The sequence below is a fragment of the Candidatus Paceibacterota bacterium genome (genome assembly GCA_016782605.1).
Lineage (GTDB): Bacteria > Patescibacteriota > Minisyncoccia > Minisyncoccales > RBG-13-42-11 > BS750m-G71.
Map to the genome: position 1 here is coordinate 1 of JADHYE010000004.1, position 48971 is coordinate 48971.

A 48971-nucleotide genomic window follows, 5' to 3' on the forward strand; every position below is an offset into this window, starting at 1 on the left:
ATCAAAAACAAAAGAAAAAACCAAAAAAAACGATTGCGATAAATCGGTTTTTTCCTCTTGTATCTGTGCGATTTCCTGTAATGCTTCATCTAAAGGCTTCTTTTAATTTTCCTCAATTTCTCAAAAGCGAAAGTCAGCCAGTATTTCCAAGATAAAGGAAAATCCTGCGTCTTTAAGTACTGATAAAGTTCTCCGGAAAAGCCCATTTTAAAAAGGGTCGGGCCTGCCCAAGGATGATTGGGATTTTCTTTGGGATCAACAAACCCCCAGAAATCATATGTCTTACATCCCCTTTCTTTTGCTTCTTTTATCGCCTCCCACTGCAAAAGATAGGCAACAGGTATTTTATGATATTTCGGAGATAAAGCTGCCTGATGGTAAAAAGCAATGCCAGACCAAAAAACAACCAAAGCTGAAGCAACAATCTCGCCTTTGTACTTGCCGAAAAATAATAAAGTTTGATTATCCTTTGATAAAACATCAAACTCATTCTTAACAAAATCAAGGGAAAAAGGAACAAACTTTTGATGCCTGGCAACCTCTTTATTAAGCTTGTCAAAAAGCGCCACGTCTTTCATCTCATTGCTTTTTGAAATTTCAATTTCAGGATTCTTTTGAGCCTGGCGGATAAGGTAGCGGGTGGTTTTGCGCATATCAGACAAAAGCTCTTGCTCTGGCAAACTAATATCAAGCTTCAAGGTAGCTTCATAAGCATTGGCATGCATTTGGGCTGTTTTAAAACCAAGCTTTGTAAAAATGTCTTTGTCCCCCCACAAAGGATTCATTCTTATAAAACAAGCTCCCTCTTTTTCACCGAGCTTTTTCAATTCTTCCAAAAGCGCATTTAAAACTTCCAGCTTTTTACTTTCTGTTTTTACATTTGGACCATGCTGAATCAATAAAAAAGTTCCTCTTCTGGCAGAAACCTTTGAAACCAAAGCTGTTCCAACTAATTCATTCCAATCATAAATACCAAGTCTCCAAATCTTATTCCCCATAGCCTTATTGAAATCTCCCCAGTTCCAGGATTGTAAAAAGGTTTTATCAGTAAACGACAAAAGAAAATCTTCCCAAATCTTTTTATCCTGTATTTCCTTAATCTCCATAAGATTTAATGAAATCTGAAACTATTTTCGCTTCTTTCTCAGATATATTGATATGAGTCGGCAGATTTAAAACGACTTTAGCCAATTTTTCAGCTTGAGGACAAGAACCCAATATATATCCTACCTTTTCCAATCTGGTATCATAAGGAGCAATAGGAGTCGTATACCAATCCCCTATTAAAATATTTTTCTGCCAGGCTGATTTAATAATCTCGTGCGCTTTTAAGTGTTTTATCGTAAACCTTAAAAAAGTTTGCTTTGAATCAACTGAATCCAAGGGTAATTCAAAGCCAGTATTCTTTAATTCATTATAGTAAAAATCAGCAATTTCCCGACGATGATTATTAAACTTCTCTAACTTTTTAAACTGATTTAAAGCAAGCATAGCCAAGGCATTGGGCATTCTTTTGGGAAAATGGCAGGGCCTTTTGCCCCTTTTTTCCTTCCAGTGGACAGCTTTTGATAAAACCCGAAGCCACTGAAACAAAACAAGTAAATATTTGCCGAATATCTTATAAGTCGGTAGAATCAGCCAGTTCATCAACACAGGATGCAATAATTGCTGGAAAGTCCAACAGCGAGAAGGATATCCGACTTGCTTTTGGAACTGCCTCAGTCTTCTAGCCAGTTCATCATCATCAGTCACAGCCATTCCGCCGTAAACAGAAGAGATAATCTTATCTCGAGAAAAACTGAAAAAAGCAGCTTTGCCAAAAGTACCCACCTTCTTTCTTTTATAGTTTGCTCCCAAAGCATGAGCGCAATCTTCAATCAGAATTAAATTGTTTTTTTGGCAAACCTCCAAAACTTCCTCCATAGCTGCTGGTAAACCGAAAGTATGCTGAACCATTACTGCCCTGCTTTGAGAACCAATCTTTTTCTGCAAATCAGCTGTATCAATATTAAAAGGTTTCTCGTCGCAATCCACGTAAATAGGCCTTAATCCCGACCAGATTATAGGATTAGAAGCTGCATTGCAGGTAAAAGCCTGAAGCAAGACTTCATCATTTTTCTTCAATCCTAAAGATTCAAGAATAGCCATTAAAGCTGACCTTCCGCTATTAAAAGAAACAACATGTTTCACCCCAAGATATTTTTTAAACTCATCTTCCAGTTCTTTGATTGCTGGACCATCTCGCCAGGGCTGCCAGCCCAAGGCGGGTCCGCCTATGGCGGAAAAAAGCAACTTAAAAGCTAATCGGACATCGTCTTTTTCGACGTTTGGCGATAAAGATATTGAAATTGGTTTTATCAAATTCATAATAAACTCTTAATTAATTGTTTTGGCACCCTGCTTTCCAAAAGCACCACGTCTCCTTCTTTGCAAAAACTTTCAATCTTTTTAAAAATATCTTTGGCATCTGGAATAAACACGGCCTTATCCCCTGCTCCTTCTTTAATTTCTTTAAGTCTATCTTTAGTTGTAATTATAGCTAAATCACAAACCTCGCCAATCTTCCGACCAATCCTCAAATGCACTTCTTTCGAAGCACGACCCAATTCAATCAAACAAGGCATAACGATTACTTTTTTCACCGAGCGATAGCGAAGGTCAAAAAGAGATTCATCTCTTTGAGCGAAAAAACTCTTCAAATATTCCAGATTCGCCATAACCCCATCAGGATTAGCAGAATACGTGGAATCAATAACAGTCAAACCGTTAATTCCCTTTTTAATTTGGACGCCTGGAACTTTATCAACTTTTTCAACAAACCTGGAAATTTCATCTTCCGGTACTCCCAATTCACGGGCCACAGCCACAGCTCCCAGAATATTCTCCTCTCCAGCAAACCTGGCTTCCTGGCCGTATAAGAATTTCTTAATGCTAGTTTTATCACAAAGCCCCAAACAATATTTGTTCTTTGCGTTAAAAAAAGCTACACCGTCTTCTGGCAAACTTTCAATCAGCTCGTATTTTCCTTTAACAATGTTTTCCTGGGAACCGAAGGTAGCCATATGCTGCTCGTTGATTCCGGTCAAAATACCTATTTTCGGCAAAGCGATATCGCACAATAACTTTATCCCTCCCCTGTTATAAGCTCCCATTTCACAGACAAAAACCTCGTGTTCGTCTTTCAAATCATTTAAAATACATTGGGAAATGCCCACCTCTGAGTTTTGATGCTCTTTTGTTTTCAAAACTTTGTATTTAAAAGATAAAATATCAGCTAACAACTCCTTGGTCGAAGTTTTACCGTAGCTGCCGGTAATGCCGATAACCAACAGATTCCCAAACCTTTTTCTTTTTTCTTTCGCTTTCTGAATAATCCGGTTTCTCAGCAAAACAGCAAATGGTTGGAAAAGAAGAACGATCAAAGAAGCAATAACCGGAAGAAAAACATCAAAAACTAAAAGCCAGAAAGCGAACAAGCGAATGTTATTAATATTTGAAAAAACAAAGAAAACAATCAATCCCTCAGTAAGCAATCCCATTAATATTAAAAAGGCGGTCTTTTTAGTCAGAACCGGCCTCCTCAATCTTCTCTTCAAGATATCCAAGGTAACTTTAAAAGATTCAAAGATATATAAAAAAAGAATCAAAAAGAAAACTAAAACAGGATAAAAAGGAAAAAGAATCAATAAGAATATTTTAAAAACATTCAATTTGCTGAAAAGCAGATTCTTGCCTTTTTCAGTGCGGAAATGATCCAGAAACCTGCCAATATGATATTCTTTCAGTTGCCAAAGGTAAAACCAGAACAAAACCGCTTTTGTCGTCCTAACCAGCCAAAGAGAGCTTAAAAGATAAAACATAATTTATTTATTCAAAAACTTTAAAATAGTTTCGGATAATTGTTCCGGCGCTTTTAAATGAGGACTGTGACCGACACCGGGGATTATCGCCAATTCCGAATCAGCGATTTTCTCCTTCAATAAATGGGCAATACTTTGCGGCGTCAGATTGTCTTTTTCGCCCCAAACTACCAATGTTTTATTCTTTATCTGAGGCAAGCAATCAAACAAATCCTCCTCGATAACCTTTTTAAAAGTTTCCTTCATTACCGGGCTTTTTATCGCATAATAGTCCCCGGTTCCAGAAAAAATATATATTGCCCGACGCAAGGAATTATGGAAAATGTTCAAAATCGGCAATTTAGCTAAGAAATGGAAAAACTTTAATCCTTTGATTACAACTCTTTGTCTTAAACTCCAGCTTTTACTCCGCTGCAGCCCGGCTGAACCAACAAGAATAAGGCTTTTCAATTTATTGGGATGCAAAGCGGAAAATTTAATGGCTATCCTTCCTCCGAAAGAATGCCCCAAAAGGAAGAATTTATCAAGTTCCAGCTTCTCAGCGAACCGCAAAACAAAATCAGCGTATTCTTCCACGCCCCAGGCTACAGGCGGATTGGCCGTAGCACCGAATCCCGGAAAATCAGGAGTAATAACCTGATATCCTTTCTCGCTTAAAATCTCCTGGATTTTTACCCAGGAATCAGACGAACCTCCCCAACCGTGCAAAACCAAAATCGCAGGGCCTGAACCTGCAATTTTGTAGTTTGTCTCAAGACCGTTGATTAAAATTCTTACTTCTTTCACCCCGTTAGAAGTCTGTCTTTATATAGTTTGGAACTAATTTCAGACAGATATTTATTTTTGGTAATACCCCGTTATTGCAGAGCAGAAAAAATTAATCTAATTTTTTCTGCCCAAGACTTCTAACGGGGTTCATTTAATTTTATTTAAGATAGTTGAATGAAATTTCCCCGGTTTATAAGCTTTCAATTTATAAAGCTTTATTTTAGAATTTATCTTTTTTAACTCTGCAGATAAATTTCTGATAAATGTTTTTTGGTCGTAACCTAAACAAATTACATCGGGATTTATTTCTTTAATGATTCGATACGGGTTATTCCTGTAGCCTAATACTGCTTTATTAACTAACTTACAAACACTAACATCTCTTAATCTTTCTTTTTCACTCTTAAAAGGCGAGCGTTTTTTTATTTTTTTAACTGTATTATCCCTAGCAACCACTGCTATTAAATAATCGCCATACTTTTTTGTTTGCCTAAAAAAGCTTAAATGTCCTTTATGAAGATTGTCAAAAGTTCCAAAAACCAAAATCTTTCTCATAAGTAGTTAATTTTCCTTTCTAATCATTTTTAACCCTTTTAGATAATGTTGAAGAGCTTCCGGTATCTGAACACTTCCGTCTTTTTGCTGATAATTTTCAATTATAGCGATAATAATTCTTCCTATGGCAAAAGCGGTGCCATTTAAAGCATGAGCAAATTCTAACTTTTTTGTCTTTGAATCTCGATAACGGATATTCAAACGCCTTGTTTGGAAGTCTGTATCATTAAAAGTGCTGTGTGTTTCACGATAGCGATTTTCTTTTGGCAGCCATGCTTCAATGTCGTAACAAGCAGCTGCTGGAAAACCAAGATCTCCAGTACAAATATTAATAACCCTATAAGGAATTTTTAAAGCATTCATTAATTTTTCCTGGCAAGATAACAAGAATTCATGTTCTTCTCTCGTTTTTTCCGGATGACAAATACTAAACATTTCTATTTTATCAAACTGATGAACCCTTAAAATTCCCCTTGTATCTTTACCATAAGCGCCAGCTTCCCGTCTAAAGCAAGTAGAAAAACCAAGGTATCTGCGAGGTAAATCTTTTTCCTCAAAAACCTCATCTGCATGCATGCCGGCAATCGGCTGCTCAGCGGTTCCTGCCAGATATACATTGTCTTTTTCAATAAAATACCTCTCTGGCTTATCTCTTTCTGAAAGATGACCAGATTTCTCCAACATTTCAGGCCTCAACATAACCGGTGGGATAACTGGAATAAATCCTTCTTTAACTAAAGTATCAAAAGCTAAGTTTATCAAAGCAAACTCAAGCAAAGCTGCCTCGTTCTTTAAATAACCAAAACGAGTTCCTGAAACTTTAGCTGCTCTTTTAACATCAATTAAATCTAATGATTCGGCAACTTCTAAATAATCTTTTGGATTAAAATTAAATCTGGTTTTTTCACCAACCTCTTTTACAACAACATTATCATTCTCATCCTTGCCACTAGGAACTTCATTAAAAGGAATATTTGGAAGTTCATACATCAGCTTATGGAACTTCTTTTCCAGATCTTTCAAGTTTTTATCCAACCTGTCGCTATTTCTGTCTAATTCCTTCATCTCCAGAATAATCTTGTTCTTTTCCCTTGAGCTGGCAGTTTTCTGGATTTCCTTGTTGGCTTTATTCTTTTTGGCTCTCATATCTTCTATACCCTGCAAAGCTTCCCGCCTCCTCCTATCAATATCCAAAAGCTCGTCAATGTCAACTTTGACATTCTTTTCCTGGCAAGCTCGTTCCACTTTCTTTGAATTATCACGAATGAATTTAATATCTAACATAAAAAATCAAGAGTGGTTAAGGCATAAATTTTTGTTACATCAATCATGCTTTTTAGTTCCACGTATTCATTTCTATCGTGTGCTCCTTTACCATCGCAACCGAAATTCACAGCCGGAATCCCTTTCTCGATAAACATCCACATATCGCTCCAAGGACCAGAACCTTCAGTTAAAGGTTCTTTTTTTAGCATCTGTTTACTATTTTTTTTAAGAATTTGAATAAATAATTCTGATGGTTTTACAAAAACTGCTGGCACATAGACGATTGGCGTTAACTTATAGTTCACCCCTAACTTATCTAAACTTTTTCTAATTTCTTTTTCCATGAACTCTTTGGTAATCCCGGGTAGAATTCTTGCGTCACCAAAAGCCAAACAAGAATCTGGAACCATATTTATTGCTTTTCCACCTTTAATTAATACTGGAAAGGTTAATACATTTTTTCTTTTAGGAAAAACCGGATGTTCTTTTGTCGGAAAGCTAAAATCTTGTAAAGCATAAATTACTTTCGCCATTTCCAATATAGCATTTAATCCTTGATTCTTCTGCTCCCATTCTCTTGAACCGGTATGGACCGCGTCCCCAAATACTTCTATTTTGAATCTATAACCACCCCTATTTCCAATGGTGATTTTTTTTGCTCCTGGTTCTCCAACTATTGCCGCATCGCCAGTATAACCCTTTTCTAAAAGATACCTTGTGCCGAAATGTGAAGCGGCCATTGGTTCTTCATCAATAACGAATTGCAAACAAATTTTTCCTTTTAATTCTTTCTCAAATTTCGAAAGAGCTTTTGCCATAAAAATATAACAGCAAAGGCTAGCTTTCATATCCAAGGCACCGGCGCCATAAAGTTTCCCATTCTTTATAAAACCCAGAAATGGATTAAAGTCATATCCCTGGGCCGGCGGAACAGTATCCATGTGACCATTAAAAATTAAAGTTTTCTTTCCTTTGCCAAACTGACAAACCACATTGGGTCTAGAAGGAGAAACGCTTTCAAATTTTGGCTCTAAGCCCAACTCTTTCAATTTTTTAAAAATCAATTCTGCCAATTCTAATTCAATGGGATCATAGGGGCTAGACTTTGTCGGGTCATCCATATGAGGATTTACCGAATGAGTTTGGACTAATCTCTGCAAAAATTCAATCTGCTGTTTTTTTGATTTTTCTATTTCTTCAATAACTTTTAATTTAATTTTTTCCATAATGAGCTTTTTATCTTTTTGGACGCATTGTTGGAAATAATATAACTTCTCTTAAAGAATGGGAATCAGTTAATAAAGCGACTAATCTATCAATCCCCATGCCGAATCCGGCAGCCGGCGGCATACCGTATTCCAAAGCCTCAATGAAATCCTCATCCATTCTCTGAGCCTCTTGTAATCCTTCCTTAAAGAACTTTTCCTGCTCTTTAAAGCGCTTTCGCTGTTCTGAAGGATCATTCAACTCAGAATACGCATTAACCAGTTCCCAGCCGGCAACAATCAAATGGAAATTGGCTGATCTTTTCAAATTATCTTCCAAGGTTTTGGCCAAAGGCTTCAAAGACGAAGGATAGTGAATTATGAAAGTGGGGTTCCAGATTTTCGGCTGGCAGTATTTCTTGAAAATTTTGTCTGCCATTTCCGGCTTGCCCTCCCCTTTTTCAACTTTAATTTCCAGCTTCTTTGCTTTTTCTTTCAGCGCTTTTTCGTTTATCTCTTCCAGATCAATCTTTGTATATTTTTTAAACAAGCTGTTGAATTCCATTCTCGGCCAGGGAGTTTTAAAATCAATCTTTTTCCCTTCGTATTCAACCTGCAGCTTACCGAATATGTTCTTGACAACGATTTCAATCATTTCTTCTGTTAATTTCATTGCCATTTTGTAATCGGCATAAGCCCAGTAGAACTCAAAAATAGTATAGTCGGGATTATGAAACCTGTCCATGCCTTCATTTCTAAAAACCCTGCCTATTTCGTAAACTTTTTCAAATCCGCCGACCAAAAGCCTCTTTAAATAAAGTTCTGGCGCAATGCGCAAAAATAAAGGTAAGTCTAAAGCATTTAAATGTGTTTTAAAAGGTTTGGCAGCCGCTCCTCCGTAAATCGTCTGCAAAATAGGCGTTTCCACTGCCAAGAATCCTTGTTTTTCCATAAACTGCCTGATTTCCTGAATGATTTTTGAACGAATCTCGAATTTCTTCCTTACTTCAGTATTAAAAAGCAAATCCAAGTATCTTTTCCTGAATCTTTCTTCAACGTCCTGCAACCCGTGCCATTTTTCCGGCAAAGGCAGCAATGATTTAGCCAACATCTTAAAATCGCTTATCTCTATTGTCCTCTCCCCCTTTTTTGTCTTAAACAAAATCCCTCTCAATTCAATGAAATCGCCGATATCAAAACCATCCGAAAAAAACTTGTATCTTTTCTCGCCTACTCCATCTTTCTTCAAAAAAGCCTGAATCTTTCCTGTTCCGTCTTCAATATCCAAAAATACAGAACCGCCGTGTCCCCTCAGAGATTTAATACGACCAACCAAAACAATCTCTTTCTGGGAACGGGAAAGAACATTAAAATCAGCCAAAGCCTGTAAAACACTATGGGTTCTTTTGCTCTTTTCAGGATACGGATTCAAAAGCGATTTTTTAATCGCCTCTAACTTCTTCAACCGAATTTTCCTTAATTCTTCAATCGTCGCCATATTTTAATCTTAGTTTATTTTTTCATTAAGGTCAAAATCTAATTCGAGATGGCTTCGGTATCCTGTTTTATCTCTTGGCTAAATATTTTTAGAATTTTTCGTTTGGTCGTTCGCAAAGGATTAAAAATCGCATTGATTAACTTCGGAGCATATCTAAAGCTGAAAATTTTGTCAACCAAGAAAACCAAAGGATGAGAAAAGGGCAACTTAAAGAGGAAACTGTAGATTCTTTTTAAGAAATAGAAATAATGGAATAAAAAGTCAATCTGCTCTTTTTTGATAGTAGGCAAGGATAAAATAGAGTAAGAATAATAATTTTGGGGAATTTTTTCTTTTTCTTCTTTAAGAAAGCCTTTTTGAAGGCAAAAATCATAAAGATGAGTTCCTTTATATGGATAAAAAATAGAAACAACCGATATATCCGGTTTAATTTGGGCGTTTAATTTAATCGTATCTAAAATTTCTTTTACTCCCTCACAAGGCACTCCTATCATATTATAGGCTTGAGCTTTAATCCCTTTCTTTCTAGATAACTTAAAAGCTTTTTTAATTTGGGCAGTTGTTATGCCTTTATTCAAAACTTCTTTTAAAATATAATCATTGCCCGATTCCACTCCGAATCGAAAAAGATGAGCTCCGGCTTCTTTTAGGGTATTAAAAAGTTCCTCATCAGCTAAATCCGCCCTCATATCAGCCGAAAAAGGAAGTCCTACCTCCTTCTGATAAAATTTTGTAAATTCTTTAACCCATCCCCTATCAACAAAAAGTAAATCGTCATCAAAACGGACGAATTTAATAAAGGGGTATTTTTTAATTGTTTCTTTTATTTCTGCTATGGCCAATTGGGGAGACCGAAAACGAATATAATTTTGAGGGTTGGGATAAAGTTTTCTTAAAGCGAACTCGCAGCAAAAGGCGCATTGATAAGGACACCCTCGAGAAAACATAAAAGTGCCCACACCTTTTTTTTCTAAATTAAGATGGGGGTAGTCAAAAATCTCCCGATCAGGAAAAGGCAACTGATTAAGATCTGGGATGCATGGTCTAATTTTATTTTTGAATACTTTTCCATCTTTTTTAATCCAGATACTCTCAATATTTTCAGTAGGTTCTTTCTTCTCAATTTTTTGGCAAAGCTCCGAAAAAGCCATCTCCCCCTCCCCACGACAAATCATATCAATGTTTTCGTCGCTCAAAACTTCTTCCGGACAAATTGTTGGATGAACTCCGCCACAAATAATAGGAACTTTAGTGATTTCTTTAGCTACGGCAGCATATTGCCGAACCAAATGAAACATATGAGAAGTAGAAGAAAAACTAATCAAATCTGGTTTTAAGACTTTTATTCTCTTTTGAAATTCAGCGAAAGAAATCTGTTTAGTAAGTTGAATAAGATTGGTTTGATGGCCATCCTTCTTTAAAACTGCCGAAAGATAAGCAATACCATGATAAAAATAACCGCTATAGGTCGGGTCGTCGGTGGCTAAATCAAGATAAACAAAAGTAATGCGCATAGAGAATGTAAATTAAATTTGAGTTTAATTATTATTTATTAAAATACCACTCTAAAACCGCTCTGGCCACTGGCAAGGCAGCAGCTTGAACTCCAATTATATCTTCAATCATCACTGTCAAAACAATTTCAGGATTATCGTAAGGAGCAAAAACCGTAACCCAGTTATTATAGTGGTCTCTTCCCAGTTCAGCAGTTCCAGTTTTAGCTGCGGAAGAAACGGGCAAAGTATTTAAAAAAACAGAAGAAGCTTGAGGACTGTTTTCTCCTGTCACTGCCTGCCTCATTCCCTCTCTGACAATTTGAAGATACTCAGAATCAATGAAATTCTGGCGGATAACTTTTGAAGAAAACTGCTCTACCAGTTGGCCTGAACCGTCAATTATTTCTTTGACAACTTGAGGCTGGTACATTATGCCTCCATTAGCAATTGCTCCAAAAGCAGTAACCACTTCCAAAGGCGTAATCTGAATATAGCCCTGGCCGATAGCTAAGTTGTAAGTGTCCCCGTCCCACCATGCTTCTCCAATTTTTTCCTTTTTCCAGGCTTGATCAGGAATGAATCCGGCAATTTCCCCGGGCACGTCAATTCCTGTTTTTTCGTCCCAGCCGAACAATTCAAGATACTCTTTGATCTTAGTCGGGCCCAATCCGTCCTGCTTTTCATATCCTCCGCCGACCGTATAGAAATAGACATTGCACGATTCGGCAATCGCTTTTCTCATGTCAGTCCAGCTGTGAATGGCATTGTCTTTTTTAATTGTCGGATTGCCAGGATCCCAGGGATTGGGAATCTCAATCTGTCCGTGGCAGCTTATCTCTTTGTCAGGATCAATTATTCCTTCTTTCAAAACAGCGGAAGCAATCAAGGGTTTGATCGTGGACCCTGTCAGATATCTCCCGGAAATGGCCCGGTTAAAAAGAGGATTAAGCTTCTGAGAATCGTTTAAAAGAAACTGCAAGGCTTTTTCGTCAGCCCCTTTCTGGAATAGATTACTGTCAAAGCTAGGCAAAGAAACCAAAGACAGCACTCCCCCGTTTCTCGGATCCAAAGCAATGGCCACTGCTTTCTTGGTGCCTGTATTCTGTAAAATTGCTTTTAACTCAGTGGTAATTTTCCTTTGAAGTTCAGCGTTCAGCCACAAAACCAAGCTGTTCCCGGATTCAGGCAAAGAAACTGTTTCTTCTGAAATGGCATTGCCCAAAGCGTCCCTTTTAATCCTCAACTCCCCGGGATTCTTCCTTAAAGCGCTTTCATAGAAGCTTTCCACGCCGGTTCTGCCGACATAGTCATTAACCAAATAAAAATCTGGATCTCCTTCAAGCTCCTTGCTTTGTATCCTGCCGGTATAGCCTAAAAGATGGGCAAAAACTTCGCTGTCTTTGTACTCTCTGACAACGTTGCTGCCTATCTCAAAGCCGATCAAAGCGCCAATCTTTGTTTCAAATAGAATTAATTCCTCATGAGAAAGATTTGCAGCCACTAAAACTTGGTCTGATTCAGATTCTTCAATCTCTTTTTCAAGCTCTCCTACATTTTTCTTTAAAATCCCGGCAACCTCCCGAAAAACCTTCTTTTTTTCAGCTTCAAGCTCGGAAAGCTCAGCTTTCTGGCAAACTAAATTAAATGTTGATTTATTAAAAACCAGCTGTTCAAAATTCCGATCGTAAATCACTCCCCTTTCTGCCCGAATTTGATGGATAATGAATTTATTCTTATTGGCCAACTGCATAAAATCTTTTCCTTCTATTACTTGGAGCTGGAACGTCTTGCAGAAAAGAATCAAAAGGATAAAAAAACAAAAAAGATAAAACCCCTTGATGATTTTCTGCATAAGGGGAACCTCGAGCTTCCTGCCGGAAAAGCCGAATTCTTTCTCCTGTTTTTCAGCCAGAGAATCCAGGATAATTTCATGCGGCTCAATATCCTGTTTGGAAGCCAGCTGGATCCTCCTGTTACCGAGTTTCCATTTATGGAAGCGAGGTGAAAGAAGAGGACGAAGTCCTCTTTGCCCTTTAAAACTTTTTAATGATTGGAATCCGAACATATTGTTTCAAAACTATTTTCAAAAATAAGGAAAATAATATCAAAATGAGAGTGTAAGAGCCGAAAAATCCTAAAAAACCGCTCAAAGAGAAAATATCCAGATAAAGGCCGCCGACAACAGAAGAAATTATGGCCGATTCCCGGCCGGGACCAAAAACATTGATAAGAATTACCGCAAGCAAAACAAGATTGGGCATAATGCCCCATATATTAAAATGAACCAAAAAGCTGGTCTGAATCAAAATCAAAAGATAGAAAAAGAAAATAAAAAAAAGAATTCTTTTAATCATCAATTAAAAATTAGTAATAACGAACAGATAATCCAGATTTCCAATATCAAAGCCAGGATCTATTACTGCTGTCTGGAATTGCTCGACATCCGACTTTCTCACTTCTTTGATTTTTCCAACCAAAAAACCCTGAGGGAAAACGCCTCCCAAGGCAGAAGTAACAATCAAGTCGCCATTAGAAATTTCTTTGTCTTTTGGCACCAAATCAAAGGAAAGCTCAAAGCTTCCTTTTCCTTTTACTATTCCGTAAATTTCCTTTTCTCTGATTTCCGCGTCAAAAGAACTTTTTTTGTTTGAAATCAAAATCACTTCTGAAAAATTCCGGTAAACCTTGCCGACTCTCCCCAAAAGCAGTTTCTGGCTGGTAACCACCGGAAATCCTTCTGAAATTCCGTCTCCTGTTCCCTTATTGATTAAAATTGAATCTGCAGAAACGTCTTTGCTAATTATCTGAACCAACTCTAATTGGAATTCTTTTTCCAAGCCGACATCCAAAGCCTTCCTTAAAAATTCATTCTCTTTTTTAAATTCTTGCGAAGCAACCACTTCACTCAAAAGCTCCTGATTTTTTAAATTAAGATCCGCCAATTCTTTCTCCAAGCTTTCTGTTTTTGCCATTCTGCTAAAAAACCCGGAAACATTATCCCCTAATCTCCAAAAGGCTTTTTGAGAAGGGGCTGATACGGAATAAAAAAAATCTTTAATGTTTTTTGAAAAACCACTCAAGTTCAAAACAACGAAAATAGCCGCCGCTAAAATCAACAATATGATAATTTTCATACTTTGACGCCTCTTCATTGAACTAATTTTACCCCGTTAGAAATTTTATAGCAATAATTAACAAAAAACGCAGTTAACACTCAAAAAACAAATTTTTTCAGAAGACAAGGTATTAAAAATTTCTAACGGGGTTTATCATAAATCAAAAGTATTTTCCAAATTTAAAGACCTGTTAATTAACCGGTATTGACAAGGATTCTTGCATCAATATACTAATCTTAGCAATTAAAAACCAAGCTTCCGAAGGAGGTCAAAGAGGTAAACCTCTTCTTCCGTTTCAGTTAAAACTTCGGTAAGCGAAGGTGGAAAAGAGCGCGAAGCGCTCTTTGACAAGGTCGGTCTAATATTACAAAAAGTTTTAACTATTTTTTAAAATTCTCATGATGAAAGACGAACTTTTCGTCTCCCCGGTTTGCCTGGAGGACGAGGAAAATGAGGAAGAATCATCGGACTCAGAAAAAGATTCCGAAGAAGATGATTCCGAAGAAGATCCAGAACTAGAAAATGAATACTGAGATTAGGACGGAGACAGCGAATAAAGACAAATCAAAAAATCACCCAAAAACAGGTGATTTTTTGGTTCTAAACCAGGTAGTAGAAATTTGCCTTTTTTTAAAAACTATCGCGAAGCGAGGCAAATTTTCACTACCTGGCAAAAGGCGTTGGGAACGAAGCGGAAAGCCGTAACCATCCGCATATTCGCCTACTACCATTATTATTGTATCACAAAATTATAAATCCCCCAAAAAACTTTTGGAGGATTTGCGAACGAAAACGAAGTTTTCAAAATATTAGATACTTGCGAGAACCGCCGAGGGACTGCTGACGTCCCAGTCGTCCTCAAGCCAGTGGTAGCCCCAGTTCCACTGACCATCAGCCCAGCACAGAAAGAGAACGCAGCGACGACCACTCGAGTCCCGAAGAATGGTATCAAAGAAAATAAAGGTCGGGTTGCCATTCGTCTTCTCTTTCCAGGATTCCGGAATCAACACCTGGTTTTCCCAAAGCGTCTGGAAGACCTGGACATCCAGACGGATATGACCCGCCTTCTTCAAGCGCTTCAACTTCTCTTCGCCACCGATGTGACTCTCGCCAGACTCGAGCATGTGCTTAAGTTGAACCCTGGCGAGATCCACCTGAGCAAAAGCGAGCGAACGCTCGTCCTGCTCATCAATAGCCCAACCTTGACCCAGTAACTTTACCGAGTCAAATGGTTGGGTGCGGTCAATGGTAATGATGCGCGATTCACCAATAGGGTACGAACCGTTGCAGAACTGATCTCGCTCCTGCATGGTCAATTTGTTAAACCACCCCAAGTGGTCCAAACTAACCTGTCCGTCGCTAATTTTCTGCAACAGATCAATTTGCAGACCAGCCAGTTTGGCCGTATCTGCGCCGATGATAGTATTCATCGTTTTCCTCCCTCTGCTAGCGGGCTACTTCTGTAGTCATAGCCAGCAAACACCGAAAAAATCAGTGCCTTTTGGCTATGACTACAAACTCGCAAATAAACGATAAAAAGAACTATTTATTATTTTCAATAATAACACATTGTTTAATTTTTGTCAATCAAACAAAAAATCACCCAAAAACAGGTGATTTTTTGGTTCCAAACCAGGTAGTAGAAATTTGCCTTTTTTTAAAAACTATCGTGAAGCGAGGCAAATTTTCACTACCTGGCAAAAGGCGTTGGGGTGGCGGCTACCTACTTTCGCGAGAAAACTCACTATCATCGGCCTTGAAGAATTTCACTTCCGTGTTCGAAATGGGAACGGGTGGGACATCTCCAGTATTACCGCCACCTCAACGCCTTTTGCTTTTGCGAAAGGCGAAGAAAACAAAGTTTTCTTCTTCACCTTCGCCCCGCTATCGCGGGGCTTGGTCATTAATTACTAGCCCAACTTTTAAGGGCGAACAAAAAACAATGATTTATTAGTACTGCTCGGCTGAATGCATTGCTACACTTACACCTGCAGCCTATCAACCCCGTGTTCTTCGGGGAATCTGGAAGTCCTGATCTTGGAGCCTGCTTCGCGCTTAGATGCTTTCAGCGCTTATCAGTTCCCGACTTAGCTACCCAGCGATGCTCCTGGCGGAACAACTGGTACACCAGAGGTCAGTTCACTCCGGTCCTCTCGTACTAAGAGCAACCCTCCTCAAGACTTGACGCCTACGGTAGATAGGGACCAACCTGTCTCACGCATATTTCTCACTTATTACTAAATGTATGGACTATACCATTACCCAAAATAAATTGGGCAATCGACGTTTTAGCCGCTCTTTTGCGACTCTAACCATTTAAGGTTAAGTCTCTACGGGGTCAGTATACGAACTTTTCGTTTCTTAGAATAATTTAATTCGCGAAAAGTATCAATTAATTTCGCAAGTTCATTAAAATTTTTCTGATTTTTAATTCTGCTCTTCAACACAATGATTTTCTCTAGAAGATTTAGTTGAGCTTTTTTCATTACTGAATATGGCTTAACCAGTTCAATAAATTTCTTTATTCCCTCTTGTGTTCCAACAATATATTCTAAAATTCCATCATTTCTAACCCTTAAGTGCCCTAGATTAATTAATGCACAAATTTTAGCAAAATTATTTTGTTCTTTTTGTGACTGAAATAGCACAATATAATACACAACTTGAAAACCATATTTGTATGTTTTGTTTGGTTTTAGTTGTGCATAAACACTGCCATCTCCATCAAGAAATCCTGCTAAATATGATCTTTGTGTTTGCGAAATTATTTTTTTCATACACGACTTCCCTCGGTATTATCCTAACATACGACAGATTGTAATGCAAGGAATTTACCGATATGAGTCGATTTATTCACTGTGATATTACTATCACAGGCCGCCTAGCTTGTTAACAGTAACAAGCTCTAGTCGACGGTTTGAACCCAGCTCACGTACCTCTTTAATTGGCGAACAGCCAAACCCTTGGGACCTACTCCAGCCCCAGGATGAGATGAGCCGACATCGAGGTGCCGAACAGAGCCGTTGATGTGGACTCGCGGGCTCTACCAGCCTGTTATCCCCGGGGTAGCTTTTGGTTGATGATCTTCCGCGGTTCTACTAACCACGGTCGGTTCACTAAGTTCGAGTTTCCTCTCTGCTCAAGTTATCCCTCTCGCAGTCAAGCCGGCTTATGCCTTTACACGACGAGCACGATTTCCATCCGTGCCTAGCCGACCTTAATAAACGCCTCCGTTACCTTTTAGGAGGCAAGCGCCCCACTTAAACTGCCCATTAAACACTGTTTCCAGCTAAAAGCGAGATTAGGATAAAGACCTTGAAAGATGGGTGTTTCATTGGCGTCCTCTCCGAAGAGAGAACTCCCCACTACGCTACACAATCAAAACCAAAATCCAATGTCTAACTACAGTAAAGCTCCCGGGGTCTTTCCGTCTAGCCGTAGGTAACCGGCATCTTCACCGGTATTGCGTTTTCACCGGGCGCCTCGTTGAGACAGTCCCCAAGTCGTGAAGCCTTTCGTGCGGGCCAGAACTTACCTGGCAAGGGATTACGCTACTTTAACACGGTTCATTTCGTTATCACCCTTTCGGGCTCCTCTATGTCGCCATAGAGATCGGACTATATCATATCCTGATTTGTTTCAGGATTTCGGCGTATAGTCTCTGGGGATTTTCTTTGAGCAAAATTAACATCTTTTAAATTATATTTGCGTTTTCTTCCTCTCCCTTCATTAAGTATTTCTCTAAGATCAAGAATTTTCTTAAATCCTTCCGGATTCAAGTGTTCTTTTTTATCTATTAAGAATACTATTTTTCTGAAGATTGAGAAATTCGTCTTTGTTCTAGAAGAAAGAAAATTAAATCGTTCGAAGAAAGGAGTTACTCTCTCTTTTAACGAAGTGAAATTTTCGACAACAAAAGAATGTAATCCATCTTTTCTTGTTTTTATTCTTCCGCATCCTAAATATCTCTTTAAGAGATATAGATTTGTTTTGTCTCTCTGGGAAACATTGAAGCTTAATCCCAATTGCCATCCATATCTATATCCTTCGCCTTTTCGAACAGAGAGATTAAAACTTCCTTCTCCATCTACGAAGCCGGCTAAATAATAGCCGATTCTAAATGGAATTATTTTTAGCCAATGTTCCATAAGCCTTAAGACACTCAAAGAAACTTTCCTGCGGATAATCTGCACTAGTGTCTTTTTACTGGCTTTCGACGTTGAAAAAGCTTAGTAACACTAGATACTTTTAAATGACGTATACTATACGCCAACCAGACTTCCCCGCATATAGCCGAATTTTCTAACTACAATCCGTGATTTTATAGTTACCGCGGACGTTCACTGGCGCTTCACCCAATGAGCATTCACCTTGCGGCAAACACCCTCGGGATTAACGTTCCAGCACTGGTCAGGCCTCAGCCCCTATACATCCTCTTACGAGTTTAGCAGGGACCTGTGTTTTTGGTAAACAGCCGCCAGGGGTACTTTCGCTGCGACCGCCCATAGGGCGGTAGATCTTATTGCGAACTTACGATCACTTTTTTGCCTAGTTCCTTAACGAGGTTTCACCCGTTCACCTTGGCGCGTTTACGCCAACCCACCTGTGTTGGTTTTGCGGTACGGACCAAACGCACTTAACCCTACGAGTTTTTCTAGGCAGTCTGCTCTCCGAGACGGTCAGAACGAATCCTGACCTGGAAATCCAATAATCTTCCCGGAAACTTCAACTGCGTCACTCTTCAGAAATGCGCTTGGGGGCCGGAATATTAACCGGCTGTCCATCATCCTAACCTTTCGGTCACGGACTAAGGACCGCCTAACCCTTGGATGATTTTCATTGCCAAGGAAACCTTGGGTTTTCGGTGTGCCGCTATCTCAGCGGCATTGCGGTTACTCATGCCAACATTCTCTCTTCTCCATCCTCCACCAAACCTTACAGTTCAGCTTCGCTGGATGAAGAATGCTCCCCTACCCCCTGCACTTTTCGAAAAAAATGCAGAGCCTTATCTTCGGTACTAAGCTTAGTCCCGATAAATCTTTGGTGCAAAACTCCTTAGTTAGTAAGCTATTACGCACTTTTTAAAGGGTAGCTGCTTCTAAGCTAACCTCCTAACTATCATAGGCGCTTCACTTCCTTAAGTACACTTAGCTTAGTTTAGGGACCTTAGATGAAGATCTGGGCTGTTTCCCTTTTGATCATGGAGCTTAGACCCCACAGTCTTACTGGTACTATTTTTTTCCAGCATTCGGAGTTTGGTAGGAAAATCTAGGCAAAGCCCACGAAATTCCTTCCAGTGCTCTACCTCTGGAAAAATTGAGGTACCGCTAGCCCTAAAGCTATTTCGGGGAGAACCAGCTATTACCAAGCTCGTTTAGCTTTTCACTTCTTACCACAGCTCATCCCAGAGTGTTGAACGGCTCACGGGTTCGGGCCTCCTCCCGGATTTCTCCGGAATTCACCCTGGCCATGGCAAGCTCGCTTGGCTTCGGGTCTTGAACATACAACGAAAACGCGCTATTAACGCTTGCTTTCACTGAGTCTCCGCCCCAGAAGGGCTTAGACAAGCTGTATGGTCAAACTCGTTGGCTCGTTCTGCAAAAAGCACGCCGTCATCCGCCTCAGCGGCGGACTCCGACTCTTTGTAAGCATGATGGTTTCAGGTTCTATTTCACCGGGATCACCTCCCTACTTTTCACCTTTCCCTCACGGTACTGGTTCACTATCGGTGAGATTGAGTATTTAGCCTTAGCCGGTTAGTCCGGCTTGTTTCTCCCAAGGATATCGTTTCTCGGGATACTCAAGATAAATAACAAGGAGCGTAAAGGAGTTTTCGAATACAGGGCTATTACCTTCTTTGGCTTCTCTTTCCAGAGAGATTCTTCTAACCAACCTCCACCAAAATGTTCTCCCTCGGGTACTAAGCACATAAAAAATTATGTGCTCGGCTCCCGACGCTATTTTCTTACAACCCCCATTTTCTCTTGCGAAAAAATAGGTTTGGGCTGTTTCCCTTTTCGCTCGCCGCTACTAAGAGAATTAACTTCGTTTTCTTTTCCTCTGGGTACTGAGATGTTTCACTTCCCCAGGTTTGCTCGCATTGCAAAACAATGCGTTGCACTGTTTATCGCAGTGCAGGGTTATCCCATTCGGAAATCCCCGGATCAAAGGTTGCTAGCCACCTCCCCGAGGCTTATCGCAGACACGCCACGTCCTTCGTCGCCTCAATCTCCCAAGGCATCCACCATCTGCTTGTAAAATTTTTGTTCGCCCAGTTAGTTAGAAATAAATCCAACTAAGCTGAGCTAGCAATTAATAACCACAAAATGAGTATATATTTTTTTTGACGGTTTAAGACGTATTCAGTTTTCAACGAACTTTCCAAACAATCTTTCAATTAAAAATCGCCCCGTTGGAAGCAGGACGATTTCTGAGACATAAAAAAACTCAGAAATTTTTAACTGCTTCCTTTGTTTAAGAATTGTCTTGTGTTTCTCATACCTAAAATCAATTTTAGCAAAATATGAATCTCTGTCAAGGGGCTGGAAAACGCCAGCCCCAAGAGAGAAGTAATATCGAATTTATTCCTTTAATTTCCTTCTCAAATCCTGCAGCAATTCCGCTGCCACGTCCTTTCCGCCCAAGCCAAAAGCAATTACAAAAACAGCTACCACTCCATAAACCAAAGCGCCAAACAAAGTGTCAACCATTTCCGGGACAATAAGCAGCTGTCTGAGAATGGCTAAAATAGCAAAAAGCCAGATAGCCCATTTAACAATCGCTCCAGCAGCACGGGTGTAGTTAAACCTGGCGCTTTCAGCTGCGGCCACCACCACTTTCTGAACAATGTCAGCGACAATGGCTGCCACCACAAAAATCAAAGCAGCGACAACAACATTGGGTAAGTAACCAATCACTTTTCCCAAAAGAACGGCAAAGTCCGACCATCCCAAAATACCGACTGAGATTTGCAGGAAAACGATAATCAAAATCCATTTGACAATCGCTCCGACAAAACTTGAAGGATCGACTTTGATTTCCGCTTTTTCCAAAGCGTTTTTCCAGTCTCCCCTGTCAAAAATCTTGTTGAATTTCAGTTTCTTTAATACTTCCGCTATTAATTTACCCAGGAAGACTGAAATAAACCAGCCGATGACAAATAATATGATTGCTCCAAGTAAAACAGGAATGAATTGTAAAAAATTCTGCCAAAGAGCTTGAAACGCCTGAATAGTTGCTGAATACCAATCTAAAACCATGGTTTTAATTCTTAAATTAATTTTATTCGACCTTTACCGAAGACATAATTTAAATAGGCTCAGATTTGCGAATATTAAGGTATTATAGCATTGCAAGAGAAACAAAAAAGCTTCCCTGTGGAAAACTTTTATGAGCTCGCGTATATCAGTTGAAACCAGATTATAAAGTTTCTCTATTTAATCAACGACAAATCCCCATTGATAACAATCGGCCTTACTGCCTCAATCTCGGTTTTGTAATAAGGAATTTCCGGAACGGGATTAAGCAAAAAGATTTTCTGATTCAATACGTGGGCAAAGCCGATCTCCATTAAGCCATTGCCGCCGATATAATTCTTAATACCGTTTTTATCGTAATTCAAAACAAGAATAGCATCGGCCCCCTGCATCTTTTTCCAAAATTCCCGTATCGCATCCATATTATATTTTTGATGCAGTTTAATTTTTTCTTTTTCTTCATCGGTTTTGCCAACCAACGCTTTATAAAGATCTGTTACAAAAGCATCATGTCCAAACTTAATAAGCTCGTCACGAGCCTCAAGCATTTTTTCCGTAAATTGCATACTGCCGATAATTCCTATTCTCATAGATATAAATAAATTAAAGTGGACCCGAGCGGACTCGAACCGCTGACCTCCTCATTGCAAATGAGGCGTTCTAGCCAACTGAACTACGGGCCCAAAACTGGTGGGCGGCGAAGGAATCGAACCTTCGACCTCTGCTTTATCAGAGCAGCGTTCTAACCACTGAACTAGCCGCCCAATATATTCCCAGTATATCAAAAAAAAGTTAAAAAACAAGCTTCCATTTATGGAAGCGAAGTTGAAGAGAAGATGAAAACTTCGTTTTCATCGCCTCGCCAAACAAATTAAAAAATACGCTTCCGCGTATTAATTAATTCAGTCACTTGAAGCTGTCCCGAAAGCCAACCTTTAAGGTACGCTGGCCAGCACCTCAGAGTCAAAGAGAGAATTCTTCCCCTTCAACTCCAGCCGACACTTTGTTCTAATCAAAAAAATTAGAAATGTAGTGATCCACCGACAGGTTCCCCTACCGGTGCCTTGTTACGACTTCATCTTTATTACTGATCTTACCTTAGGCCCCGCAAAATGCAGGGATTTCGGGCACTACCAGCTCTCCTGATGTGACGGGCGGATTTCGATAGTTTGGATTACTTCGAGTTCCCACGTAGCGAGCGGGTTTCCCGCACTACGCGAGTCCTGCTTAAATTATTTATAAAATTTTAGCAGGTTTTGTCCTTCCTAAACATATATTTTTATATTTAGTACTATGACGCAGCTGACTTCTTGTGAACTTCATTACCCATCTTGTCACAAGATCTCCTCGGGTCACATAAATACCTCTTCCATGCATCCCTTCGAGGTTTTTACAGTGTTTTCCCCACGACTCACCGCTACCTGCGTGGGTCAACACACCTCATAAATTGAAGGGCTACATTTTGCTCCTCGGTCCTTCAGACTATTCCTCACGGATCTAGTCCTACCGATTGACTACGCTCTAATTGAATCTGAAATTAGAGGAAAGGATTTTAACCTTTTAGGTATATATGCTGCCGAGCGCCTTTAGAATTGAGTACAAGATTCAGGAACGTATTCATCGCGCCGTGGCTGATGCGCGATTACTAGCGATTCCGGCTTCATGAGATCGAGTTGCAGATCTCAATCCGTACTGGGAGACCGTTTGGTGGGATTAGCTCCGGCTTGCGCCTTTGCAACCCATTGTCGGCCCCATTGTACCACGTGTGCAGCCCAGGGCATCGAAGGGCCACGCTGATCTGGCGTCATCCCCACCTTCCTCCTGGTTATCCCAGGCAGTTTTCTGCGACACTTGTAACGCAGAATAAGGGTTGCGCTCGTTGTTGCACTTAAGCATACGCTTCAGAGTACGAGCTGACGACGACCGTGCAGCACCTGAACTAATGTCCTTGTGGGTAGTTCCTAGTTTCTTAGGAGTTTCATTAGTCTGTCAAACCCTGGTAAGGTTCCTCGCTTGTTGTCGAATTGAGCCACATGGTCCACCGCTTGTGTGAATCCCCGTCTATTCCTTTGAGTTTTAGCGTTGCCGCCGTACTTCCCAGGCGGGACACTTAACGCGTTTGCTTCGCCACCTGAAGGGTCGACACTTCAGATAGCCAGTGTCCATCGTTTACAGCGTAGACTACAAGGGTATCTAATCCTTTTTGCTACCTACGCTTTCGTCTCTCAGCGTCAGGGTCGCCCCAGCTGGATGCCTTCGCTTTTAGTATTCCGGTCGATATCAACGGATTTCACCCCTACACCGACCGTTCCACCAGCCCCTAGCGCCCTCAATTCCGCCAGTTTTTTCTGCATTTCTAAAGTTAAGCTCTAGACATTTAACAGAAAACTTAACGGAACGCCTACAGACTCTTTACGCCCAATAAATCCGGATAACGCTTGAGGTACTCGTATTACCGCTACTGCTGGCACGAGTTTAGTCACCTCTTATTCATCCGCTACCTTCATCCCGACGAATCGGGATTATTCACGGATAAAAGCTCTTTACATTCCGAAGAACTTCTTCGAGCACGCGGCGTCGCTGGTTCAGGGTTTCCCCCATTGACCAATATTCTCGACTGCTGCCTCCCGTAGGAGTATGGGCCATATTTCAGTCCCATTGTTGGCGATCATGCTCTCACACCGCCTATCCGTCATAGCCTTGGTAAGCCATTACCTTACCAACCAGCTGATAGAGCGCAGGTCAATCCCGGAACGGATTGCTCCTTTATTCCGCACGAAGCGGAAACCATTGGGCATTAGTTCCGATTTCTCGGAATTATTCCCATTTCCGGGGTTTGTACCTACGTGTTACTAACCCGTCTGCCGCTATCCAGAATCTTTCTTGCGAAAAATTCAGGACCGCACGACTTGCATGCCTTATCCACGCCGCCAGCGTTCATCCTGAGCCAGGATCAAACTCTCAAAAAAAAATAAATTCGGGACAACTTCAAATAACTGATACTTCGACAGGCTCAGTATTAGTCCTGAGTTTGCCGAAGGACTGACTCTTTTAACTGACTTGTTTCGTTATTAAATTTTCAAGGTTCTTCCCTCCGGCATTCAGGGTATAAAAAAACAGGAAGAGATTCCTGATTCCAACGAATTCTCTTTGTCTGCAGCTTTCCTTAGCAGCAGCAGCAACATTCTGATTTTTTCTTCTTTTTCTTTTTAGCCATATGTTTGTCTTTCTTTCTGTTTCTAATTCTACTTTTTTAAAACTTCTTGTCAAGCCTTTCAAAGCCGGCAGCAGGATTTGAACCCGCGACCCACAGTTTACAAAACTGTTGCTCTACCACTGAGCTATGCCGGCACAAAAAACACTATTTCCTGGTGTGGTTCTTTATCTCTCGCCAATAGTTATCGTCTTCGTCAAATTTCTTTTTCTGTCCCCTTTCCCTCAGTTTCTGCAGCCAGTTTGAAGTTTTGTTGTCCGTTTTTAAAGTCAAAACCCTTACCCTGGAAAGTATTTTCTGCAGAAAGATTTCAAAAGAGAAGTTGCCAGTAGGAAATAAATCCTTAACCCCTGTCAACCATTCTTTCCAATTGAAAGGCGCGGTTTCCGGCAACTGTAAAAGCAGGGGTATTTTCTTCAGTATGATCACCGCCAAAACGATTAAACTCAAAAGAAAAACGATGAAAACGATTATTGACATCATAATTTTTAAATTTCGTACCTGGTAAAGTTTTTGACAACGATGTTTTCGCCTGTTCTTGCGATGTAATCGTCAATCAAATCCTTTAATATCTTTGCCTGGTCTTTTACCCAGGGCTGCTCCAGTAAAGGGAGCTCCTCCCTGATAGCAGCGATCTGCAAGCATAATTCGTGGGCCAGATTCTGGAAATCCTGGCCTTTGGCGACAAAATCCGTTTCGCAGTTCAGTTCCAATAAAACTCCTATCTTTTTGTTAGGGTGGATGTAGCTGGCGATAATTCCCTGTTCTGCTCCCCTGCCTGCTTTTTTGCCCGCAAAATCTTTCCCCCATTTTTTCAAAATATCCTTTGCTTTGGCCAAATTTCCCTTTGCTTCCTCAAGCGCTTTTTTGCAGTCGGAAACAGCAGCAGCCGTCTCTTCCCTTAATTGTTTTACCTGGTCGATTGAAACCATGTTATTTCTTGGGTTTGGCTTTTGATTTTTTGTCCAGTATCGCCTTTTTCACTTTTTCCAAAATATACTTTATTGAGCTGACGGCATCGTCATTAGCCGGTATGGGATAATCAGCCAAAGTCGGATCGCAATTAGTATCAACTACGGCAATAACAGTCACGCCTTTTCTTTTTGACTCTTTTATGGCTAAAGTGTCTTTCTGCATGTCCAGCACAAAAACAGCGTCGGGAATTCTGGTTAATTCCTTTATTCCTCCCACTTTCGCTTCAAGGGTTCTCAGCTCCTTGTCTATCATCGATTTTTCTTTCTTGGTGTATTTTTCCAACTCCCCTGAAGATTTTTTCTCTTCCAAATCCTTAAAGTAATCAATTCGTTTTTTAATCGTTTCAAAGTTAGTGAAGGTGCCACCCAGCCATCTTTCAGAAACAAAAGACAAACCGCACTCTTTGGCAACAGACTTTACCATCTCTTTCATCTGGATTTTCGTGCCGACAAGCAGCAATATCTTCTCTTCTGAAATCAGCTGCTGGATGAAATTCAAAGCTTCTTTCAATTTTTCAGCTGTTTTTTCCAAATCAAAAACATGAACGGCGTTCCTGGCGCCGAATAAATACGGCTTTATCTTCGGATGGACGCTCGAAGCTTTATGCCCGAAATGAACTCCTGCCTGAGTCATTTCCTCAACGTCTATGCCGAAGGTCGAAGAGGACTTCGCACTCTTCTTCACCTCCGCTTCCCTTGGAAGTTCGGTATCATATTGTTTTGTTTTCTTTTTTGTTTCTGTCATGAAAAATATTCGCTTTTGAATATAGCACGGATAAAAATTAATATCAAGCTAAAGGGTTGATTTTTTTTCCAGCCTTGCTAAGATATTAAAGGACAATTAAAATATTATCACATATACCCTGTAATACAACATCCAGAATACTTCGTATTAAAATATCAAACAAAGTTATTATGTTAAATATATTATTAAATAAAAACAGCCTTCAGAGTGTTTTCGCATTGAAAATGCCTGGATGTTGATATACAGGGTATGAAAAAAGATATCCATCCCAAATACCACGAGAACGCCCAAGTCCGCTGCGCCTGCGGAAACGTTTTTACCGTTGGTTCGACAAAAGAAGTGATTGAAGTGGAGGTCTGCTCTTCCTGCCATCCCTTTTACACCGGCAAGGAAAAGAGCATGGACGCAGTGGGACAGGTTCAGAAATTCAGGAAAAGACTGGCCAGAAAAGAAGAACTGAAAGGAAAAAAGAAAAAGTGAAATGTTGAACCTTGAAAAGGTGAAAACAGAATACCAAGAACTCTTAGAGCAGCTCAGCGATCCTGAGCTAATTTCAAATTGGGATAAATTCGAAGAGCTGAATAAAAGAAAAATCTTTCTTGAAAAAATCATTGAAAAGGAAAAAGAAATTGAAGACTTAAATAACAAAATCGAGGAAAACAAAGCAATCCTGAATTCCCAGGAAGACAGAGAGCTTTTCTCTCTGGCGGAAACGGAAATAGGGCAGCTAAATGAAAAATTAAAGAATGTTGAACAGGAAATCCAAAAACTATCAACAGAAGAAACAAAATCTTCAAAAAACGCTGACTTGGCAAAAGCAGCCATTATTGAAATAAGGGCTGGCACCGGAGGCGAAGAAGCAGCTCTTTTTGCCGCAGATCTATTCAGAATGTATTCAAGATACGCTCAATTAAAAGGATGGAAACAAAAAGTCCTGGATTCAAGGCCGAGCGAAATAGGCGGCTTCAAAGAAATAGTTTTTGAAATCAAAGACGGTGAAATATGGCCTGCCATGAAAAACGAGGCAGGCGTTCACCGGGTACAAAGAATTCCAACCACCGAAAAATCAGGCAGAGTCCACACTTCAACAGCTTCAGTAGCTGTTCTGGCCAAACCGAAAAAAGGAAAATTGATCATCAACCCCAAAGATCTGAAACTCGATACATATAAAGCGTCAGGTCCCGGAGGCCAATACGTCAATAAAAGAGAAACAGCTGTCAGAATCACCCACTTGCCGACAAACACCGTTGTCACTTCGCAAACAGAAAGAAACCTGCAGCAGAACAAGGAAAACGCATTGGCCATTCTGGAAGCGAGGATACTGGAAAAAACAGTCAAAGAAGAAGAAAAGAAATTGAAAGACGCAAGGAAAACGCAAATAGGCAAAGCGGAAAGATCAGAAAAGATAAGGACCTACAATTTTCCCCAAAACAGGGTGACCGACCACAGAATAAAAAAAAGCTTCCATAATATTGAAAAAATCATGGAAGGAAACTTGGACCCGCTAATCGATTCTCTCAAGGAAAACCTCTAATTATTTGCTTGCTTCAAGTATCTTAATGTCGTCTGCAAAACCGTCAGCTATCTTTAACACGCTGTTAGCGTAAAAAGAGTATTTAGAATTGAGCGAACCTGCAAAATAGTACATGGCTGCTGCCCATTCAGCATCCCTGGTTTGTTTTGCCGCTCCGTATCTTGCAAGATAAAGTCCGGAAGCCAGGAAAGCGTCCTGGATATTCCAGGGATTGGCAGGTCTGCCGAGAATCTTTGCCAAATCGCTCTTGTAAATCATCCAGGTTGTCGGAATGAACTGGGCAGGCCCCATTGCTCCTCCATACCCAAAGCTCATCGGGCAGGAAACCGGAGTTTTGTAAGGATCCATTCCCAGCTCTCTGGTTATTGTCAGGAAGGCTTCAACATCTCCTTTTCTGCCGGAAAGCCCCATCGGCTTCATAACGTTTTTTATTGAAGCGCCGGTATTGATGTTTATTCCGGCTGCTGTCGCAGCATTGGACAAATAGCATTGCCCAACATTCTTGCCGATGGCTGATTCCTGCTGCAAAACTGCCAGTAAAAATGCCGGCCTGACGCCTGTCAAACCTTCAACCCATTTGGCGATTGAATAGGCTTCTCCGAAAGTGGGAGCTTTAGTTATACCGACCACATCAAAAATCCTGGCTCTGATTTCAGCTGCTTTTGCCTCTGTTGCCTGCTTTTCTTTCAGATACTGCTGGTATTGGGTTTCTGTCAGCTGCAAGAAATATTCCTGCTGTTTTTGCACGTTCTGACTTTCCTGTTTTTGCAGAGTCTGCATTTTAAGGGCGCTCTCCAAATCGCCTTTTTCAGTGTCCAAAGACTGTTTCTGACCTTCCAAAGAAGTTTTCAAACCTTTGATCTCCTGCAGAAAGTCGTGGCTTTTTTCATCCAAAGTTTCCAGGGCCATCAGATTTTCGAAAAACTCTGATATGTCAACGCCTGAAAGCAAAATCTCAACAAGCGAGGTCTGGTCTTCCTCATAAATGATTTGCAGAATAGCTGCCAGCTGATTCCTCATGTTCCCGATTTGCGAAAACGTCTGATCTATCGAGCCCTCGGTATCTTTTATCTGATAGCTGATGTCTTTTATCATGACGCTGCTTTGCTGTATCTGCAAATCTATTTTCTTAACTTTTGATTTTAAGGTGCTGATCTGATTCTGGAGATTTTTTTTCTCCTGTTCTGTTTTTCCGATAACCTGTTCCAATTTTGCAATCTCGTCCTCGTACTGCTGCAGCAAAGCCTCGCACTCTTCCTTGGTTTTACAGTCTTCCTGGGCAAGAATATATAAATTAGGCAATATTAAACCAAAGACCAAACAAATCAGCAGAATTGGTTTTAACAGTTTGGAGATCTTCATTTTTCCTTGGGTTCTTCCTCTTTTTTTTCTTCTTTTTCTTGAGATTCTTCTTCAGCAGCTTCTGGTTCTTTTTCGCCCTCAACCGGCACTTCTTCTGCTGCTTTTTCTTCTTCTAGAGACTTGGCTAATTCTTCTTCCACTTTTTCTGGTTCAGCAACAAAAATAACTGTTTCTTCCGGATCCTTGAGAATCTTCACCTCTTTTGGCACAAGCAAATCCTTAACCAGAATATTGTCTTCAAACGTTTTCAGCATGCCGATATCAACCTTAATTTCATGGGGAAGATTCTGAGGCAGAGCTTTCACTTCCAACTCATGGATATTTTTGACCAGAGTGCCTCCAAGATTCTTTATCGCTTCCGATTCCCCTTCAAAAACCAAAGGAATGTGGGCTGTAATTTCCTCGTCTAATCTTGGCTGGTAAAAATCAACATGAAGCGGCTTTTGGGAAAGGCAATCAATTTCAACAGCATTAATCAGAACCAAAAACTTTTCCTGGCCGACAAAAAGCTGCAGCAAAGAGCTTTCGCCAGCTGCCTTGTAAGCTTTTTCAAATTCCTTCAAATCAACCTCTAATGAGGCGTTCTTTATTTTGGGGCCGTATAAAACCGCGGGAATAATCCCCTTTTGCCTTATCTTTTTTACTTTTTTGCCAAAATCTTTCCTGACTTTGGCCGAAAGATTAATCATGTATCGAAATAAATTGAAAATTTATGAGATGTGAAATGAATCAACGGATTCATTGAACTTTGTTTACTGAGGCGAGAAGATGAAAACCAAGTTTTCATCTTCTCTTCCCCCTCAACTGCGGTTTCGGGAACCGAATAAATTAATTTTCTTCTCAACTACCCGCTGAACAGCTTCCAGGCCTTTCTCCTTATAAGCTATTTTCAGTTCGGTGCTGATATTGATTTTAACAATGCCTGATTTGACAGCGGCTTTAATATCCTTTTCCGCTGTGCCTGAACCGCCGTGCAGGACTAAAAACGTTCTGCCTGTTTTCTTTTTTATCTCTTTTAATCTCTTTAAAGATATTGGCGGATTCTTCTTCCCTAATTTCACTATGCCGTGAATAGTGCCGACGCTGACTGCCAAAGTGTCTACGCCAGTTTCTTTGATAAATCTTTTAGCGTCTTTGGGTTCAGTTAACTCTCCGCCGATTACCCCAACCTCCCCTTCAACCAAAACATTCTTTTTCCTGGCGTATCTGACAACCTGCCTGGCAATACTGATATTTTTTAAAAGAGGTAAATCAGAACCGTCAAAATGCACTGCGTCATATCCTGCATCTATCGCCTTTTTAATATATATGAAAGATTTGCCGTGGTCAAGATTTAAAAAAACAGGAAAGCTGCTTTCTTCTCTTAGCTTTCTGACCAAGGCAACTGCCTTTTTTAATCCCAGGCGCTTACTCCTGTTCTCAGATATGCCGATAATCACCGGGCTTTTCAGCTTTTTCGCCGCCTGGAAAATCGGCTTTAAGGTCTTAAAATCAGAAACGTTGAAGTGGCCAATCGCCCATTTCCCTTTCTGAGCTTTATTAAAAAGTTTTTTCAATTGGTTTACAGGCATTTTCCTTTTTGTACTTTCACCTTTTCAAACTTTTGATTGGCGGCTAACAAACCTTTTTTCGCTCCCAGTTCTTTCAAACAAGCAGATGAATTAGCAACCCCCAATTGAATTGCCTGGACAATATCCCCTTTTCTCTTGATTAAACCTGAAATAAACCCTGAAGCAAAAGCATCGCCTGCTCCGGTTCGGTCGATTGTTTTAATCTTCAAAGAACTTGCTTTATAAAGACATTTTCCGTCAGAAACCAATACTCCCAAAGGCCCTTTGGTCATTACAGCGATTCCCGGGCAAATATCATCAATCTTCCTGAAAATCTCTTTTTCCCTGTTAAAAGGAATTTTAGACAAAAAGCAAGCTTCTTCCTGGTTCAAAATCAAAACATCTACTTTATTCAAAATTCTGGTCAAAGTTTTTCTGGGCAGAGAAAGCTGGGTATGGCCGGGATTCAAAGCGATTTTAATTTTGTTTTTCCAGGCAAAATCCACTAATTTTTCAAAGGTATTGCAAAGTTTTCCGGAAAGAGGCGCTAGATACAACCACTTTGCCTTGATTTTCGGCCAAGGAATGTCTTTAACAGCCAATTCGCTGGAAGCTCCACAATAAACCAAAATAGTTCTTTCCTGGTTATCGAAAGAAAGAACGACAGAATGATTGGTCGGCTTCTTCTCGGTTTTTTTCATTAACTGGGTGCTGACGCCGTTTTTTGCCAATTCTTTAATCATTTCCTGCCCGGCAGAATCTGCGCCAACCATGCCGCAAAAAGCAGTTTTAAATCCCTGCCTGGCAAAGACAACAGCTGTGTTTGTTCCTCCCCCGCCGCTCAGAAAATTGATGTCTTTAACCTGAATCTTTGAACCTAAAGAAAGACAAATCCCTTTGCCGGTGATAAATCTCTTTTCCTCAACTATCTTAAAGCTTTTGGGCTGCAAGAAAATGTCTTGAGTGGCTGAGCCGAAAGTAATGATGTCAAACATTGAAATAAATTGAAAATTTATTGACCGAGTCCCGTTCGCGGGACGAAGGTGAAGGGACGATGAGACGAGGTCTCATCTACCCGCCTAAAATTGGGCAAAGATGTTTTTTCTTTTCTTTTTTGGCAACGATTAACGTGGTTTTAATAACAGTGTCAGGATTTAATGACATTGATTCTATTCTTTGGCTGACCAGGAATTCGGCAAATTCCGGAAAATAGCTTGGCGCTTCCCCGCATATTCCGCAGTATTTTTTTCTTTTTTTACAAACAGCAATTACCGTTTTTAACATCTCTTTTACGGCTTCGTTTCTTTCATCGCCCACCGAAGAAATCAAAGCAGAATCCCTGTCCAATCCCAAAACCAGCTGGGTCAAATCATTACTGCCTATGCTCATTCCGTCAAAAACATCCAGGAATTTATCAGCCAGAATGACGTTGGACGGTATTTCGCACATAACGTAAACTTCCAAACCGTCCTTTCTCCTTTCTAGACCGAATCTTTTCATCAATGATATAACTTTTTTACCTTCTTCGATCGTCCGACAGAAAGGAACCATCACTTTTACGTTTTTTAATCCGAATTTTTCTCTGACTCTTTTTATGGTTTGGCATTCCATCTGAAAAGCCGGTTTAAATTTTTCGTCGTAGTATCTTGAAGCTCCCCGCCAGCCCATCATTGGATTTGATTCTTCCGGCTCAAAAAGTTCTCCCCCTAATAACTGGGCGTATTCGCTTGATTTAAAATCGGAAAATCTGACAATAACCGGCTTGGGATACATCCCAGCGGCAATTTTACCAATCCCCTGTGAAAGTTTATCAATAAAATATTCTTTCTTGTTTGCATAGCCGACAGTCAATTTGTCAATTTTCCTTTTCAATCCAGCATTCTTTAATTTGTTAAAGTTATAAAGGGCCAAAGGATGAATCTTAATCTGGGAAGCAATAATAAATTCTTCTCTGGCCAATCCCACTCCTGAATTGGGCAAGAACGAATTCAAAAATGCTAAGTCAGGATAGCTGGTATTGATCATTATCTTGGTCTTGGTTTTCGGAATTTTCTTCAAATTGTATTTTCTGATTTCAAATTTCAGCTGGCCTTCAAAAATCCTGCCTGTCTGGCCCAAAGAACAATCCACGGTAACCATCTTGCCTGTTTTTAAAAGCTTGGTTGCTTTGTCAGCGCCAACAATACAAGGAATCCCCAACTCACGAGAAACAATCGCTGCATGGCACGTCCTTCCGCCTTCCTCAGCAATAATTGCTTTTGCCTGCTTCATAATACTTGTCCAGTCAGGGTCTGTCATTTCGGTGACTAAAATCTCTCCGGGCCTGAATTTCTTTATTTGAGCAATGTTGGGAATAACCTTTGCTTTCCCAGAAGCGATTTTAGAGCCGATTGCCTCTCCCTCTAAAAGCAATTTCCCTTTTTGTTTTAAAAAGTATTGATTGTAACTTTGGCCGATTCTTGAAGCGTGAATTGTCTCCGGCCTTGCCTGAACAATGAATAATTCTTTGGTCTTCCCGTCTTTTGCCCATTCAATATCCATGGGAAATCCATAGTGGTTTTCAATCTGGTAAGCCCATTTGGCAAGCCGCAATATCTCCCGGTCGTTTAAAACAAACCTGTTTTGGTCTCTTTTGGAAACCGCTTTTTCTTCCGTTGTTTTATTACCTTTATTAGTATAGATAAGCTTTCTTCTTTTGGTCCCGAGAATCCTTGAAATAATGGGCGAGAATCCTTTTTTCAAAGTCGGTTTGTGCACCAGAAACTCATCCGGGACAACCCTCCCTTTTACGACCACTTCTCCAAGGCCCCAGGAACCGTTAATCAAAACAACGTCTCTAAACCCGGTTTCCGTGTCTAAAGTAAATATCACTCCGGCAGAACCGACGTCCGACCTGACCATTTTCATCACACCGACCGACAAAGCAACTTTAAAATGGTTAAATCCTTTTTCTTCCCTGTAATAGATCGCCCTGTCCAAAAATAAAGAAACAATGCATTTTTTAACCGCTCTTAATACTTCTTTTTCACCGCTTACGTTCAAATACGTTTCATGCTGGCCGGCAAAAGAGGCTGTCGGCAAATCTTCAGCAGTGGCTGAACTTCTGGCGGCCACGCTGAGATTCTTTGTTTTGTATTTTTTAGATAAGATTCTGTATGCTTTCAATATTTCTTCTTTTAAGTCTTCGGGAAATTCAGCTTTTGAAATAAGGTTCCTCGCTTCCCTGCCCGCCATCTGCAATTTTCTAATATTTCTCGTATCCAGAGACTTTAAAATCTTCTTCAGTTTCGGCAAAAGATTATTTACTTTTAAAAAATCCCAATAGGCAGTGCTTGTTGTGGCAAAACCGTCAGGAACCCTAATCCCCTTTTTGTTTAATTGTGAAAACATCTCTCCCAAAGAAGCGTTTTTGCCACCGACTAAACCGACGTCTCTTTTGGAAATTTCTTTGAACCAAAGAATGTATTTTTTTTGTTTAGTCATTTTGGATAATTGTTTTAATGGTTTCAACTGTTTCCGGATTGGCCAAAGTGGATAAATCCCCCAATTCCTCGCCACTGAACAATTTCCTCAAAATCCTCCTCATTATCTTTCCTGACCTGGTCTTTGGCAAGTCTTCAACCAGATAAATTTCCTTTGGCATGGCAATCGGCCCTATTTCTTTTTTAATATGCCCTATCACTTCCTGTTTTACCTGGTCAGCCGGTTTCTGTCCCTTATAAACCACAAATGCCAAGGGCACTTCTCCTTTTATTTCATCCGGCATACCGATAACAGCGCATTCTGTAATATCAGGATGATGATTGATAGCTGCTTCCAGTTCTCCGGTGGAAACCCTGTGGCCTGCCACTTTAATAACATCATCAACCCTGCCGACAATCCTGATCAATCCGTTCTCGTCCTTAAAAGCGCTATCAGAAGTGAAATATATTTCCTTTCCGTACTGACTCCAGTAGGTATCCAGGTATTTTTCAGGATTCTTGTAAACTCCCCTCAACAATCCCGGAGCAAAAGGCGGGAACAAAACCAAGTTTCCCTTTTCATTAACAGAACAAGGCTTTCCTTCTTTGTTCAAAATATCAAACTTCAATCCAGGAAAAGGCAAACCGGTAAAAGCCGGTTTAAAAGGACCGATTCCTGGCAAAGAGGTAATCAATATTCCGCCTGTTTCTGTCTGCCACCAGGTATCAACAATCGGACACTTTTCCTTGCCGATTTCCCTGAAATACCAAAGCCAGGCAGACTCGTCTATCGGTTCGCCAACCGAACCTAAAAGCCGTAAAGTGTCTAATTTACAACTTTTAAAAACTTCTGCTCCGTTCTTCTCAAACATCCTAATGGCTGTGGGAGCGGTGTAGAAAATAGTTACTTTGTAATCGTCAATAATCTTTGCCCATCTGTCAGGGCCAGGAGAAATTATCAATCCTTCAAAAATTACAAAGGTTGCCCCGCACAATAAAGGCCCGTAGCAAGAGTAAGTGTGGCCGGTAATCCAGCCGACATCAGCTGTTGACCAGAAAATATCATTATCATGTAAATCAAATATCCATTTTGAAGTGGCATAGGCCTGAACAGCGTATCCTCCGACAACATGCAAACAGCCTTTGGGTTTGCCTGTTGAGCCTGAGGTGTAAAGAATGAATAAAGGATCTTCAGAATCCATTGGTTCAGCTTCGCAGGAATCTTTCTCGTCTTTAACCAATTCATGCCACCATAAATCCCTGCTTTCCTGCCAATTCACCTCATTACCAGCCCTTTTTACCACTACTGTTTTTTCAACAGCCGTATCTTTCAACGATTCGTCAGCGCCGTTCTTTAAATTAATCAATTTGCCGTTTCTGTAATATCCGTCAGCTGTAATCAAGATTTTTGCTTCAGAATCAATTAAACGACTCTGAAGAGAGGTCGCTGAAAAAGCGGAAAAAACAACTGCATGGACAGCGCCGATTCTGGCACAGGCCAACATTGAAATTATGACTTCAGGAATCATCGGCATATATATGCCTACCCTGTCGCCCTTCCCTATTCCTAGTTTTTTCAAGGCATTGGCGAATTTATTAACTTCCCAAAATAATTCCTGGTAAGTAAATGTTTTTGCTTTTTCTTCGGTCGGCTCCGGCTGCCAAACCAAAGCTATCTTATCCTTTTTATCCTTTAAATACCTGTCTAAACAGTTTTCAACGATATTGATTTTGCCGTCTAAAAACCATCTGAAGTAAGGCGCCTGGTGCTCAAAGGCTTTTCCCCATTTTTTTTGCCATTGCAATTCTCCAGCCAGCTTTTCCCAGAATTTAGTCTGGTCTTTTGCCGCTTCCTTGTAAACCTTATCGTCATTTACCCAGGCTTTTTTCTTGAAGTCTTCAGTCGGATAGTATATGTCTCCTTTTTTAATCATTGTTCTATTATAACGTAAATCTTTTAAACAAAAAAGAGGATGATGGACAAAACCTCTTTTTAAACAATATTAGGAACCTGTTTGGAAAAATTTATTCTCCAAACCTCTTCTTTTGAAGCCAACTTAGAAAGAAAAAAATTGCAACCATAAAGGCCGGTCCCGATATAAAGGCATACCAGGTCCAGTGACGACCAAGTCCAGCCGCACAAACATAGAAAACGGCAAAAGCGAAAAAAACAATTGCCCCCACTAAATCATATTTCCAGGAAATTGCAACAACTGCCAGCAAAACAAGTGAAGGTAAAAGATGCATAAAAAGCGCCAAAACCAAATCCCAACCGGTATATTCTGTAAAAACATCTAAAGCAAATAAAGATAAAAATAAAACAAATGCTATGCTTAAAATTCTCGGCAGCCAATGAATAACTTTTCTTTTATTTATAGATATATTCATATTTCTATTCTACCAAAAAACCGCCTTTTCTGCAAGGCGGCCAAAATCTGCTCCCCCTGGGGCTACGGGGCGATGTTAGAACCTGGTTAGTAGGACTATAGCAACGTTTTCTCTTTAAATTTCTCTATATCCCGAGGTAATAAAAGAATGGAAAAATTAGCGTATTTTTGTATACCCAAAGATGGAGAATGGGCAAAGCCAACATATTCAATCTTCTTATTTTTATATTTTACATATCTTACGGCTGGAATTAAATCAGTATCAGAACTCACTAAAATAGCTGTGTCGTATAAATTATCAACAGCCCCAACGATTAAATCTACTGCAATTTTTACATCGGTTCCTTTTTCTTTATACACTTTATCAATCGGCATTATTCTGCCACGCTTAATAGCAAAACCATCGTTTTTAAGATTTGAAAAGAATTTTTGTTGTCCACTTACAAGATTTTTACTTTTATCGCTTCCGTCGAGATTTCTGAAAACACCCGTGTAATACCTCTTTGAAATAAGCTCTCTTTTATCGCTAACTAAAAAATCTACGAATTCTTTAAAATTAAACTTTGTTCCTTTCGGAAAATTTATCTCTTTATCTTTTAGATAACCATAAAAATTGCTTCCATCTATATAAACAGCTACTCTTTCTTTTTTATTAAAAATATCCATACAATATGATTATAGAATAACTCTAAATAAAAAACTACCCTTGCCGGAGCAGGAGTAGTGTTCATAGTAAGTATATATTATCTCTAATATATTTTTTTGTCAAGTGGAAAACTTGGCTCCCCTGGGACTATGGGACGATGTTAAAACCTGTTTTAGGTAATAAAAAAGCGGTTTGAAGTTATCTCCCCGCTCTTGATTGCTTCCGTCTTAAATGTCTTCGAGATGCAGCTCAATCTTGCCCCTTTTGGGATCCAATATGCCTACAGTTGGTCGTTCCCTTCCTTTTGTTCCTAAAAGTTGTTCAAGCATATAGTATGTTTGCTCAAGGGTCATTCTCTTTGTTATTTCATTCTTAATTTCGAGCAATGCTTGCTTGTGGGCCGACAATAGGTTCCTTATCTTCTGAAGCGTATGTGCATCTTCAGAATTCCAACCTGTAGACAATTCATAACCTTCGACAAACTTGGTAGTTTCATCAATAATATCTTCTTTTACCATTCGTGCCCAATAGGGACCATCTTCTTCTGCTGCTGACTGTATCCGCTTTTGTTCTTTCAAAACTAAGTCTTTTATTTTTTGGATAACTCCTCCGCATTCCTGCTCTGTGATTTTCTTTTTTATGTTGGGCGAATCTTTTTTCTCTGTATATCTATTTGGCAGTAAAGCCATTTGGTTTCCTCCTTTTTTGTTGTTGTTCTGTTCTTAAACTACTAAATTTAATAAAAAAATCAAGTTCACTACCAAAAACCGCCCTCTTGTGAAAGCGGCCAAAATCTACTCCCCCTAGGGCTATGGGGCGATGTTAGAACCTGGTTTCTAACAAAAAACCTACTCGTCATTAAGACTTTCGGTATTAAAATAAAGAACTATAATATTAGTCGTGAGAAGCCGGGGGAACATGCCGACTTCTCACTTGGTGATTCGCCAGCCTCCTAAACGAGAACCATATATTCGAAGAATACAGATCCTTATTAGCCTGAGCCAATCTTAGGCAAGCTAATCCTAGTGATCACCCCTCCTGTCCTCACTCCGAAACAAAAGGGACTCTAGGACTGGCATAGGGTTAAGAATCTTTATGTTAACATTCTCAATCCTGTGCCAACCAATAATCTTAGCTTTGTTCAATGGTTATATTATAGCATATATAAAAATCTTGTCAAGAGTCTACATCCTACCCAAAAACTGCCCAATGGCGGTAATTTGTTATCCACAAGCAATAACTCTCCTGGGGCTATGGGGCGATATTAGAACCTGTTTTGGATAAAAGAAAACCGCCTCAACTAATTGAATAGTATATTGGCGGCAGCTCTTCTAGTTTAAGAGATTGATAGCGACCAGTCCTATCGCTAAAAGGTGCAAAAGCTGGTCTACGCCGAAAACGATAAGATAAATAAAGTTGTCTTTTCCCTTTTTACCTGTCATGACTCTAAACTTTATGCTTTTTCTTGCTATCCAAGCAAGCAAGTCCCATGTCCAGGGTAAATCAATAAGCCAATGGGAAATATAGATAAAAAGGAGTCCCGATAAATTAACTTGGAAGTATAAAAATTGAGGGACAAAAAAGAGTGTATAAAGAAGCAAATGTAGGAAGAACAACTTTCCCTCCCTGAATCTGTGCGTAAGAAAATCTCCTAAACCATGCGCTATCAGACCGAAGAAAATGAACACAGCTACCTCGCAATAATCCATTCCTTCAGACCTCCTTTCCCTTATGCTAATAAAACAATGCCACATTTCTGTGGTATTGTCAATAATTTAGCTCCCCTGGGGCTATGGGGCGATGTTAGAACCTGGTTTGAAAAATAATTAATAAAATTTTATTTCAGCATTTTTATAAATTAATTATTCCCAACTTATTTTATATTCATGATAAGGATCTCCCCTAAAGGTGCATTGTGTTTCTTCCGCTTGAACCTTCTTTTTCCCAATTAATTCAAAAAGTCCTATAAAATATCCTTTTATATATAGACAAACTAAAGGATGGAGCCCGTATTCTTTTAACCTAAATATTAAATATTTATTAGCTTCGTTAATTTCATGTGGTTCAATTTCTCCATAATCAACGTTTTTATGCCAAAGCTTAGGGGCTGCCCAAAATGCTGTTTTTGCAGAAACAAGATATTTAAAAGCCATTTTCATAACAAAAGAATGTCTGGGAGAAAACCTTCCCAAATTAACAATATCTTCATTATTCCAATTGAACTGTTCTCGAAAAACCAACATAAAAACAGCACAAAAAGGATCCTTATACCATTCATAAGACTTTATATCTCCAAGCATCAAGGGATAACCAAGTTCCCTTAATCTGTCCTCCATCTTTTCCACGGCTCTTTCGCCCTCTCTTTTTTTCAAATAAATCAAATTATCTCTTAAAAGCTCACCCCTCATACTTCCTTCAATTCTCATTAATATATCTATCTTTTCTTTTAAGGTTTTCCCGTCTTCTATTTCTTTTAATAATTTTTGGCTATCAATCATTTTTTATTTTTAAATAGTTAATTATTATTCTATTCTACCAAAAAACCGCCCTCTTGTGAAAGCGGCCAAAATCTACTCCCCTGGGGCTATGGGACGATGTTAGAACCTGCTTTATTAAGATAAATTAGCTCCTCTTTATTGTTTCATTCCTTAACTTCATCCAAATCTTCCCTAATTCATTTCTTCCGTCTCTTTTCTTGCCCCATCCCCAAAAATAATCTTTCGGAGAGTCTTCGACAATTTTTCTTTTTCCGGTTTGCAATAACTTATGCATTACATAAGGATTCTGATTTAATTTGTGCCTGAGTATGTCTTCCATAATCGCTACTTTTTTCTTTACCCAATTTATTGGATCTTTATGTGCATTCGCGTTGGCAATTCTTTTGGCTTCGTCTGCCGATTTAGCTTTATAAATTTTTTCTACCAAATCAGGCGCGGTTTTAAAAAAATGCGCGGCTTGATATGCATGTTCAGAAGTCGGCCATAGCCTTCCATTCCATCTAACTGCAAAACTGGAAAAGTTAGAAAAACAATAAAATTCTCTTTCGTAAAATCCGACAATTTTACCTGAAGTTTCTAATTGAGGATCTCTATTTTGATATTTTGTTTTTAACATATAAAGTTTGCTGACCGAGTGATGCTAGAACTTATTTTTTGATAAACTAACGAAAAACCCCTTAAAGGGGTTTTTCAATTTCTTACCAGCGATCTCTGCTACCTCTGTCAGATCCTCTGTCGCCGCGGTTGAATCCGCCTTGTCTGGGAGCTCTTGGCTCCATCGGACGGGCTTCATTCACGGTAACGTTCCTGCCTTCGATCTCTTTGCCGTTGAACATTTCAATCGCTTTTTGTGCCTCTTCGTCAGTAGACATTTCTACGAAGCCGAATCCTTTTGAACGGTTGCTCATCCTGTCTATAATGACGGCTGCCGATTCAACTGTTCCAGCTGCGGAAAAAGTTTCCTTTAAAGTGGCATCGGTGGTGTTGTAAGACAATCCACCTACATATAATTTTTTAGCCATGTTTATTTTAATGATTTTATTATCAGTAAGCCGACCAACTATCTTATTTCTATTCTACGGCTTACTTTTAATAAAACCTCAAAAGAAATGCAATAGATACTTACCTTATTATGATAGCTTATTATCAATAAAAAGTCAAGGAGTTATTTTTTACTCCTGTGTTTTTTCTTTAAACCGATTTTGTGGCGATGCTTTAAAACGAACTTTCTGTGGAGCCGTTTATTTCTGTTTTTGTTCGGATTGCATGAATTTTTCATATAGTTTAATCAATTTTCTATCCTTCCTTAATGCTTTCTTTTTCTTTCAATACCGAGGAAGTAAGCCATAAAACAAACGGTCTCCTAAGCTTATCTATGGACCAATTATCGTCCTTAAAAAGCGAGGCTTTTTCCGTTTTAAAGCGGGAAAGTAAAGAAATAGTGGCTTTCAAATTTACCGGAGACAATCTGTTGTGCTCTTCTAAAAACTCCTCTTTCTTTAAGTGTTGGTTTATAACTTTTTGAACTTTTTTGAATCTTGGAATCATGTTTTTAAAAATAAAAAACAACTCCTAATAACGGTGAGTCGCAAATAGTACTATTAAGTGTTTTTAAATGATAATCTAATAACTATTTGTAGTTCAAAACTCTCAAAACCTATATTTCTATTATAGCACTATTCTCTTAAAAGAGCAATCCCAAAAGAAAAAAATCTCAGACAAGACGTGTCCGCCTATAAAACGATGTTAGGAACCTGTTTTATGGATATATAAATATAAGTTAGAGAAAAACCTTGTCGTGCCTACTTTTTATAAAAGTAATAACTTTTGGTATAAAATTTTCACTGTTTATTATATTGTCATGATTTGTATCGGGAATCACTATGCCAATATAATCTTTAAGAAGGCCACTCTTTCTTGGCCACACCTTTAATTCTGATTCAGGAATAAAATTTACTGTTTCTTCTGGTAATGACACTTTTGCCAGCTCTTTAATTTTTTTTCTAAAAGGTAATAGTTCCCGGGCTGCAGGAACCATAGTAAGAAATAAGGCCTGCCAACTTCCTCCATGAGGTACAGCTACAAAGATAATACTACTAATGTTTTTCTTAACTTCTGGATAATGATGAATAATATATTTCAATACAATGCCGCCAAAGCTATGAGCAATAATATCATGTTTTTCAGAAGTTTCTGTGAGTTGTTTTTTTACTATTTCTGAAGTATTTTTAAGTCCTCGGGTATTTAAGCCCAAATCAATGACTTTAGCAGTAAGCCCCACCTTCTGAAGTTTATTCAATAAAGGATTATAGCGTTCTCTTGTCCCGAAAAGTCCTGGAATAATAATAATCATGTTTCCTCGTTATGCAAAAAACCACCTGATTGGCGATTTCAATAATTATAAATATTTATAGAGTTTAATGTTTGATTGAATGAATCCACCAACCTTTCAGTAGACCAAATCGTAACAATTATAGATATTATGGTCAAAATTAAAGCGGCAATACCGATTCTTTTTAATTTGCCGTCTTTCTGTTTTAAATATTTCCACACATACCAAAGTCCGAATGGTGGCAAAAATAGACTAACTGCATATACAACTATCTGCGTTGACAACGATATTGAAGGAGGCCTGTCTCTTTGCGGCTTTCCGCAATTAGGACAAGACAATGCTTCATCAGATATTTCGTGTCCGCATTCTTTGCATTTTACTAGTGCCATAATTTTTAACCCTTTTTGTCTAATTTATCTAATTTCAGCAGTTTAACGCCGAAATAAACGACAAAGGCAATTACGAAAAAATCAATGATAACGCTGAGAAAATCTCCCCATAATATTTTTACTTGCCCGACAGCCAAGCTGGCATTTTCCAAACCTTCAACCCTGCCGAGAAAAATACTGAGAGTTGGGTTTATAATATCTCCGACCAATGCTGACACTAATTTGGAAACAGCGCCGCCCAGAATAAAACCAACTGCCAAACCGACAACGCCCTGTTTCCTTATAAAATTAACGAATCCCGACATATTTTTAAAGTTAATTAATATTAATTCTTTGTTTTACCCTCCCAAACACCCCTTTGCCTTGAAAAAATCAATAGGACCAGGGGAAGCGCCCCCCATTATTTCTTGTACCCGCTCTGCGCCCAATGTCTCTGTGAAACACTTTTCCATTTCAGGGGTTATTTGTGTGGGCAAACTCCCAACATCAACACCAATTGTTTCCAATAATCTTTCTTGCTCATTACTAAGCAAAGGATGCTTGTCACCCCCTCCAGTAGTAATTGGAGTATTAGTTTGGAAGCCAGTCAACAAATTAGACAAAAGTGGCTTTAAATTAAACGGGTCAAGGATAATAAAGATAGCAATGGCAATAATAAGAACAAGGAAAATAATGCCTAATGTTATAAAGATAGTTTTCAACATATTTTTAATAATTTATTTTTGACCTTTACGCTATTCTACCACTTCGACAAGTTCAGTGTAAACAAAAAACCGCCGAAATGGCGATTTTTATCGTGGCTTGCCCTGAGCGAGCGAAGCGAGTCGAATGGGCTCCCCTGGTTGGACGATGCCTGCCCTGAGTCGCATCGAAGGGTTAGAACCTGTTTAGTGGGATAATTATTTCTTCTTTATCAACTTAAAAGCAAGTTCAACTGCATTTTTGGCACTATTGACACCAATAATCTTCACTTTTTTCTTATTATCCATATATTTCCCAATAAAAGGCTCTGGCATTCCTTTGAGACCCTTTATAACTATTATTGGTTTAGAGTACGTATATCCATAAGCCATCTCACAAAAAGTTCCAACTCCTCCACCAATTGATATTATTGCATCGGCCGAAAAGGCAATTATTTGATTTCTGGCAAATCCTACACCAGTTAAAATTGGTATATCTATGTATTTACTGACATTTGTTAAATCGGAATCTGGAGATATCCCAATAGACAACCCTCCATTTTGCTTCGCTCCTTTTGCAACAGCATTAGCTACGCCTCTATTCTTTCCGCCACATAATACAATACCGCCCCTTAAAGCAATTTCCTTCCCAACCCTTTCAGCAATCTTTAAATGAATTCTTTTTGCGTATTTATCGTGGCCGATAACACTAATTAATTTTTTCATATACTTCATTCTACCAAAAAACCGCCGGATTGGCGATTTTTATCGTGACTTGCCCTGAGCGAGCGAAGCGAGTCGAATGGGCTCCCGTAGTCGATCTAGAACCTGTGGTTTAAGGAGAAAATTAGGGCTTTTTGGGAGTGTCTCACAATGCATCTCGGTCGGGGCTATTTTAAGCTAAAATGAGACAAATGAAACACTGTAAAGGGGTATGTCGAAGTGTCTCATTTTGAAAGAAATAGTCCGCGACCTTGTAACAAGTCGCGGACCTTAATCTTCGCTTTTCTTTCCCTTTAATCACCTAGCCAGATGTATGCTGTTGGCCCGAATTCTCTCGTGGATTCAACGATGTGACCTTCCCTCCGAAGGTAGCCAATAGCGCCTCTGATAGCTTGCCTAGCCCTTTTAATATTGGGCGGATTGCAAAGACGCATAAAATGATTTGGTGTATAACATGAAAGAACACCATCATCGCTGAGAATTTCATCAATCGGCACAGGCCTACCTTGCTGTCGTTTTAAGACTTTCATTACGCAACGATATAATTCATGGCCTTCTACGACATAATGCCATCCTCCCCAGTAGTGCGGGTTTTGTTCCGGCTCTTCTACATCGGGACGATTGTGATTCATCAGTTGTTCCAGAGAATAATTGGAGGTTATCCACACGGCACATTGTACAAATCCCAACCATCGGAATGCTTTTTCTCTCCGTCCTTCTTTGACAAATTGTTCTATTTTTTTCAGCATTCCGTGACAGTGAGCAAGCCCGTAATCTATAGAATCAAGTATTAACTCGTGCGGATAGTCAATGGGTTCAATGCCTTTTGTCTCAAAAAACTTGCGATATGTCTGGACCACTTCTAATATTTTCGCATTATCCATTTGCTACTCCTTAAGGGTCCTGCTTTTCTTTTACCCACGGTTTCGCCGCTTCTAAAAATCGACGAACTTTCTTTAGGTCAAAGACCTTGTCATTTTCCGATCTCAACAAGGTTTCAGCATCAATCCAGATCTGACCGGTGGCCACTTTAGAGATTTTCTCCATTTCTTCCTGCAGATTATCGGGCGAAAGTCCTCCAGCATAGCCACAGTATTGATTTGACGGCTGCTTCGGCCATTCGTTTGGCAGTAATCCGATCCCGCCTGATTGGTCGAACAGAGGAAATGCCGCGATTCCCCATCTAGCGTCCTGGGAATAGAAGATTCTCTCGTTCACGCCATCCATCTGAAAGATGATGGGTTTGTCAGGAAGATATTGCCTGATTAAATCGGAAAATTTCCTGTCATCGACCGGATGATGCTCGGCATGAAAGTTCAGCTGGAAACGGCTGAACATCTTCCAGGTATATCCGAACTCTTCGAAAAAACTCGGCACACCAAGACATAGGTTTCGCACCCATTCACCGCATATGTGACCAGACAGGGCAAGGTTCTCGTATCGCCACAAGATATACAGTTTCTCCCACCAATTACGGGACGGGAATCTCTTATTCCCCTGTTGTTTCTTCGACAATAGGATGCCGAATTCAACAAAGGGATAATCCCTGGCGATCGGAACCAACTCTTCCGGCCGAATGCTGTCGTCTGCTCCAGTAACAGTAACAACTCTAATAGCCATGTTAATGTGCTCCCTCCTTTCTTTTAGTATCTTCTTTCTACAATATGCCGCAAAAAAGTCAACCCATCTACCAAAAAACCGCCGAAATGGCGATTTTTATCGTGGCTTGCCCTGAGCGAGCGAAGCGAGTCGAATGGGCTCCGGAGGTAGGATTCGAACCTCTTAAATACTACATCTTATTCCCCACATATCCAGCCATTTCAGCCAGACGACAAGCATAAGCCCATTCGTTATCATACCAGGCAACTATTTTAACCAGATTATCATTAGCCATAGTCAAAGAAGCATCAACAATAGCAGAAAAACAGTTTCCCTTGTAATCGGAAGAAACCAAGATAGCGTCCTCCACTCCCAGAATAGCATCTAAACTCTTTTCCTGGGAAGCTTTTTTGAAAATATAATTTACTTCTTCGGCAGTCGTGCTTTTTTCAACTTCACAAATTAGATCTAAAATCGAAACTACGGCTGTCGGCACTCTCAAAGCAATTCCATCTAGTTTTCCTTTCAATTCCGGCATTACGTTTCCAATGGCTTTAGCAGCTCCAGTAGTTGTCGGAATAATGTTCATGGCAGCTGCCCTAGCTCTTCTTAAATCCTTGTGGGGCAAATCAAGAATCCTTTGGTCATTGGTATAGCTGTGAACCGTAGTCATGAATCCTTTGACTATCTTGAAGTTTTCGTTCAAAACCTTAGCAATGGGTGCTAAACAATTTGTCGTGCAAGAACCCATATCTATTACTTTGTCTTTTTTAGGGTCAAACTTTTCTTCATTCACTCCAAGAATGTATGAAGGTATTTTGTCCTGATCTTTGGAAGGAGCGGAAATTATAACTTTTTTTGCACCGGCAGCGATATGCTTTGCAGCTCCATTATAATCAGTAAAAACACCTGAGCACTCCAGAACAACATCAACACCCAATTCTTTCCAAGGAAGCTTTGCCGGATCTTTCTCAACCAACACTTTTATCTGCTTGCCGTCAATAACCAAAGCAGAACCAACAGCCTTAACCGACTTATTATAAATGCCGTACAAAGAATCGTATTTCAAAAGATGGGCTAAGGTAGCAGCGTCCGTCAAATCATTAATGGCCACCACTTCCAAATCCTTGTGCTTTTCTAAAAGCCTTCTGAGTGTCGGCCGGCCGATCCGGCCAAAACCGTTGATTGCGATTTTTACAGCCATATTTAATCTTTAATTTTTAATAATTTAACGATTCTTTCCCTATCAAAACCGGCAATAACCTCGCCCTCTATGTCGATCACCGGCACTTCCATCTTGCCTGTTTTTTCGATAATGAAATCGCGCGATTTAGCATCCTGGGAAACGTCTATTTCCTCAAAAGCCACATTATGTTCCTTTAAAAACTCTTTAAGGGTATAACAATAAGGGCAGATTGGAGTGGTAAAAAGTCTGACCATAAACTTAACCGCAGGTATTATCGCTGGAAGAACCTGTTCCTCCGCCAAATCCCGGGGCAGGAGATTCCTCAGAAAGAGCCTGGGAACATTCATCAGGCTGCGAATTGAAAGTCTGACAAATAATCTCCTTGAAGTTTTCCGGAGTTCTCGGACTGACATCAACCACTTTGCCGTTAATGACCACTGTCGGTGAACCGGAGACCCCGTATTGTTCGTTCAGATCAGCCTGCACGTCAAACTTGGGATAGGTACCGTTCAGCCAGGTGCTTTTATCGTTGTAAAGCGAAGTGATGCTAAACTCTTCATCTGTCTGTGAAACACAGCTATTAACCTTTTCTGTATCTATCCCAGCCTCAGAAAGACAGGCAGCAGAATCTCCAGATACGACAAAACAGCTGAGATATGAAGCATATTTTTCATTTTGCTCTTTCTGAATGCAATACTGGCTCAAGTTCTCATCGATCTCCTTTTTATCGTGCATAATGTAGTCAACGAAATATATTCCCATGTCAGCTTTATCCTTAAGCAAATCATAAACAGGCAAAAACATCTTTTCAGCCTGCAGTCCGTAAGGACAGTAACTCATGATAAAAAGCTTAACGTCAGGCCTGTCGCTCTTTGCCGAAGCCTCCACTTCCCCTTTCATCCTGTATCCTTCCGGAAACAGAAACATTCCGTCTTTAGTAACGTAAGACTCGTATTCCTGATTGCCTATTTGCATGGCAAATTTGTAAACTACTTTTTCCTCAGAAACGGAATTCAAAGAAGCAACATTGCCTTCAGCCAGAAGATTCTCGTTAATGTATTTGACGGCGTTTTCAGCAGCAAGGTCAGCTGGCAAGTCTTTACCCAGCAACTTGTTTATCGTCCCATAGCCTAAATAAACGCTGGCTGAAGCAGCAACAGCTCCTGCCAAAAAAACAGCCACTAAAATTATTATTTTATTTACTTTTTTTGTCATATATTTAATATATCACAAATATTATTTTTTAATAACTTCGTTCAACTCTTTTAACAGTTTTTTGACGTCGATATCGTACATTTTACAGACGTCTCCAAGCTTTAAACCTTTCACCTCATACTGGGCAAAAGGACAAGACAAACAGGGAAAATTGTATCTGGCTAAAATCTCCTTGAACTTTGGATCATCCAGAATTTCAGATAAAGTTGTATTTTCCGTAATTCCAGCCATTAAACTGAAAGCCAGCCACCGTCAATGACCACGGTTGAACCTGTCATATATGAAGAAGCATCTGAAGCCAAAAATAAAACAAGATTGGATACTTCTTCAGATTTGCCTACTCGACCTAAAGGCAATCTAGCTAAAATGCCCTGCATTGTTTTTTCATCCTGCTTTATAGGATCAATCATCGGCGTTCCAATAACGCCAGGGGCAATGGCATTAACCCTGATATTGTAGGGGCCTAATTCTATAGCCATTGTTTCTGTCATAGCGACTATGCCTCCTTTGGAAGCGGAATAATGGGCTAAGGTTGAAAAACCGACTCCCACCTGCCCCATGGCAATGGAAGCCACATTAACAATCGCTCCTGACTTTTGCTTTGCCATTTCCTTGGCTGCTGTTTGGGCGCAAAGGAAATATCCTTTTAGGTTAATATCAATAGTTCTGTCCCACTCTTCTTCAGTCAGGTCCAGAAAAGGCTTGAACTGGCAAATGCCAGCATTGTTAACCAGAACATCAAGCTTACCCCATTTATCAATAGCTGTCTTTACCATTTTTTCCACTTCTTCTTTTTTTGAAACGTCGCACTTTACTGCCATTGCTTCTCCGTCTGCTTTTTCGATTTCATCAACCACCAGCTGGCATTCTTCCTGGGAAATGTCGGAAAGCAAAACTTTGGCTCCGGCTTTTGCCAGAGTCAAAGCATGGGACTTACCCATTCCCCTCCTGGCTCCGGTAACAATGGCTACTTTGTTTTTTAAATCAAACATATTTAAAAAGTTTTAAAATTAAAGTTTTCGACCTTATATATTTATTTTATTACGTTTTTGACAAACAGTCCACAAAGGCACTTACCGTCTCTCTCAAGTTCTTCCAGATGGTAGGCGCAAGGACAGACAATCTTCTTGTTTTCTTCTGCGTCATCCGTTACTCTCCGACAAGGGCAATATTTGGCCCCCAAATTCTTTTCTTTTTCCAGCAAGCTTTTAACGATCGTTTCCACCACTTTTTTATTGGGATTCAAGGAAAAGCCGTTCTTTTCAGCATATTCTTCATATACCCGAGCCGCAGCGAAGGGTGAAGAAGAGGATTTATCCTCTTTGCCCTCCTCTACCCGAGCCGCAGCGAAGGGTGAAGAAGAGGATTTATCCTCTTTGCCCTCCTCTACCCGAGCCGCAGCGAAGGGTGAAGAAGAGGATTTATCCTCTTTGCCCTCCTCTACCCGAGCCGCAGC

General features: G+C 39.9%; 48 protein-coding genes, 3 tRNA genes and 3 rRNA genes. 2 read left to right on the plus strand and 52 right to left on the minus strand.

All coding sequences use genetic code 11. From position 1 onward, the window contains the following. Nucleotides 1–89: 89 nt before the first annotated feature. The 25 genes from ISS83_01995 to rpsB form a co-directional block, all read right to left on the minus strand. A complete protein-coding gene (locus ISS83_01995; protein ID MBL7142404.1) occupies nt 90–1106 on the minus strand; it encodes a peptidoglycan bridge formation glycyltransferase FemA/FemB family protein in 1017 nt (338 codons plus the stop codon). Next, on the minus strand, nt 1096–2367 hold the full coding sequence (locus tag ISS83_02000) for an aminotransferase class I/II-fold pyridoxal phosphate-dependent enzyme (GenBank protein ID MBL7142405.1): 1272 nt from the start codon (nt 2365–2367) through the stop codon (nt 1096–1098). The genes ISS83_01995 and ISS83_02000 overlap by 11 nt, the downstream gene beginning before the upstream one ends. Continuing rightward, the gene (locus tag ISS83_02005) at nt 2364–3860 is read right to left on the minus strand and encodes a hypothetical protein (protein ID MBL7142406.1); all 1497 of its coding nucleotides are present in this window, start codon (nt 3858–3860) and stop codon (nt 2364–2366) included. Before ISS83_02005 ends, ISS83_02000 begins: the two co-directional genes overlap by 4 nt. A 3-nt stretch (nt 3861–3863) precedes the next feature. Then, complete coding sequence (locus ISS83_02010) at nt 3864–4646, minus strand: alpha/beta hydrolase (protein MBL7142407.1); 783 nt, start codon at nt 4644–4646, stop codon at nt 3864–3866. Between the two features lie 129 nt (nt 4647–4775). Then, nucleotides 4776–5183, minus strand: coding sequence for an adenylyltransferase/cytidyltransferase family protein (locus ISS83_02015; GenBank protein MBL7142408.1), 408 nt, complete (start codon nt 5181–5183; stop codon nt 4776–4778). Between the two features lie 6 nt (nt 5184–5189). After that, nucleotides 5190–6467 (minus strand): serine--tRNA ligase, encoded by a 1278-nt coding sequence (gene serS / locus ISS83_02020; protein ID MBL7142409.1) that lies wholly within the window; start codon nt 6465–6467, stop codon nt 5190–5192. Further along, on the minus strand, nt 6461–7675 hold the full coding sequence (locus tag ISS83_02025; GenBank protein ID MBL7142410.1) for a M20 family metallopeptidase: 1215 nt from the start codon (nt 7673–7675) through the stop codon (nt 6461–6463). The genes serS and ISS83_02025 overlap by 7 nt, the downstream gene beginning before the upstream one ends. A gap of 10 nt (nt 7676–7685) precedes the next feature. Then, nucleotides 7686–9152 (minus strand): lysine--tRNA ligase, encoded by a 1467-nt coding sequence (lysS, locus tag ISS83_02030; GenBank protein ID MBL7142411.1) that lies wholly within the window; start codon nt 9150–9152, stop codon nt 7686–7688. Between the two features lie 38 nt (nt 9153–9190). Beyond that, nucleotides 9191–10666, minus strand: a complete 1476-nt coding sequence (locus tag ISS83_02035) for a cobalamin-dependent protein (protein ID MBL7142412.1) — start codon at nt 10664–10666, stop codon at nt 9191–9193. Between the two features lie 31 nt (nt 10667–10697). Continuing rightward, nucleotides 10698–12713, minus strand: coding sequence for a penicillin-binding protein 2 (mrdA, locus tag ISS83_02040; protein MBL7142413.1), 2016 nt, complete (start codon nt 12711–12713; stop codon nt 10698–10700). Beyond that, entirely contained in the window at nt 12682–13002 is a 321-nt protein-coding gene (locus ISS83_02045; GenBank protein ID MBL7142414.1) for a hypothetical protein, read from the minus strand. The genes mrdA and ISS83_02045 overlap by 32 nt, the downstream gene beginning before the upstream one ends. 3 nt (nt 13003–13005) lie before the next feature. Beyond that, nucleotides 13006–13782, minus strand: coding sequence for a rod shape-determining protein MreC (mreC, locus tag ISS83_02050; GenBank protein ID MBL7142415.1), 777 nt, complete (start codon nt 13780–13782; stop codon nt 13006–13008). A gap of 791 nt (nt 13783–14573) precedes the next feature. Beyond that, nucleotides 14574–15194 (minus strand): hypothetical protein, encoded by a 621-nt coding sequence (locus ISS83_02055; protein MBL7142416.1) that lies wholly within the window; start codon nt 15192–15194, stop codon nt 14574–14576. 280 nt (nt 15195–15474) lie between these two features. Continuing rightward, nucleotides 15475–15585, minus strand: a 5S ribosomal RNA gene (gene rrf / locus ISS83_02060). Between the two features lie 108 nt (nt 15586–15693). Beyond that, nucleotides 15694–20032, minus strand: a 23S ribosomal RNA gene (locus ISS83_02065). Between the two features lie 313 nt (nt 20033–20345). After that, on the minus strand, nt 20346–21023 hold the full coding sequence (locus ISS83_02070) for a hypothetical protein (GenBank protein MBL7142417.1): 678 nt from the start codon (nt 21021–21023) through the stop codon (nt 20346–20348). A gap of 173 nt (nt 21024–21196) precedes the next feature. Continuing rightward, the gene (locus tag ISS83_02075) at nt 21197–21610 is read right to left on the minus strand and encodes a hypothetical protein (protein ID MBL7142418.1); all 414 of its coding nucleotides are present in this window, start codon (nt 21608–21610) and stop codon (nt 21197–21199) included. A gap of 19 nt (nt 21611–21629) precedes the next feature. Beyond that, nucleotides 21630–21703, minus strand: a tRNA-Ala gene (locus ISS83_02080). Between the two features lie 5 nt (nt 21704–21708). Then, a tRNA-Ile gene (locus ISS83_02085) sits at nt 21709–21784 on the minus strand. A gap of 780 nt (nt 21785–22564) precedes the next feature. Further along, nucleotides 22565–23989 (minus strand): 16S ribosomal RNA (locus ISS83_02090). Between the two features lie 82 nt (nt 23990–24071). Continuing rightward, complete coding sequence (locus tag ISS83_02095) at nt 24072–24299, minus strand: hypothetical protein (protein MBL7142419.1); 228 nt, start codon at nt 24297–24299, stop codon at nt 24072–24074. Next, a tRNA-Thr gene (locus ISS83_02100) sits at nt 24300–24371 on the minus strand. A 10-nt stretch (nt 24372–24381) separates the two neighbouring features. After that, nucleotides 24382–24717, minus strand: coding sequence for a hypothetical protein (locus ISS83_02105; protein MBL7142420.1), 336 nt, complete (start codon nt 24715–24717; stop codon nt 24382–24384). A 5-nt stretch (nt 24718–24722) separates the two neighbouring features. After that, nucleotides 24723–25166 carry a translation elongation factor Ts gene (gene tsf / locus ISS83_02110; protein ID MBL7142421.1) on the minus strand — a complete coding sequence of 148 codons (444 nt, stop codon included), beginning with the start codon at nt 25164–25166 and terminating at the stop codon, nt 24723–24725. A gap of 1 nt (nt 25167) precedes the next feature. Beyond that, nucleotides 25168–25953 (minus strand): 30S ribosomal protein S2, encoded by a 786-nt coding sequence (gene rpsB / locus ISS83_02115; GenBank protein ID MBL7142422.1) that lies wholly within the window; start codon nt 25951–25953, stop codon nt 25168–25170. 249 nt (nt 25954–26202) lie between these two features. On the opposite strand from rpsB, the gene rpmE reads away from it, so the two are divergent. Further along, nucleotides 26203–26433 (plus strand): 50S ribosomal protein L31, encoded by a 231-nt coding sequence (rpmE, locus tag ISS83_02120; GenBank protein ID MBL7142423.1) that lies wholly within the window; start codon nt 26203–26205, stop codon nt 26431–26433. 1 nt (nt 26434) lies between these two features. Continuing rightward, on the plus strand, nt 26435–27487 hold the full coding sequence (prfA, locus tag ISS83_02125) for a peptide chain release factor 1 (protein ID MBL7142424.1): 1053 nt from the start codon (nt 26435–26437) through the stop codon (nt 27485–27487). On the opposite strand, the gene ISS83_02130 is transcribed toward prfA, so the two are convergent. The 27 genes from ISS83_02130 to ISS83_02260 all read right to left on the minus strand — a co-directional run bounded on the left by ISS83_02130 (nt 27488) and on the right by ISS83_02260 (nt 48761). After that, entirely contained in the window at nt 27488–28849 is a 1362-nt protein-coding gene (locus ISS83_02130) for a lytic murein transglycosylase (GenBank protein MBL7142425.1), read from the minus strand. It abuts the gene before it with no gap. Next, entirely contained in the window at nt 28846–29538 is a 693-nt protein-coding gene (locus ISS83_02135) for a 50S ribosomal protein L25 (protein ID MBL7142426.1), read from the minus strand. Before ISS83_02135 ends, ISS83_02130 begins: the two co-directional genes overlap by 4 nt. A 111-nt stretch (nt 29539–29649) precedes the next feature. After that, the gene (locus ISS83_02140; GenBank protein ID MBL7142427.1) at nt 29650–30420 is read right to left on the minus strand and encodes a class II fructose-bisphosphate aldolase; all 771 of its coding nucleotides are present in this window, start codon (nt 30418–30420) and stop codon (nt 29650–29652) included. Next, on the minus strand, nt 30411–31394 hold the full coding sequence (locus ISS83_02145; protein MBL7142428.1) for a carbohydrate kinase family protein: 984 nt from the start codon (nt 31392–31394) through the stop codon (nt 30411–30413). The genes ISS83_02140 and ISS83_02145 overlap by 10 nt, the downstream gene beginning before the upstream one ends. 76 nt (nt 31395–31470) lie before the next feature. Beyond that, nucleotides 31471–33882 carry a phosphoenolpyruvate synthase gene (gene ppsA, locus ISS83_02150; protein ID MBL7142429.1) on the minus strand — a complete coding sequence of 804 codons (2412 nt, stop codon included), beginning with the start codon at nt 33880–33882 and terminating at the stop codon, nt 31471–31473. Then, entirely contained in the window at nt 33875–35794 is a 1920-nt protein-coding gene (gene acs, locus ISS83_02155; GenBank protein MBL7142430.1) for an acetate--CoA ligase, read from the minus strand. Before acs ends, ppsA begins: the two co-directional genes overlap by 8 nt. A gap of 91 nt (nt 35795–35885) precedes the next feature. Beyond that, the gene (locus ISS83_02160; GenBank protein ID MBL7142431.1) at nt 35886–36248 is read right to left on the minus strand and encodes a hypothetical protein; all 363 of its coding nucleotides are present in this window, start codon (nt 36246–36248) and stop codon (nt 35886–35888) included. Between the two features lie 95 nt (nt 36249–36343). Then, on the minus strand, nt 36344–36913 hold the full coding sequence (locus tag ISS83_02165) for an NYN domain-containing protein (GenBank protein ID MBL7142432.1): 570 nt from the start codon (nt 36911–36913) through the stop codon (nt 36344–36346). Between the two features lie 207 nt (nt 36914–37120). Then, nucleotides 37121–37582: a hypothetical protein gene (locus ISS83_02170; protein MBL7142433.1), complete on the minus strand. Its 462-nt coding sequence runs from the start codon at nt 37580–37582 to the stop codon at nt 37121–37123. A gap of 642 nt (nt 37583–38224) precedes the next feature. Then, nucleotides 38225–38647 (minus strand): hypothetical protein, encoded by a 423-nt coding sequence (locus ISS83_02175; GenBank protein ID MBL7142434.1) that lies wholly within the window; start codon nt 38645–38647, stop codon nt 38225–38227. A gap of 108 nt (nt 38648–38755) precedes the next feature. Next, nucleotides 38756–39391: a hypothetical protein gene (locus tag ISS83_02180; protein MBL7142435.1), complete on the minus strand. Its 636-nt coding sequence runs from the start codon at nt 39389–39391 to the stop codon at nt 38756–38758. A gap of 124 nt (nt 39392–39515) precedes the next feature. Next, on the minus strand, nt 39516–40007 hold the full coding sequence (locus ISS83_02185; protein ID MBL7142436.1) for an NADAR family protein: 492 nt from the start codon (nt 40005–40007) through the stop codon (nt 39516–39518). A gap of 82 nt (nt 40008–40089) precedes the next feature. Next, a complete protein-coding gene (locus ISS83_02190; protein MBL7142437.1) occupies nt 40090–40413 on the minus strand; it encodes an RNA-binding protein in 324 nt (107 codons plus the stop codon). A gap of 274 nt (nt 40414–40687) precedes the next feature. Beyond that, nucleotides 40688–40939, minus strand: coding sequence for a hypothetical protein (locus ISS83_02195; GenBank protein ID MBL7142438.1), 252 nt, complete (start codon nt 40937–40939; stop codon nt 40688–40690). Nucleotides 40940–41171: 232 nt separating this feature from the next. Then, nucleotides 41172–41744 (minus strand): alpha/beta hydrolase, encoded by a 573-nt coding sequence (locus ISS83_02200; GenBank protein ID MBL7142439.1) that lies wholly within the window; start codon nt 41742–41744, stop codon nt 41172–41174. A gap of 38 nt (nt 41745–41782) precedes the next feature. Further along, a complete protein-coding gene (locus tag ISS83_02205; GenBank protein MBL7142440.1) occupies nt 41783–42112 on the minus strand; it encodes a zinc ribbon domain-containing protein in 330 nt (109 codons plus the stop codon). A 5-nt stretch (nt 42113–42117) separates the two neighbouring features. Further along, a complete protein-coding gene (locus ISS83_02210; protein ID MBL7142441.1) occupies nt 42118–42417 on the minus strand; it encodes an MscL family protein in 300 nt (99 codons plus the stop codon). A 33-nt stretch (nt 42418–42450) separates the two neighbouring features. Beyond that, nucleotides 42451–42816: a hypothetical protein gene (locus tag ISS83_02215; GenBank protein MBL7142442.1), complete on the minus strand. Its 366-nt coding sequence runs from the start codon at nt 42814–42816 to the stop codon at nt 42451–42453. Between the two features lie 195 nt (nt 42817–43011). After that, on the minus strand, nt 43012–43518 hold the full coding sequence (locus ISS83_02220) for a TIGR00725 family protein (GenBank protein MBL7142443.1): 507 nt from the start codon (nt 43516–43518) through the stop codon (nt 43012–43014). Nucleotides 43519–43808: 290 nt separating this feature from the next. Next, on the minus strand, nt 43809–44399 hold the full coding sequence (locus tag ISS83_02225; GenBank protein ID MBL7142444.1) for a hypothetical protein: 591 nt from the start codon (nt 44397–44399) through the stop codon (nt 43809–43811). A 10-nt stretch (nt 44400–44409) separates the two neighbouring features. Further along, nucleotides 44410–45135, minus strand: a complete 726-nt coding sequence (locus ISS83_02230; protein ID MBL7142445.1) for a hypothetical protein — start codon at nt 45133–45135, stop codon at nt 44410–44412. A gap of 169 nt (nt 45136–45304) precedes the next feature. Continuing rightward, nucleotides 45305–46318, minus strand: coding sequence for a type I glyceraldehyde-3-phosphate dehydrogenase (gap, locus tag ISS83_02235; protein ID MBL7142446.1), 1014 nt, complete (start codon nt 46316–46318; stop codon nt 45305–45307). Nucleotides 46319–46320: 2 nt separating this feature from the next. Further along, nucleotides 46321–46554, minus strand: a complete 234-nt coding sequence (locus tag ISS83_02240) for a glutathione S-transferase N-terminal domain-containing protein (protein ID MBL7142447.1) — start codon at nt 46552–46554, stop codon at nt 46321–46323. A 4-nt stretch (nt 46555–46558) separates the two neighbouring features. Then, on the minus strand, nt 46559–47515 hold the full coding sequence (locus ISS83_02245; GenBank protein MBL7142448.1) for a hypothetical protein: 957 nt from the start codon (nt 47513–47515) through the stop codon (nt 46559–46561). Nucleotides 47516–47536: 21 nt separating this feature from the next. Then, a complete protein-coding gene (locus ISS83_02250; protein MBL7142449.1) occupies nt 47537–47746 on the minus strand; it encodes a DUF1858 domain-containing protein in 210 nt (69 codons plus the stop codon). Further along, a complete protein-coding gene (locus ISS83_02255) occupies nt 47746–48507 on the minus strand; it encodes an SDR family oxidoreductase (GenBank protein MBL7142450.1) in 762 nt (253 codons plus the stop codon). Before ISS83_02255 ends, ISS83_02250 begins: the two co-directional genes overlap by 1 nt. Nucleotides 48508–48548: 41 nt before the next feature. Further along, nucleotides 48549–48761 carry a ferredoxin:thioredoxin reductase gene (locus ISS83_02260; GenBank protein ID MBL7142451.1) on the minus strand — a complete coding sequence of 71 codons (213 nt, stop codon included), beginning with the start codon at nt 48759–48761 and terminating at the stop codon, nt 48549–48551. Between the last annotated feature and the right edge of the window lie 210 nt (nt 48762–48971).

Excerpts from the sequence above, each read along its gene's own strand:
- ISS83_01995 (MBL7142404.1), bottom strand. The coding sequence starts at position 1,106 with ATGGAGATTAAGGAAATACAGGATAAAAAGATTTGGGAAGATTTTCTT.
- ISS83_02000 (MBL7142405.1), bottom strand. The coding sequence starts at position 2,367 with ATGAATTTGATAAAACCAATTTCAATATCTTTATCGCCAAACGTCGAA.
- ISS83_02005 (MBL7142406.1), bottom strand. The coding sequence starts at position 3,860 with ATGTTTTATCTTTTAAGCTCTCTTTGGCTGGTTAGGACGACAAAAGCG.
- ISS83_02015 (MBL7142408.1), bottom strand. The coding sequence starts at position 5,183 with ATGAGAAAGATTTTGGTTTTTGGAACTTTTGACAATCTTCATAAAGGA.
- serS (MBL7142409.1), bottom strand. The coding sequence starts at position 6,467 with ATGTTAGATATTAAATTCATTCGTGATAATTCAAAGAAAGTGGAACGA.
- ISS83_02025 (MBL7142410.1), bottom strand. The coding sequence starts at position 7,675 with ATGGAAAAAATTAAATTAAAAGTTATTGAAGAAATAGAAAAATCAAAA.
- lysS (MBL7142411.1), bottom strand. The coding sequence starts at position 9,152 with ATGGCGACGATTGAAGAATTAAGGAAAATTCGGTTGAAGAAGTTAGAG.
- ISS83_02035 (MBL7142412.1), bottom strand. The coding sequence starts at position 10,666 with ATGCGCATTACTTTTGTTTATCTTGATTTAGCCACCGACGACCCGACC.
- mrdA (MBL7142413.1), bottom strand. The coding sequence starts at position 12,713 with ATGTTCGGATTCCAATCATTAAAAAGTTTTAAAGGGCAAAGAGGACTT.
- ISS83_02045 (MBL7142414.1), bottom strand. The coding sequence starts at position 13,002 with ATGATTAAAAGAATTCTTTTTTTTATTTTCTTTTTCTATCTTTTGATT.
- mreC (MBL7142415.1), bottom strand. The coding sequence starts at position 13,782 with ATGAAAATTATCATATTGTTGATTTTAGCGGCGGCTATTTTCGTTGTT.
- ISS83_02055 (MBL7142416.1), bottom strand. The coding sequence starts at position 15,194 with ATGAATACTATCATCGGCGCAGATACGGCCAAACTGGCTGGTCTGCAA.
- ISS83_02070 (MBL7142417.1), bottom strand. The coding sequence starts at position 21,023 with ATGGTTTTAGATTGGTATTCAGCAACTATTCAGGCGTTTCAAGCTCTT.
- ISS83_02075 (MBL7142418.1), bottom strand. The coding sequence starts at position 21,610 with ATGAGAATAGGAATTATCGGCAGTATGCAATTTACGGAAAAAATGCTT.
- ISS83_02105 (MBL7142420.1), bottom strand. The coding sequence starts at position 24,717 with ATGATGTCAATAATCGTTTTCATCGTTTTTCTTTTGAGTTTAATCGTT.
- tsf (MBL7142421.1), bottom strand. The coding sequence starts at position 25,166 with ATGGTTTCAATCGACCAGGTAAAACAATTAAGGGAAGAGACGGCTGCT.
- rpsB (MBL7142422.1), bottom strand. The coding sequence starts at position 25,953 with ATGACAGAAACAAAAAAGAAAACAAAACAATATGATACCGAACTTCCA.
- rpmE (MBL7142423.1), top strand. The coding sequence starts at position 26,203 with ATGAAAAAAGATATCCATCCCAAATACCACGAGAACGCCCAAGTCCGC.
- prfA (MBL7142424.1), top strand. The coding sequence starts at position 26,435 with ATGTTGAACCTTGAAAAGGTGAAAACAGAATACCAAGAACTCTTAGAG.
- ISS83_02130 (MBL7142425.1), bottom strand. The coding sequence starts at position 28,849 with ATGAAGATCTCCAAACTGTTAAAACCAATTCTGCTGATTTGTTTGGTC.
- ISS83_02135 (MBL7142426.1), bottom strand. The coding sequence starts at position 29,538 with ATGATTAATCTTTCGGCCAAAGTCAGGAAAGATTTTGGCAAAAAAGTA.
- ISS83_02140 (MBL7142427.1), bottom strand. The coding sequence starts at position 30,420 with ATGCCTGTAAACCAATTGAAAAAACTTTTTAATAAAGCTCAGAAAGGG.
- ISS83_02145 (MBL7142428.1), bottom strand. The coding sequence starts at position 31,394 with ATGTTTGACATCATTACTTTCGGCTCAGCCACTCAAGACATTTTCTTG.
- ppsA (MBL7142429.1), bottom strand. The coding sequence starts at position 33,882 with ATGACTAAACAAAAAAAATACATTCTTTGGTTCAAAGAAATTTCCAAA.
- acs (MBL7142430.1), bottom strand. The coding sequence starts at position 35,794 with ATGATTAAAAAAGGAGACATATACTATCCGACTGAAGACTTCAAGAAA.
- ISS83_02160 (MBL7142431.1), bottom strand. The coding sequence starts at position 36,248 with ATGAATATATCTATAAATAAAAGAAAAGTTATTCATTGGCTGCCGAGA.
- ISS83_02165 (MBL7142432.1), bottom strand. The coding sequence starts at position 36,913 with ATGGATATTTTTAATAAAAAAGAAAGAGTAGCTGTTTATATAGATGGA.
- ISS83_02170 (MBL7142433.1), bottom strand. The coding sequence starts at position 37,582 with ATGGCTTTACTGCCAAATAGATATACAGAGAAAAAAGATTCGCCCAAC.
- ISS83_02175 (MBL7142434.1), bottom strand. The coding sequence starts at position 38,647 with ATGTGGCATTGTTTTATTAGCATAAGGGAAAGGAGGTCTGAAGGAATG.
- ISS83_02180 (MBL7142435.1), bottom strand. The coding sequence starts at position 39,391 with ATGATTGATAGCCAAAAATTATTAAAAGAAATAGAAGACGGGAAAACC.
- ISS83_02185 (MBL7142436.1), bottom strand. The coding sequence starts at position 40,007 with ATGTTAAAAACAAAATATCAAAATAGAGATCCTCAATTAGAAACTTCA.
- ISS83_02190 (MBL7142437.1), bottom strand. The coding sequence starts at position 40,413 with ATGGCTAAAAAATTATATGTAGGTGGATTGTCTTACAACACCACCGAT.
- ISS83_02195 (MBL7142438.1), bottom strand. The coding sequence starts at position 40,939 with ATGATTCCAAGATTCAAAAAAGTTCAAAAAGTTATAAACCAACACTTA.
- ISS83_02200 (MBL7142439.1), bottom strand. The coding sequence starts at position 41,744 with ATGATTATTATTATTCCAGGACTTTTCGGGACAAGAGAACGCTATAAT.
- ISS83_02205 (MBL7142440.1), bottom strand. The coding sequence starts at position 42,112 with ATGGCACTAGTAAAATGCAAAGAATGCGGACACGAAATATCTGATGAA.
- ISS83_02210 (MBL7142441.1), bottom strand. The coding sequence starts at position 42,417 with ATGTCGGGATTCGTTAATTTTATAAGGAAACAGGGCGTTGTCGGTTTG.
- ISS83_02215 (MBL7142442.1), bottom strand. The coding sequence starts at position 42,816 with ATGTTGAAAACTATCTTTATAACATTAGGCATTATTTTCCTTGTTCTT.
- ISS83_02220 (MBL7142443.1), bottom strand. The coding sequence starts at position 43,518 with ATGAAAAAATTAATTAGTGTTATCGGCCACGATAAATACGCAAAAAGA.
- ISS83_02225 (MBL7142444.1), bottom strand. The coding sequence starts at position 44,399 with ATGGATAATGCGAAAATATTAGAAGTGGTCCAGACATATCGCAAGTTT.
- ISS83_02230 (MBL7142445.1), bottom strand. The coding sequence starts at position 45,135 with ATGGCTATTAGAGTTGTTACTGTTACTGGAGCAGACGACAGCATTCGG.
- gap (MBL7142446.1), bottom strand. The coding sequence starts at position 46,318 with ATGGCTGTAAAAATCGCAATCAACGGTTTTGGCCGGATCGGCCGGCCG.
- ISS83_02240 (MBL7142447.1), bottom strand. The coding sequence starts at position 46,554 with ATGGTCAGACTTTTTACCACTCCAATCTGCCCTTATTGTTATACCCTT.
- ISS83_02245 (MBL7142448.1), bottom strand. The coding sequence starts at position 47,515 with ATGACAAAAAAAGTAAATAAAATAATAATTTTAGTGGCTGTTTTTTTG.
- ISS83_02250 (MBL7142449.1), bottom strand. The coding sequence starts at position 47,746 with ATGGCTGGAATTACGGAAAATACAACTTTATCTGAAATTCTGGATGAT.
- ISS83_02255 (MBL7142450.1), bottom strand. The coding sequence starts at position 48,507 with ATGTTTGATTTAAAAAACAAAGTAGCCATTGTTACCGGAGCCAGGAGG.